Genomic DNA, 44,981 nt, shown 5'->3' on the forward strand with positions numbered 1-44,981 from the left:
CTGATTACACTGATTACATAGCTATTGCGCTTCAGCAATCGCCCGCGTATAAGATGGTCGATAGCGATATCAAATGGAGTGAGCTCAATATCAAGCAAATTAAAGCAGCGATATTCCCTAAGGTTTCCTTGTATTCCAACTACAATTATACCTATCCGCAGATCTCATTTTATCCGTACTCGAATGATTTATGGGCGTTTGGACAGACAGGAATCAAGGTGCAGTTTTCTATTGATAATTTATACAAAAATAAACATTCCATTGCTCGTGCCCAGGTTGTAAATAATCAGGCAAAAGAAAAAGCAGGCATTAAAAAAGATGAAATTTCAATCCAGGTAAAAGAAGCTTATTTGCAACAGCAGCAGGCTTTGGAAAGTGTAGAAACGGCAGAAAAGAATATCACTAAAACTACCGAAACCGTCCGGGTTATCAGAAACAGTTATCTCAATCAAGAATCACTTTTGACTGATCTTTTGGAAGCAGAAAATGCTCTGCTGGAGGCCAGATTTAACCTGACAAGCGCACAGACAAATTTAAAACTCAGCCATATCCAATTACTGGCAATCGTAGGAATTCTTTAATACAAAAATTATGAACAAAAATAAAATCGATAAAATAGTCATAACCTTAACCAAATGGTTGGGTATCGCCTTATTCACAGCGCTCATCATTTGGGGAGTCCTATATTTTCTAAAAGGATACCGTTATGAACAAACCAATGATGCACAGGTAGATGCCTATTTATCACCTGTAAATGCAAAAGTAGGAGGGTATATCAGTAAAATTTATTACAAAGACAATCAGCAGGTTCGAAAAGGAGATACCCTTGTGGTGATTGCGGTTGACGAATATGGACTGAAGAGAAATATTGCATCAGCAGAACTGGGGAGTTCGCATGCCAAATTGCCTATTTTGGCGGCTAATGAGGAAACACAGATCAAGAGTATCGCCGTCATAAAAGCACAGCTCTCAGGGACAAAAGCGAAACTGATTCAGCAGCAAAGAGAATACGGCCGTTATAAAAATTTGTTGGCTGACGAATCTACCACACAGCAAAAATTCGAGAACGTCAGTACATCTTTGGATATTACACAATCTGATTATGATCAGACAAAAGCCTCCCTGCAGGTTGCAGAATCCAAACTCAATGATCTTCGGGCACAGCATAATGCGATAGAAGCAGAAATAAAAATCAAGGAAGCGCTGCTGGAACGTCAGGAACTAGACATTACCTATACCGTAATTACCGCCCCTTTTGACGGGAGAATTGGTAAAAAGACCGTTCAGGAGGGGCAATTAATACAGCCAGGCCAAACCTTGGCATTTTTGGTGAACGAAACTGAAGAAAAATGGGTGATCGCGAACTTCAAGGAAACACAGATTGGTCGTTTCAAGATAGGGCAGCCCGTATCAGTAGAAGTAGATGCTTTTCCCAACGAAAAATTCAATGGAGCTATCCAATCACTTTCTCCGACTACCGGTTCCCGTTATTCATTGCTGCCACCAGACAATGCCACCGGTAATTTTGTTAAAATTATCCAACGTATTCCCGTCAGAATAAAGCTTACCGATAAGCCCGAAAAATTAGGTAAGCTCTCTGCAGGAATGAATGCTAATGTTTACGTTTTAAAAGAGTAATAATGCAGGCACATAAAATTCCGGTTTTCAAACCATGGGTATCCGAATGGATGGCAAGATCAGTAATATTTGGCATTCTGATGGCCTGTCTGTTTGCTTTCGCGTTTTACAGCAGTCCTGTTGCGGTAATGGGCTATTATGGGGTACAATCTACCGATGTACAGTATGCCATGATCATTATTTATGGATCTTGCGTCGCTTTTTTGGCTTTGGATTTTCGTATTGTAAAGTATTTTGCGCCAAGGAAATATCTGATGACGGCGCTGGCCATTAATGCACTATGTTCTGTCATCTGCTTTCATTCCAAAGATTGGACACTTTTTCTCATTTGCCAGTTTGTACAGGGAATTACCTGTGCATTGATGTCAGGCATCGTCCTACAGCTCACTTTTCCACGATTGGAATCTACCCGTGCCCGGGTGATTGGGTATAGCCTCCTGTATGGAAGTATACAAATCTCCGTTCCGTTTTACTCCATCTATTCCAGTATAGTGCTTTATTTTTATGATTTCAACTGGATATTTTATGGGTTTATTATCATGCTCATCATTCTGGCATTTGTTGTGCTGCTGACGATGAACGGCGAAGCGAGATTTACGAAAAAAATACCGTTGTATCAGGTAGATTGGGTGGGTTATCTCTTTTATGCATCTTTTATTTTCATAATAGGATACATCTTGATCTACGGTCGGCAATTGGGTTGGTTGGAAAGTCCGTTAATCGTTTTTCTTAGCCTTAGCGGTGTAATCATCCTTGCGCTATTTGTCAGTAGAGAATCAAAGCTTAAGCGGCCATTGATTAACTTACAGATTTTCAAGGTCAAGAATTTTGTTATCGGCTTACTGCTGCTTTTTATTTTTTACATTTTCAAAGGAAGTACCGGACTTGCTTATGGTTATCTTGAAGTCATTTTAGGTAATGATCCAATTGGTACTATTCCAATATGGAGTGCTGTAATTGTTGGAACCATCCTAAGCATGTTTGTTACCTCCCGATTTGTCCTGATGGGCTTTAATCTGATCAGGATTATTATAGTAGGTTTTGGATTGATGGCTTTGTATTATGGTTATATGATACTTTTTGTTTCGGTACGGGGAGAAACAACTGACTTCATTCTGCCTATGTTTATCTATGGTGCTGCAACAGGAGTTTTATTTGTACCCATTGTTTCATTCACCAGCTCGGCAGCACCGCCTAATATTGTATTGAATGCATCACTTGTGGGGATATTGGCGAGGTTCACAGGTTTTACGGCCAGCCTGGCTCTTAATAATGAAATTCAGTTGTTTTCCAAATCTGCAGTGAGGGAGAAGGTTCGAGAAACATTAACAGAAACTAACCCACAATTGCCTGTTACCTTACTGGATATTCAAAACAAATATATCAATGCCGGCAGTGATATCTATACCGCAAAAGATGCTTCAGGAGTTTATTTTAATAAGTTGGTAGGACAACAAATATGGGCTCGTGCCACTCGGGATTATTATGATCTTATGCTTTTGGGAATAGTTATTGTGATTGTTATTCTTCTCATTTCACCACAGATTCAGAAGGTTGTTTTAAGGATAAGGAAGGGAACTATTCCTTATTAGATAGCATACAATCTATAAAACAAAAGGTGGAGGAGGAGTGTTAGAAAGCATATTTCATTACTATGCTACTGCTCTGATCTCCACTTGGTGTGTTCTCTATTTCCTGAAATCCTATTTTCTTGTACAAGTTGTACGCTTTATTATTTCCAGGAGTAACTTCTAAAATGATTTCAATATCATTAAACTTTTTACAGGCTTCATGAATAACAGCTTCAATCAATCCCTGACCAATATTTCTTCCCTGAAACTCTTTTTTTACATACATCTGGTAAATATTCCCGGTATTATTTTCATCTTTAACAAAAGTACAGATCCCTATAAGTTCCTGATCTGTAAAAGCGCCAAACACAAATCTTTCTGGGATCTGATCTTCAATATCGCTTTCCATTCGGAATTTTTCAATATTCAGGGCTTCCTGATAGTTTGCTCCAAAAGATTCAGGAAATTTTTCAAGGCTTTCCAGGCGGATGGTTCGGTAGTTTGTACTTTCTTCAGGAAGAAGTTTTCGATAGCTAATATTCATTATGGGTGATCTTGTTTGTCATTTTCATTGGTATTCCACTGCAAATATGTGGATTATTTTGAACTTCTTTTTAATATAAGTGATGGAATTTAAATAATTCTATTAAAATTTTAAAACCAGCCGATGCATTTGTAACAATTTCCATTTCATATAGTCTTATTATAAATACAACAGACATTTTTTTAATCAGAAAATCCTACACAAACTTTCTGGAAACTTGGAAAATGTCTGTTTTAGGGGAAAAATAAGTTGCTTTATTAGAATATTACCTTTTACGTAAAATAAAAGGCTTATCTCACAATAAGCATGATAAATTGTGTATATTTATAACACATATTGGGGAAAACAATACATAATAATAGATTTTTATCAACATATTTCAATGAAATATGGATAGGTAGGTATGTAGATTTAGGGAAAAGCGGTGGTGATGGGAAAAATTAATTTGATTCTTTTTAAGAATAATAAAATACAGTCAAAGAACATACAGAAAATACTAGCCTATACAATCTGCATGGGATTATTTCTATGTATGATTTCCTGCAGCCGTGATTCTCAGGATAAGGAAAGAGAAGATTTTGACATTTCTTTATCAACCCAAAGTTCAGAGCTGCAGTTATCCGGTGAATATGAAGCGCTAATCAGGCTTAACATAAAATATCTGAGAAAGGCCGGTAAAATGAAGTACAAAGCAGGCAAAGGCCTTTGCTATCTGAATATGGCTGGTGTGAATGTCTCTGCAGGAAATTATGAAAAAGCCCGCTTTTTTTTCAACAAAGCTGAAAAAGATCTGGAAAACTCTGAAAACACTTTTCATAAGGCAACATTCTATGATGATTACGGCCAATATTATTCTCATCTTAAATTAAATGAGAAGGCTATAGAATGTAATAATAAAGCGTTTTACTATTTAAAACAGGCAAAAAAAACAAAGCTTACCGATAAACTTCTTCCAAGACTGTATGTCAATAAAGGAATTTACTTTGCCCTGAAAGGTTGGTTGGGAACCTCTTTAAAATGCTTTACAAAAGCGAATATGCTGGAAAATTCTGCATATACCAATTGTATGGTTGCACAGTACTATTTATTTTTCCATCAGCCGGATTCTGCAGGAATATATATTGCACGGGCAGATGAAAAGATGCTGAGCCAGAAAACAACTGATGTGGAATCTCTTTGGGTCTATTACACGATGGGATATTACTATAATGATGTCAATAATAATGAGCAGGCTGAAAAAGCACTTAAGAAAGCACTGGAAATTAATATTAAAACAAGACGTACTTATTCTTCACACATAAAAGAGGTCTATAAGTCTCTTGCAGAATTGTATAAGAAAAAAAATGACGGAGGGAAGGCGTATTTTTATCTGAAGAAATATATGGAAGAGGAAAAGCGCTTTGATGCAGAACGATTTTCAGCGATGAATAAAGCTACGGAAGATTTCATCATGGAAATGAAGCAGGAATCGGACTGGCATAAGAATGATCTCCCATTGTTCATTGCATTGTCTATAACGGTTATTACAGTTTCGGGAGCCTACGTCCGAAAGATGATCAATGCTCTGAAATTGAAGAAAAATACTCTAAAGGAAGAAACAGATGAACTGAAAAATAATGTCCAGACAAAGCAGTTGGAAGAAGTGATTGAGCTTGCCAAACGGAATGATTCTTCTTTTTTGTTAAAATTCAAAGAGCTATATCCTGATTTTATAAAAGCCCTTCTGGAGATCAAACCAGATCTTGAAAATTCAGAACTGGCATTCTGTGCGATGTTAAAACTGAATTTTTCATCCAAAGAAATTGCAGATTATACGTTCGTACAGCACAGGTCTATCCAACAGAAAAAATACAGGATCAGGAAAAGACTGAATATCTCTGGAGAAACAGATATTTATGATTTTTTTGAAAATTTAGCGTAATCAATAAATGAATCACAATAAAAGGAGCAGGATTCTGTTTTATGAAAAGATTTTATTGTTGATCTCACATTGGAAGTAATTATATTTTGTACAAGAATTTAGCTTATATAGAGAATCACATGATGCGTATTTTTCTTTTTGTTTTACTTATTACTATCGTTTCGTGCCATTCTCATTCTAATAAAGAGGAGGAAAAGAAATTTGATGTTTCTTTGCTGAAGCAGAACGAGAAGTTCAGGCTTGCGGGAGAATATGACTCTTTAATCAATCTTAATAAGAGATATTATAAACAGGCTGATAAACTAAATTATGCAGACGGAAAGGCGCTTTGCTATATCAATCTGGCAGAGCTTAATATCTCACTTGAAAACTATCAGAAGGCCCAGATTCTTTTTGATAATGCAAAAGAAATCCTTGATCATTCGGAAGATAATATACATAAAGCCAGATTTTATAACGTTTACGGACGTTTCAATGTAGAACTCAGAAGGCTGGATAAAGCGTTTCAGTATAATAATGAAGCAATGAGCTTCATCCATAAAAGCGATACATCAGAACTCAAAAATGATCTTCTTTTCAGTATATATTTAAGACAAGCCCTTTATCTTATTGAAAAAAAAGAGTACGAAAAAGCCATTTACTATTTTCATAAGGCAAAAAGGTTAGATGATACTGGTCTTACAGAATGTGCTATGAGTGATTATGTCTATATGCATAAAAATAGGGACTCAGCCTATAAATATATAACTCTTGCTTATGACAAGGCCAATAAAAATGGTAAAGAAGACGGGATATCTCTGTATACCAATACGATTATGGGAGAATATTATATTACCTATAAACAATATGACAAAGCAGAAGAAGCTCTTAAAAAGGCGTTGAAAATCAGTGAGAAAACAAAACGGATCTATGCCTACTACAGTAAATATATTTATAACGATCTCAGAATATTATACGAACGTACAGGAGATAAAGAAAAAGCATACTTTTATCTGAAGGCGTATACCGATGCTTATTTTAAAACCAATACCTCTTTGCTGGCCACAATTAATCAGGATATGGAGGCATTTATTACCAATGCCCAAGAAGATACGGATAATAAAAGAAAGTATATATATAGGATTATTTTTTTGTCTATTGTTGCCCTTTCTCTATTGGGAATATATGCATGGACAATTATCAGTGCATTGGGAAAAAGAAAAAAAGTTCTTGATATAGAAGCGGAAAACCTGAAAATTCAGATGAATGATAACAAGCAGGAAGAAATTATAGAACTAGGTAAAAATAATGATCCCGAATTTTTGAATCGCTTCAAAGAAGTTTATCCAGGTTTTATAGATCAGCTTTTAGTAATCAATCCAGGTCTTGAAATTTCTGAACTGGTTTTTTGCGCTATGCTGAAGCTTCATTTTACCTCTAAGGAAATAGCAAGTTATACTCTGGTTCAGCACCGAACCGTCCAACAGAAAAAATACAGGATTAGAAAAAGACTCAATATTCCGGGAGAAACTGATATCTATCTTTTTTTTGATACGCTGAAATAATTCAAAAAAAAACTGTCTGACACATCAGGTCAGACAGTATTCGAAATATTCTCTTTTCACCACTCGGATTTTGTGTGGGTCTCTTGTGGGCAAATATCAAAATTTTTAATGGGAATGAGAAAAAAAACTCTACTACACAGGTACTACACTACATATTTTTAATTTTAATAAATTGGTATTCAGTTGTTTGTGTTTCTTGTTGAATTGAGCTTGTTAATTCATATAAATGCAGGCTAATGATGAATTAATACGCCGCTTTTCATCAGTCATCTTAAGATCTCTGCTCAGTAGGGCAATATGTTGCACCGTTTTGAATGAGCTTATTATCCCGTATTTCAGATTAGATTTTTAAGGGAACACTTTTCCTGATTTTATTCTGAGTAAATAACCTGATTTTATAATTTGTTGTAAGTTAACACTTTACGTTTGTGTTGTATCTGTGTAGTATCATGTTTTTTTCTAATTAATTGAATATATATGGCTTTTTAGATAGTTTTGTTTGTGAAATATTCATAGAAATATATGTTTTGATTGTTTTATAGTAATTTCTATTTGGATGCTGTCATTAATCAATTAATTCATATGTACTCTTTCTAAATCATATCAATTACACTTATTCACAATAATCTTTAAATAAATCTATGAAAAAAAGAATTTTATTTGTTTGCGCGTTAGCATCTTGTTTTACCGTTTTTAATGCTCAGAGATGGGAATCTGTCTCTCAAAAAACTTCGCAGATAAGAGAAGGAGTAGAAGTGCAACATTCTTACAGAGTAGACCTGAAGTCTCTTAGAGAAATACTTAAAAATGCTGAAGAAACAGGGAAAAATGCAAGACCTGTTATTATTTCTTTACCAACGGTAGAAGGAAAAATCGAAAAATTTGCAGTCTACAGCAATCCGGTAATGGATAAATCTCTGGTAGACAGATACCAGCTAGGTTCTTATGTAGGAGTTGGAGTAGATGATACTTCTAAATATTTGAGATTCAGTACTTCTCCTACAGATATGCAGTCAATGATCATCAAAGATGGAGTATTTCAATTTATAGAGCCTATAAGCGCCGATAAACAAACGTACGGTGTTTTCTACAAAACAAAAGAAAGTGGAGAACATGGCTTTACATGTGAGACTGGAGAGAAGCATATTGATGATATTGGAAAACTGGTTGCAAATGGTAAAAAACTGCTTTCAGGAGTAGGAATTACCCAAAGACCAACCAACACAAAATACAGAGATTTCAGGATGGCATTGTCTGTTACCGGAGAATACAGTCAATATCAATTAACAGCGGCAGGAACTCCCGCCAATGCTACCGATGATGTGAAAAAAGGGGTTGTTCTGGCGGCAATGAATAATACAATGACTCGTATAAATGGCGTTTTCGAACGTGATTTTGGAGCTCATTTAACGGTTCAGAATCTTCCGCAGCTTATCTATCTGGATGCTGCAACAGATCCTTATAGTAATGATTTAAATACTCAGTTACAGCAAACACTTACTTCTGTAGTAGGGAATGCGAATTATGATATTGGACATGTTCTTAATCAAAATGCAGAAAGAAGCGGAAATGCAGGAGGAATCGGTATTGTCTGTATAGATCCTGCTAGTAATACGGATAAACAAAAGGGATCGGCTTATACACAGGGGCCTGTACCGGCAGGAGATGTTTTTGACTTTACTGCGGCTCATGAAATGGGGCATCAGCTGGGAGCTAATCATACATTTTCAAATACTTCGGTTACAGATGCAAATCAGGGAGCGAATGTAGAAACCGGAGGAGGAACAACCATTATGGGATATGCCGGGATTACCTACGATAATGTTCAGGCTAATGCAGATGGCTATTTCCATTACAAATCAATTGATCAGGTATTGACTAATTTAGAAAATAAACTTAATTGTGGAGTTTCTCAAAATATCACTAATAATACAGCTCCTGCTATTAATCCTTTGGTGGCTTACAATATTCCTAAAGGAACTGCTTACTATCTGGAAGCTTCTGCTACAGATGCAGAAAATGATTCTGTGAATTATACATGGGAGCAAAATGATAGTACAGATGGATTTTCCACCATTTCAGGAGATAGCGGATGGGGATATAATCCTAAAGGAGCCTTGACAAGATCAATTCCTGGAACAGCTGACGGAAGAAGATATTTCCCTAAGTTAGAAACTGTGATGAACGGATCACTAACCAACAAGCAAAGTTGGGAAACTGTATCTTATATTCCTCGCGTATTGAATTATGCCGTGACAGTAAGAGATCAGAATCCGCAACGTTCTATGGTCTCCAGTTCTACAACGACCGTTGCAGTAAAAAATGATGGCCCTTTCAAATTCAATGGACTTACGGCATCTTCTGTGTTGTATAATGATGCGATGAACACGATATATTGGGATGTTGCCAATACCAACGCCGCTCCTTATAATACGGCCAGTGTAAAAATTGATTATACTACAAATAACGGAGTTACATGGACAGATCTGGTTGCTGCAACGCCCAATACCGGAAGTTATAATGTACAAATGCCGGGTAATCTAAGTGGAACAGTTAAACTAAGAGTATCAGCCATAGGGAATATATTTTATGCAGTGTCACCTGCTGTTACTGTAGGAAATGCTCCTACGTCTTCTACGTCAGCACCTACAGGAATTTCTACCATAGATACTGAAGTTTTCAAAACAACAGCAAGAGTTTCATGGAACAGTGTTCCGGGGGCTACTTATTCTGTTAATTATAGAAAAGCAGGGACTGTAAACTGGTCTAATGCGACTAGTCAGGCAAATTCTGTGGTACTGAATAACTTAGAAGACGAAACGAATTATGAAGTACAGGTGGCAGCTGTAGTCAATTCAGCGCCTGGAGCTTTTTCCAATAATTATACATTTAAAACAAAAGGGTTAATAACAGGAGTTGATTACTGCGTACTAAGCTCAGGATCCCCTTACTTAGGAGCAATATTAAAAGTGGCGGTTGCCAATATTGATTATACTGATGCTACAGCAAGATCTTATAAAGATTTAAGCGAAGATCCTACTAAGATTGTTAATTTGACGCAAGGTAATACATATACTATTGCACCTAGAATAGGAAACCTGTTGCAAAGCGGTATGCAGGTAAACGTGTCTGCATGGATTGATTACAACAGAAACGGAATTTTCGAAGTATCGGAAAGAATTGCTCAGGCATCCGGTGGAGCCCCTGCAGGTAATGTTGGGATGGGTAACATTAGCTTTACAGTTCCAGCAGCTACTTATTCCGGAGATAAATTACTAAGGATGAGAATTGTAGGTAAGTTTTCCAACACAGCTCTGAATGATGTTTGCGGTGAAATTCCAAGTCAGGCAGGAGGGGTTATGGATCTTCCCGTGAAAATTACGGCGAATACTCTTGCTGTGAGAGAAATAACAGACACAAAATCATCAGAAATATCTATTTACCCTAACCCGGCAGATACATTTGTAGAAGTGAAAAACCTAAAGGGTAAAGCTGATTACAAAATCTATAGTGCAGAGGGAAGACTTGTTCAGGAAGGAAAACTTGACGGACAAAGAATCAATGTTGCTTCACTGGTAAAAGGAATGTATGTGATCACCATAAAAGATGACAAAAACACTTATAACACCAAATTAATTAAAAAATAAAAAACAGAAATGAATCTCCGGATCAGGATCTAAAAGCGGAGAGAAAAAAGATTTATTTTATTTAACTAAAGAAGGATGTCTCCGATTGGAGACAGCCTTTTGTTTATTATGAATTTAAATGACCATTAAAAAAATCAAGCATGGTTGTTAATGATTTTTCAGAATGCATTCGCTCTCCGTTTTCAAGGGATTCCTGTGTGGCAATAGCAGCTCTCTTGCGCATATTGTTTTCGTAGTCAGAAATAGCTTCCTGTAAAGAGGAGTACCTGTTATCCGTTAAATATTCACTCAATTCAAGAGCATCCAGCATAGCCATATTGGCACCTTCTCCTGCAAATGGCGGCATTACATGCGCGGCATCTCCTATTAGCGTTATATTGGGCTGGGCTTCCCAGGTCTGATCCAAAGGCATATAATAAATAAGGCGTGGAATAAAAGGAGCCGTCGCATTTTCAAAAAGTTCATCCCAGATTGGACTCCATTCAGAGTACTCTGTTTTAAACCACTTCAATACCTGTGTAGTATCGGAAAAGTCGATACCGCTGTTGACCACCCAGTTTTCGTCTGTTTTAAAGCTTGCATAAAATCCAAGATCCCCATTTCCTTTCTGGCCGAGTAAAATATTTTTAGTATTTCCAAAGGCCATTATCTTTCCACCTTTAATCATCGCATCAATCTGAGGCGCATTTTCTTTTGAAATATTTCCTTCCAGCATGATCACTCCGGAATAAAAAGGTTTAATATCAGTAAGATAGGGGCGTATTTTAGAATTGGCTCCATCACCGGCAATAACAAGGTCTGCATATACTGAATTTCCGTTTTTGAAATGCAGCAACCAACCTTCACCCTGACGTTCCATCGAGAGAAAATGACTGTCCCAGACTACAGTTTCGGGATGTAGGGATTTCAGAAGCATATTTCTTAACGGACCGCGGTCTATTTCAGGACGAAAATGTTCGTGCCCGAAATCCTCTTCAGGTTTAGTTTCATGATCATTAAAGAATATTTCTGCCTTTTCATTGAGAATCAAAGTTCTGTCTGCACCAGGACGGAAAGTCTTTTTAAACTCTTCCAGCAGTTCTGCCTTACGTATAGCTGCCAGCCCTGAATCTTCATGCATATCGAGAGGGGAACCCTGTACCCGTGCATATTGATTAAAGTCTCTTTCATATACTTTTACATGGGCGCCTTTTAGTTGTAAAAGTCTTGCCAGCGTAAGTCCTGCCGGACCACCACCAACGATTGCTATTGCTTTATTTTCTATCAGCATTTTTAATTTAAATTTTACAATGCAAATTTATTTTCCTTTCAACACTGATAATAGTACAAATCGGTCGTTTTTATTTTTGGATAATTCTTTAGGGGCAACTCCTGAAAATTTCTTCACTTCTTTGATGAAATGATTCTGATCGGTGTAGTTGAGCTCAGGAAAAAGTCTTCCCTGTGCAATATGTTCCAATGATGCCCTGAAACGCAATATAGTAGAGTAGGCCTTCAATGATAAACCCAGCTGTTTGGTAAAATACCGGTTGATCTGCCTGCTGCTCCAGCCCGTTTTCTCAGACAGCTCCAGCACGCTCATTTCTCCTTTTGAAGCATAAATCAAATCAAAAAGTTTACGTTTTCTTTCATCCACTTTTTGAGGAAGGAGATCTTTTATTTTTTGAATTGCTTTTAAACAGGAAGCATCAAAATCCTTTATATCATCAGCGTTAAAATTCCAGAAATCAGAAGAGAGTTCTTTTCCAATATTTAATAAATCTGCGATGGAAGTCTGTAAAATATACTCAACAGCAAGAGGTTTGAAACTGACAACAAAAGCAAGGGTATGGGGATGAATATACCTTTGTTCAGGATACGTTTCCAAGCCGAGAAGGGTAATGTGGAAAGGTTCGGAAGCCGACTGTGAGAAAAATAGATCTATTCTTCCGTCGGGAATAATGACAACTTCTTTAGCTTCATCGGAAAGATTCTGAAAAGTTCCCAGATTTTCTACAAAATCAGCGATCTCTTTATCGGGCTCGATGAAATGATAATAGAAGTCATTGTCCATAAGTATTGCTTGCAGAAGACTGCTTTTTAATGAAGAAAATTACAAAATTTGAGATAAACCAGCAAGCCCAATAAAAATTCATAATGATATCTGGTCATCCGTTTTACCGAAGATAAAATTCTTGCGTTTTAAAACTAGTAAATAGAATTAAAAATAAACCCGGACTATAAAAAATATAGCCCAGGTTTCCACAAGATTAAAAAATATATTAAAAACGGTTAAAATGAATACCCTACAGAAGCCATTACATTTCTGGGCGCTCCCGGGAAAGCCCGCGTATAATCAAAACCACCCAGGAAATAGTACCTGTCAAAAATATTGTTGATATTCACAGACATTTTCATCTTTCCGATATGGTAATATACTGCTGCATTTACAGTGGTATAAGAAGGCCATTCTCCCCAAAGTGCATTTCCGGCACTATCTTTTCCGATGCTGTTGTCCATACGTCTGGTATCTACATAATAAACTCCGGCTCCGAATCCCAATCCTTTCAAAGCAGTCGTTGAAAACACATATTTCAGCCACATGCTTGCCATATTTTTAGGAGCCCCGGGTAAAGCCTGGCCTACTTCTGAAGCAATAGAAGATGATTTTACTTCAGTCTGATTGTAGGTGTAATTTCCCATGATCTGAAATTCTTTGGTCAACTGTCCGCGGATATCCAGCTCAACCCCTTTTGATACAGCTTGCCCTGATTGTCTGTAAACTGGAAAGCCGGTTGTACTGATTTCACCTGTAGCGATCAGCATATTTCGGCGTTCAATCTGAAAGAGAGAAAGGTCCATCTGCAGTTGATTCTTAAAAAAGCCGGTTTTAAGACCTGTTTCAATCTGCAAACTATGCTCTGCTGTAAAAGGTTTATCCGCTCCGTAATCCTGATAATTCTGAATAAAATTGGCTCCCACAGGGGCAAAACCCTGAGAGTAGCTTGCAAAGTAATTGATCTGATCATTGATCTGATACGTCAGCCCGATACGGGGCAGCCATGCATTTTGTGTGGCACTGTAGCGGTTGGCAGAATTGATGGTTTCAGAATAATAATGCTCATGACGCAATCCTACAACAAGCTTCAGTTTTTCCGCGAATGAAATCTGATCCTGCACATAAATTCCTGTTGTTTTATAAGGGCTTAAAAATGGATAACTGCCCTGTGCCAGCCATACATAATTACTGAGATCATGCGTGGTATACGTAGGATTATTAAGGTCAAATGTAAGAGGAACTGTTTTTCCGTCTATTTTCTGCTGTCTGGCTTCACGCTGTTGGTTGTTGCTGTCTCCTTCATATTGTGCATAATCTACTCCGGCTATAAGATGATGTTTGATGATATTTCCGGTGGGGTCCCATTTCAGATACACTACAGAATTATCTGTATAGTCTTTTCCATGGCGGTCAAAGAAGCGCATATTCATAATCGTATTGTTGGGCGCATCGGCGTAGCTGTTCAAGGTGCGGTGTTCATTGACGTCTTCCTGATAAACCGACTTCATATAGCTGGCATTCAATGAAAGATTATGTGTAAGTCTCTGGCTTACTCTTGCACTGAAAGAGAAAGATTTTGTGTTGTAAAAATCTGAAGGCTGGCTCAACGTAAAAGAGCGGGGCAGAGCATAGAAATCATTGTTCCTAAGACCCATTCCACGGTCCAGATATCCATGAAACTGATCGTACACAAGATCTATGTCTACCTGGGTTCCATCCAGTGGTTTGAAAGTAAAAGAGGGAGCAATCATAAAGTTCTTTTGCTGATTGACATTCCGGAACGTTTTGCTGTCTTCATAGCCTGCATTCAGACGGTACAGGATTTTCTTATCCTTATCCAATGGTCCGCCAAGATCAATACTTGTACGGACTGTCTGAAAGCTTCCCACCGAAAAATTCACTGATCCTTTCTGGGCTTCCAGCGGTTTTTTTGTGACCATATTGATGGTTCCACCAGGAGTAATGTCACCGAATAAAGAGGCTCCCGGACCTTTTAAAACAGAAACACTTTCCAGATTAATCGTCAGAGGAGAACGGTAGTAGCTGTTTCCATAGCTGTACCCTGAACGAAGTCCGTTCACGAGACGGATTCCGGTTTCATAACCGCTTTTAAACCCCCGAATGATAAGATCATCATAAGAAGAAGCGGTCGTTACGCCTGCCAAATCCTGTGCCACTTCGCGCGTTGTATAAGCCTGTTTGTCTTCCATAAACTCGCTGCTTACAATAGAAACCGACTGTGGAAGATCTTTTAAGTTTCCTGAAAATTTCCCACCCAGTTCAAGATTATTCGTAAGGTAAGAATTGTTTCTGCGGGCAGTGACCAGAATTTCCTGAATATTGGTTTGATTTTCTGCCAGACGAATAATAATCCCTTTTTTATCATCATAAGAAAGAGAATCCAGGGTGATATGAGAGCCGGAATATCCTTTAGCATCAATCGTAAGCTGAGCCGGATACTGAACCTGATTTTCAAATGTAAAACTACCGTCTTTACCTGTGGTAGCAGTTGTTCCCTGATTCAAGGAAATGATGGCTTGGGAAATTATTTTTCCCTCCTGGTTCAAAACTTTTCCAAAAACAGGATGTATTTCCTGTGCCGATAAGGCAAAAGGAAGTAAGAGCATCATACCGTTGATGTATAATACTTTCTTTGTTGTATTCATGTATATTTTCTCTGTATTATTTATTTTTCTCTGAAATCATCAGCTCCATGTGCAAAGTAGGATAGGTTCCTTCATAGCAGGATTTGAGAAGTCTGAAGCCCTGTTTCAGCCAATATTCATAGGCTCCTTTAAGGAAAGGATGAGTGTGCAGGTACAGACGTCTGATATTTTTTTCCTGAGCCGTTTTTACAAGTTCCTGAAATAGCCGGGTAGCAATACCAGCTCTTCTGTAATCAGGGTTAACGAATAATCTCGCTACTTCTACAGTTCTCATTTGATCAATATCCAAGTGAGAGAACCGATAGTCATAGGGCATCATTCCGATCACTCCTATAAGTTTTCCCTCCGTTGTACGAGCCTGTATAAAGGACCCGGATGGAGCGTGAAGGTAATTCTGTTCAAAATTAACCAGATCTTTGGGAACGATCAGCGGATCAAGCAAAGGATACAGCTGGCGCCTGAATTCCATCACATAAGGAAGTACTTCAAATACATGATAGTCTTCTACTTTCGATATTGTTATTTCTTCATTGTTTTTCATATATTTTTATTTTAATTGAGGGGCAAACATTGGAGTTCCGTTGTTGTCTAAAGCCAGTAAAGGAACCTCATAAGTATCTTCAAGAAGCCGTTGCAGTTCGTCTGTTTCCATAGACTGAACAGAAACCAGCTCATGATGACGCATGACAAAAAAATCATCCCCAAACAGGAAAGCGAGATTAGGATCATGCATCACACACAAAACAGTAGTTCCTTCATTCACCAACTGGCGGATGACTTCCAGTACTGCGACCTGATAATGAAGGTCGAGATGGTTGGTGGGTTCATCTAGCATCAGCACGTCAGGTTTTTGAACCAATATTCGGCATAACAATACCAACTGACGTTCACCACCGGAAAGAGAAGTGTAAGGTTTGTCTTTTAAGTGGATTAAATTAAGTTTCCGAAGGATCGCTTCAACCTCTTTATAGTCTGCCTTTCCAGGGGAAAATCTTGAAAATGAAGCCCGCCCTGTCAGGATTACATCAAATACGGTAAACGGAAAAGTAGTCTGATGAAACTGGGTTAAAAATCCCAGACGGAGAGGAAATGACGTTCCTGTTTTTATTTTTCTTCGTTCTTTATTGCCAATACATACGCTTCCTGTGTATTTTTTTTCCAGTCCTGCAATGATCTTGAATAAGGTTGATTTTCCGCTTCCGTTTCTTCCCAAAATGACGGAAAGTCTGCCTTTTTTAAAGTCTGCCTTTACATTTTTCAGTACTTCTTCTTTTCCGTAGCAAAAAGAAAGCTGTTCAAGAGAGATTATATTTTTCATGAGTTCCAGTTTATAGCATTTCGACACATCAGATAGATGAAAATAGGGGCTCCGATAATCATGGTAAAAACCCCGATCGGGATCTCAAAAGGCATTACAGTACGGGAAAAATCATCAATTAATAATAAAAATGTGCCACCGATACTGATGTTGGCCCAGACCGTGATTGTATTATTGGGTCCGAAAATCATTCTGCTGATATGGGGAACAATCAATCCAAACAAACTGATTACCCCTACAGCAGCCACTGATGAGGCGGTGATCATTGTCGCTACAGCCATCAGGATAAGTTTAAAAAGAGTAGGATTTACGCCCACTGCCATGGCTTCATGATCTCCCAGTGCCAGAAGATTCAGTTTCCAGCGAAGCATAATAATCACAAATAATCCGATAAGAATCGGAAATATTGCCATATGTACTTTTTGCCATGAAGCGGTATGGAGATTTCCCATAGTCCACTGTACAATGGCCTGCAGTTTATAAGGATCACTCAGATATTGCAGAACCGTCAGCAGCGCTGTAAATACCCCTGATACGATCATTCCCGCGAGAACCATACTTATAATAGAAGTTTTGGCTCCGGAATAAGAAACAAGGAACGTAATAACTACCGCTGCGACTCCAAAAATAAAAGCCGAAAGATTGACTGCCATCACCGGGAACAACATCGCCAATGCTGCTCCAAATGCAGAACCTGAAGAGATTCCCAGGGTAAAGGGATCCACAATCGGATTCCTGAAAACAGCCTGAAGCACTCCTCCGGAAGAGGCCAGCGAAGCGCCCACCAAAAAAGTAAGGACAATTCTTGGAAGGCGTACCTGCCATAAAATTGTGTGCAAACTTCCCTGTATAATAGGTTCATTTTTAGAAATCCCCAATTCCAGGGCGATATGATAGAACAGTTCTCCCAAACCTATATTCTCACTGGAACCTATCATTAAAGAAACGAATCCCAATATAAGAGGCAGAAAGATTAATATGAAAACTATTTTACTGTTTTTCACCATTAGAGTAATCCTTTTTTACCATAGATGATTTCAAAAGCTTTTTTCACATCCTGATCCAGCTGTTCCTGAGTATATTCCGGCATGCACCAGTGACGGAGCTGCTTGGCAAACAGCATAAATTTTACTGTATGCGGATCATAAGGAAATGAAGGCGACATGACAAATACCTGTTTGTTTTTTACAGCGGGAAGTGCAGCCAGCTCTTTAAGACTGTACACATCCGACAGTTTGGAATTCCAAAGGATAATCAAATCAGGATTCCATTTATACATTGTTTCTGCGCTGATATTCGGTGCTTCTATTGGAACCGTGCATGCATTTTGAGCTCCGGCCAGCGTGATGGCCATATCGATGAGGCTTCCTTTCCCGGAAGTAGACATGATCCGTCCTTTTGACCAGGCATAATAAATCTTTTTAGGTGATGTTTCATGAGTGGCTCTCATTTTTTTCACTTCTTCAGAAACATATCCTGTAATTTCTTCTGCGCGTTTTTGCTTTCCAAGAAGTTTCCCTACATTTTTCAACTCTTCCAGAATTTTTTCATCATTTAAAGAAGAAAAAGTAAACACGGGAATACCAAGATTTTCAATTTGGCTGATATTGTCTTCGTCTGTGCTAAAAGTCAATACCAAATCAGGTTTCAGCCCTACTATGCTTTCTGCGTTGCTGGATTGTCCGCCAAAAGTAGGAGTTGCAATGCTTTTATTTTTAATTCGCTTATCCAGTTTAGAAAGGAATTGATATGTATCTTCCATTTCATAGATCTGCTGTGGAATTCCTACAATTTTGTCACCCGCCTGAAGCATATAAACATCATCAACAAGAGCATTGTATAAGATGACAACGCGCATGGCTTCATGGGGAAGAGTGATGGTTTTGCCTCTGCTGTCGGTTGCAGTGACCTGGGTGTTGGATACATTTCCTTTGTGCTCAGAGTCTTTTGGGGTATTGCAGCTTTGCAGGAGAATAAGCAATGCGGAAAGACTTGTTATCAAAAAACTTTTAATTTTCATGTGCTTTATTTTTTGCCAGATAACGTAACGATTGGGAGGATAATAACTGATTGTCTGTAAGCTCAATTCGTGTCCCATATCTTGCGGATAATTGCTCGTATAAGCGTCCATCGTAAGGAACCGCAAATTGTTGCTGACGGATTAAAAATATCGGCAGATGCTGGTTTCCGATAAAGTAGCAGAAGTCTGCTGCTTCAGCATCATTTTTTGCAGAGAAACATATTGTAAGGCATGTTTTGATTTTAACCATAGCGATGAGCTGATCATTGCTGTATAAATGTTCTCCGTGACCCCATTCTTTTCTGTTCTCTAACCTCAGTTCCAAAATCTGCCCGGATTTTGTAGTCCGGGTCAGTTTTTGTTTTTTATTTTCAAACCATTCGATTTCCAGGGTATCAGGGTGCAGTTCATTCAGATTTTCACCTGCTTTCACTTGATCTATTACGATTGGCGATGTGGTATTCATAAGTTTAAGCTTCCTGAGCAGCGCTTTCTTTTTTCAGTTTTACTTTCTCTTTCAGCCAGTTGCACCATTCGTCAATTCCGTCTCCGTTTAAGGTGCTGATGGTCATCACTTCCAGATTAGGGTTCACCTCATGGGCATCTTTTGTTACAGCTTCTACAGAGAAGGGAACATAGGGAAGCAAATCAGCTTTGGAAACAAGCATCAGTTCACTGGTTAAAAACATACGCGGATATTTTTTAGGCTTGTCATCTCCTTCTGTAGAGGCCAGAAGGGTTACACGGTAATCTTCTCCAAGGTCAAAAGCAGATGGACAAAGAAGATTTCCTACATTTTCTATGAATAATAAATCCACTCCTTCCAGGTCAATATGATCCAGAGCCTGCAGAATCATCTGCGCTTCAATATGACACATTCCACCTGTTACGATTTGCAGCGCATTGATTCCAGCTTCACGCATTCTGATAGCATCGCGCTCGGTTTCTGGATCTCCGACAAGAATGGAGATGTTAAGATCCTGGGCCAGTCGTTTTCCTGTTTCCTGCATTAAGGTGGTTTTTCCGGAACCCGGTGATGAGCATACATTGATGACGCAAATGTCTTTTAATCGTTCTCTGATGGCTTTGGCTACAAAATCATTAGCCTTTAATAAATGAAGGGTTGTATTATCACATTGAACGGAACCTATACGGTTTCCTAAACTTTTTGGATTAGCTGTTGACATATTAATGGGTTTTTTGTTTGAAAATTACTTTTGAGATAAAGAGTTCGTTTCCCTGTACGATATGAGCTGATGGAGTTCCGCAGTCATCACAGACAAACCTGTGGTATCTGACGGGGAAGTCTTTTTTACACTGTTCACAATGGGCAATAATATCATTGACGAGCACTTCAAGTTCCATTTCCCGATAGTAGGGGTGGTCGGTAATGAATGCATCAAATGCATTCTGAATGAGGACAGGCTGAACATTGGAAAGCAATCCTGCTGTTACCTGAACCTGCTGGATATCTTCTACTTTGGCGTCATAATGTTCTTTCAAAGTGTCAAAAATATCCTTCACTATACTTAATTCATGCATAGCTTATTGGTTTATAGGTGAAAACTGATTATCCGGAAAATGGCGGATAACCTCTTTAAGAAAAATGAATTGCAAATACCCGTAGAATGGGCTTTACAGATAATAATTAAGAAATACTGATCTTTAGATTATGGAACAAAAGATATTTGGGAAGATGGTAATGATGTACAGATTCTGAAGCAGAACCTGCAGAAACATTAGAGTTTAAATTAATCCCCCACAATACTTTATGGTAAGCAAAAAGAATAAAAGGAAGATCGAAGAAAGCTTTGTCTGCATCAAAATCATTTTCAGCCATAGAGGCAATGAATAACATCCCATGCTGTACAGCTTCGGACGATTTTAAACCAACCTGATCCTTTGAATGGCTTTCGTGAGCGTTATTTTTCCTGTCACTGGAAAGTCCTGTCATTATAGTAAGAAACAGGATCAGCAGAAAAGTAACGGATATGTAGAAAGACTTCTTCATCGGTACTGCAAATGTAAAACTTTTACCAGCCTGTGTTCTTACCAAAAACCTTTTAAAAATGTTCAAAAACGGGATTAAATGCAACGCTTTATACTCATTGGAAATAGTAGTTTTTTAAATTTATATGTTTTTACTTTATTGATAATCAGTTATGATTGTTTCGTGTTTGAATGCGGAGGGAAATTTAGAGGTCAATAATAATGTTTAAAATGGTGACTGCGAACCATAGTTTTTTTACCGTAAAAGAATGACATTTTTAAGCATTGAAATAACATGGTTTTTATTTGAACTGCAAAAAAATAGAAGTAGGATTTAAGTATTAAACTTTTCTTTTTTAATCTTTAATGTTTTATAAATACTATTTTTGTTCGGACCGATTTCAAATAGATGTTCACTAGCACTTACTCTCATGGATAAAACATCAATTAACACATATTTTCATTCCCTATTCAGTATCAAAGGGGAAGTGGTTGAAAAGATTACAGAAACCTTTAATTATTTTGAATTAAAAGCGAATACAGTTTTGTTGAATAAAGATGCGATCAGTACCAAAACCTATTTTCTGGAAAAAGGGTATGTCCGGTCGTATATACTCAATGAAGATAATGAGGAGATTACGACCCATATTTATAGAGCTCCGTGTTTTGTGAATGATTTTCTTTCCTTTTTCAGACAGCAGCCCACCAAAGAAACCTATCAAACCGTTACAGATTGTGTTTTCTGGGAGACAGGATTGGAAAATGTACAGCATAATTTCCATAATATTCCTGAATTCAGAGAGTTTAGCAGACTTCTTTTTGTCCTCAATTATTATCATATTCATGACAGGCTGATAGAAATGGCCAGCCAGAAGGCTTCAACAAGATATTTCAACCTCATGAAGAAAGATCCTGATATTTTTCAGCATGTTCCATTGAAAGTAATTGCTTCCTATCTGGGAATTAAAGACAGCTCACTGAGCCGGATCAGAAGGGATATTCATAAAATATAATTTCTTTTCATTTGTCAAGTGATAGTTCAGAAGCGATCACCCATCTTTGCTAAAAATAATTTCATGAACAAAAAACATATTGTCGTTGTAGGATTGGGTGGAGTAGGTGGTTACTTTGGTTTTAAAATAAATCAGTCCAATGAAGTTTCCGAAAAATATACGGTATCTTTTGTTGCCCGCGGAGAGACCTATGAGAAAGTAAAAGAAAACGGATTGACTCTTTTATCTCCTGAGCATTCCAATCCGCAGACTCATCCTAATGCTATTGTGCAGAACATCGGGGATATCAAAAATCCTGATCTTGTTCTGATCTGTGTAAAAGAATATGACCTTGAAAACGTCTGCAAGCAGTTACTGCCAGTCATTAACAAAGACACCATACTGCTTCCGATGATGAACGGAGCCGATATTTATGACAGAATACGTACCATAATTCCAGACCATACCGTTCTTCCAACCTGTGTGTATGTGGCTTCCCATATTAAGGAAAGAGGAACAGTAGAGCACAAAGGAAATGCCGGTAAAATAATTGTGGGAAGAGATCCTGAGCATTTTTCTACTCCGGTGGAATGGGTTACAGACTTATTGAATGAAAGTAAAATAAAGTTTGATTTTAAAGATAATTCATTAACAGCTATCTGGACGAAATTCATATTCATTGCAAGTTTCGGATTGGTAACAGCAAAGCATAATTCGTCTATGGGTGCCGTATGTACTGATGAACATCAGAAGAAAGAAGCGACCGGAATTATGAACGAAATACAACTGATTGCAACCAAAAAAGGAATTGATCTGCAGGAAGATATCATTCGTGCAACTTTTGAAAAAGCTTCTACATTTCCTTTTGAAACTCCTACTTCCTTGCAGCTTGATATCAATTCGGGAAAGAAGGAGAACGAACTGGAATTGTTTGCCGGAGCTGTGCTAAAATATGGTGCCGAAGTAGGCGTTGAAACCCCTTTTACTCAAAAAATCTATACTGAGATTAAAGAAAAATAAGTTTGGGCTAAAGCCAAAGAAGAAAAAATATAAAAAAGGGCGGGTTAAAACCCGCCCCTATTGAAATTAAATATAAAAGATAGAAGTTTAAGCACTATGCATGAATTTCTGCCGGTCCAATAGCACTTCTTCTGTTTCCCGATGGTCAGGATCATCCACACAACAGTCTACAGGACATACCGCTTTACATTGCGGTTCATCATGAAACCCTTTACATTCTGTACATTTCCCGGATACGATATAATAAACTTCATCCGATACAGCTGGATGATAATCATCGGCATTACCTTCAGTACCATCAGGAAACGTTATAGGTCCTGAAAGTTTTGTTTTGTCTTTCCAGCGCCAGTCGATAGCACCTTCGTAAATGGCTGAGTTGGGGCATTCAGGTTCGCAGGCTCCACAGTTGATACAGGCATCTGTTATTTTTATAGCCATATTGTTTGAATTTAAAGGGTTTAAAAAAGGGATTTCTTCAACGTTTCACGATTCGGAAATCCCCGCTAAACTTAATTACAGCAGTTCAATACTGTTCTTTGAAAATAAGCAGCATAAAGCGTGCTAATTTTTATTTTTAAAGGATTAATCTGCAGCGATTTCTACCGACAGTCCATCCATCTGGGCTGTAAGGTGAATCTGGCAGGCTAATCTGCTGGTTGTTTTGGTCGTAAATAATTCTGATAATAAAGCTTCTTCCATATCATTTTTTTCAGGCAGAGGAATCGTTTCACTCAAAATAAAGCAATGACAGGTTGCACACATAGCCATACCTCCACACATGGCTTCCATAGGTAATTCATAGGCTTTGCAGATATCTTTAAGACTGAGTCCCATTTCTAAAGGGCACAGTAAAGTATGTGTATTACCGTTTTGGTCGATAACGGTAATGGTAATTTCATTTTCCATAATCCTTAGTCGATAGTGGTCATTTACAGAATAACATCCCTGATCAGTATATCTGTTTCTATCATGTTATAAATGGTTTATAGTCGTTTTTCTATTTTTTTAGACGTTGCAATGCTGATGAGCTTATCAAACTTACCGGAATAGAGCTCAGAAATTTCAGTTGAATTTTCAGGGGCAAATAATGATGATCTGACAACAGGTACACTGAATGGCAGTGGCCAGGCACGCAATGACTTGGCGATAGAATCCATAGCATTGATCCCCTGCATTGCCTGAAGACCATCTGCCCAGCATACCAGCCCCACAGTTTTATCCGTGAGATAAGGCTCGTACCAACTTGCAGTGACTTCAAGCCAGTCCAGGCAGTTTTTCATCACGCCCGGAATACTTCCGTGGTAGAGTGGGGCCAGCCAGATGTGTAAGTCAGCCTCTGTAAATAGTTGAGCCATCCGTTCTACTGCCAAAGGAGTTTTGGGAAGAGTGACATCAAACAGCGGAATGCCGGAATCTGCAAGGGTAAAAACTTCAGTCCGGATTCCCAATATCTTCAGGCGTTCTGAAAAATAGTTCGAAATCAGTCCGGAAGTAGATTGAGTTCTTCTTTCCAGTGATCCGTTGAATATGATTGCTTTCATTTTTTTATTGTTTAAAAATTACTTTGGGTAATCCTATCTCGCCATACATCAACGTTTTTACGAGAGGTTTCAGAAGTCCTGCAGCCCACAAGTAAAGGGAGGGATCATGAGCTGTACTTGCACGGACAACTACCTTCTGATTTTTATAATGTTTCAGGTCAGCATAGATGAGACGGCGTTTCCAAAGATCAAGCAGAACCGTTTCTGCGTTGTTTAAATCTACATAAGAAGCATAAGGAGACAGTTTTTCCATGAGCAGCATATACGCCCAAGGCGGGATGATGGCATCCGTAGAACAGATGATTCCTACTGCCTTTTCGTTATATACAGAAAAATCTACCGCAGCAATGGATTCTTTAAACTCTTTCTCCTTGACAATCATTCCCATGAAAAGATGATTTTTGATATCCAGTTCCACAATTTCCGTTGTCGGTTTGTAATCTGAAAGATCAAGGGCAATAATACCTGAAGCTTTTGCTTTATTGATAAATGTTTCCTGATTCATAGCTGGTTTACAATCAGTGTTAATTATCTTACTTTTGACAAAGCCTCTTCATATTTTTTCTCAACAGACGACCAATCTAATACAGACCAGAAAGAATCCAGATAATCTGCCCGTTTATTCTGATAGTTCAGATAATAAGCATGTTCCCACACATCTATTCCAAGAATCGGAAAGCCCCTGTTCGTCGAAAGAACATCCATCATCGGATTATCCTGATTAGGAGTAGAGCTGATGGCCAATGATCCGTTGAACTTTACAGATAACCATACCCACCCGGAACCAAACTGTGACAAACCTGTTTTTTTCATTTCTGCCTTAAAGTTTTCAAGACTTCCAAAAGTTGCTGTTACAGCATCATTAAGCTTCCCTGCAGGATGTAGCTTGGGTTGAGGAGAAAGAATTTCCCAGAATAAAGAGTGGTTGTAGTGACCCCCTCCATTATTTCTTATCGCAGGGTTGTATTCACTTATTCTTTGCAGTAATGAATCCAGATCTGGATTGACTTCGTTGGTTTGTGCCAACGCTGCATTCAGATTATCAACATAAGCCTGATGATGACGTTGGTGGTGAATAGTCATTGTTTCTTTATCTATAAAAGGTTCCAAAGCATCATGAGCATAAGGTAGCTGTGGTAATGTAAATGGGTTCATTGTATTTATTTTTGATTAACGTATGACAAAGGTAAAAATATATTTTAATAAAACAACTTTTAGGTTGTTTTATTGATTTTAAAGTTTATCCTGATAATGCATTGTAAATGTTTGTATTAGTCTTTGTTTTTTGAGATTATAGAAAATGACTATATTTGTTGTTGAAAAATAAAACAACCTAAATATTGTCAAATGAAGAAGCCGGCTGTAGATCGTATTCTTATGTTTTTAAAGATGAGAGGTGAGGCTACTTCGCTCCTTATTGCTGAAGAATTGTCGATTACCAAAGAAGGGGCAAGAAAGCATTTGCTGAATCTTGCTCAGGAAGGGTTGATAGAATCTCTGGTGAAGAGTGAAGGGGTAGGCCGCCCCTCTACATACTATATCCTTACAGAAAAAGGACTGGCTCAGTTTCCTGATACTCATGCAGATGTAACGGTTCAAATTCTGAGATCAGTAAAAAATCTTTTGGGCGAAAATGCTTTGGAGCTATTGATCAGTGACAGGGAGAAGAACACCCATGAGCGGTATGAAAAAGTACTTTCCAAAGCAAAATCTTTAGAACAACGTCTTGATTCTCTTGCCAAGGTCCGAAGTGAAGAGGGCTACATGGCAGAATGGAAAAAAGAAGGGGAAGATTATTTTCTGATTGAAAATCATTGTCCTATATGTGCCGCTGCAACAGAATGTCAGGGCTTCTGCCGTGCAGAATTATCCAATTTTCAATCGTTGATAGGAAATGATTACAAGGTTGAAAGAATAGACCATATTATTTCCGGAGGGCAGCGCTGTGTTTATAAAATCAGCCAGTAATATATAACTCATAAAATTTATCATTCAAAAGATGGCTTTAAAAGCAGTGATATTCGATATGGACGGAGTGCTGATAGATTCAGAAAAATTCTGGACTCAGGCAGAACTTGATGTATTTTCATCATATGGTGTACAGGTCACAGAAGATCTTGCTGCGCAAACCAAATACATGACCACTCAGGAAGTGACAGAATTCTGGTATGAAAGATTTCCCTGGGATAATCTGGATGTGTCCGATTTGGAAAATAAAGTGGTAACAAGAGTGATTGAGATGATACAGACCCAAGACTGTATAATATCCGGTGTGGAGGAGTTTATCAGACACCTTAAGACTAAAGACTATAAAATAGGACTTGCGACCAATGCTCCTTTGCGGGTGGCCCATGTTGTTCTTGAAAAACTTCAGGTTCGTGACCTTTTCGACACTATTCATTCATCTGAATTTGAGATCCAGGGAAAACCTCATCCTGCTGTTTATCTTACTTCTGCAAAAAATCTGGGGATTTCTCCTGAACATTGTATTGCCATTGAAGACAGCCATTCTGGATTAAAAGCAGCAAAAGGAGCTGGAATGCAGACCATCATTTTTACCAATAATGATGAAAACATAGATTCAGACCTTGCCGATTTTAAAATACTGAACTTTAATACGGCTTTACTGCCGATGTTTAGTGAATAGCCAATCTGCTTCGCTGTGAATTTTAATATATATTATAAAAATTGACGATTGACTGCGTAGCAAATTGAGCATTGACATAACTCCAGTATCTCATACTCCAAAACCTGTACCTCGAATCTCGCACCACGTATCTCAAATTCATTACCTCGTCAAAATCTCCATCAGCATCAGGATCGTTACCAGTTTTTTAGACGACTGGTACTCCGGATTCAGCTTTTCACGGATTTCTCCCAAAGCTTTACTTAGTTTATTGCTTACCGTCTTATTGCTTATTCCCAAAGCTTCTGCTGTTTCATTGACAGACATATTTTTCCGGATCCTCATATCATATACCTGTTGTTCTGTTGAAGGGAGCTGGGCAACCACTTCATCAATCATGGACAATAAAGCAGAGATTTCATTTTCCTCAAGAATTTCAAAATAATCCGTATCCGCCATTTCAAGTTCACTGGGGATGTCAAATTCATCAATACTCAGGGTGGGAGGGGCTTTTTTATAACTGTTATAAAAATCGATGATGCGGTAATGAAGATGGCGCAGGAGATACCCTTTTGCACTTTCAGTATCATCCGTTTGTATGGCATCCGTATTCTCAAGAATCTTCATCCATAAGTTCTGCAGAATTTCTTCAGCGATTTCTTTATCCCGGGTCCGTACAAAAACAAAGTTATATAGACTATCCCAGTATCGGTCATACAGCAGCATAAATGCAGGGCGGTCGCCTGATTTTATTTTCTTTAATAATGTATAGTCTGTTGGGTTCATATTCTTGTCACAAAATTACCTAAAGGAAAATTAACTTTTTGTGAACTTTGGGTGTGTTAAGATTAAATATTTCTGAAAAACGAGGGGTAAATAGGATGTTAATGTTGAGTAAATGTGAAAAACGATGAAAATTATTAACAATTTGTTTGTAATATGAATATAATATTAATAACGCCTTAGGGAAGTTTTTCATTTTCACAGTCTTATAGATAGAAGTATCAGTGAATACGATGAAAGACTCTATGAAAAAACGTTTAACATATAGAAATATTGAAGCCTTTGTTTTCAGACTTTGGGAACGGGAAGTTTCAGGAAATACAATTTCTGAAAAGGAAAATGAACTTTTAGAAAAATGGAAGGCTTATGCAGAAAAAGATCTGGATGCTGTTCATAGGAAAGAATCCAAAGAAAGGGTTTTATCCGGGCTGGAATACTATTTCCCTCAAACGGATATTATTTCTATACGATCTGCAAAAAGTTTTAAAAGAAACCTCTATAAAATTGCAGCGGTTATTATTTTGCTTTTATCACTAGGCGGAATATTTACCTATACGATGTTCGTTAAGCCTGATGTTTATCTTGCAAAATCAGGAAACCGGATTGTTCACCTTGAAGACGGATCTGTAGTAACTCTTTTACCGGGTGCTGAACTGACCGTTGCAAAATCATTTCCCGCTTCCACCAGAATTGTGGATTTAAAAGGAGATGCTATTTTTTCCGTAGCCAAATCAAAGGTACATCCTTTCATTGTTCGTGCAGATGGTTTCAGTACAAAAGTATTGGGAACGGTATTTAAAATTTCACAGTCCGGGAATAAAAAAGCAGTTGATCTTTATGAAGGAAAAGTGGCTGTATCTTCTCCGGGAGTTCCGGTTTCTTTCCTTAAACCCAATCAGAAGTGGACAAATTTTGGGGTTTCCCATACCACAGCGGTTATTGCCCTAAAACCGGTGAAGAACTCTGCAAACAAAGTTACTGCAATATTGTCTTTAAGCTTTAATGATGTTCCATTAAAAGAAGTCGTGGCTGTTCTGGAAAGCAGTTACAACACCAAAGTATTGTATCCTAAAGAATCAGAAGATAAGAAGATTACTGCAGATTTTACCGGAGGAACAGTGGGTGAAAATATTGAATCACTGGCTTTTATCCTGGGACTGGAGGTACAGAAAAAAGAGAATACCTATATCCTGAAGAAATAAATCATTACTAAAAAAATTAAATAATCATAATCAAGAGAACACTATTAAGTATGAAAAGTTTGAAATGTGGGATTACCATAGCAGCCTTATTTTTTACTGTAGCCGCAGAGGCTCAGGAGCTGGTTCAGAAAGTAACATTTTCCGTACCTGCCAACAGACCATTGATTGAAGTTTTGGAAGAATTTGCCGGAAAAACAGGAATGAGACTGGCTTACTCCAAGGTAGATATTAAAGAGCTGAAGGTAAAAGGAGTAAAATGTGAGAATACTTCTGTCAACAGCTGTCTGAAGGATATTACCAACGGTCTTCCTGTTGTATACCGTCTGCATGGTGATCTTATTTCGATCAAATATGAAAGTTCTAACATCGCTGTACCGGGAAACGGACGTATTTCCGGTAAAATAGTAGATGAGGTGGGAAATCCCATTGCCGGGGCAGAAGTTACTATTGCTCAGAAAACTTTCGTAACGGATAATAATGGAGATTTTACAGTAGATCTTTCCTCAGGAACGTATAATCTGACCATAAAAGCTCCCCAATATAATACGCTGAGGGTTGAAAAACTATCTGTCACCAACAAAGAAACCAACTCCGTTTCATTTGCTCTGAACAAGGCTTCCGCTAAAACGACTAATATCAAAGAAGTGGTCATTACTGCAGCCCGCAAAGCAGATACACAGGCAGGGCTTCTGGCTCAGCAGAAAAAGGCAGCACAGATGAGTGACGGTATTTCAGCGGAGCAGATTTCTAAAACACCGGACAGCGATGTGGGAGGAACATTGAAAAGGGTAACGGGAATCACCACTATTGATAACAAATATGTAGTAGTACGGTCCATGGGAGAACGATGGAATACCGCAGCTATGGACGGAATCAATCTGCCAAGTACGGAAGCCTATAATCAGAACTTCTCATTTGATATCATTCCTACGGCAATGGTAGAAAGTGTAGTGGTGAGTAAATCGGCAACACCTGATATGAATGCCAGCTTTGCAGGAGGCTATGTAGAAGTAAGAACCAAAGATATTCCCAATGAAAACTTTACAACCGTAACGATGGGAACTTCTTATAACGACCAGTCAGCATTCAAAGAATTTCTGACCCGTAAGCGTGGAAAGTATGACTATTTCGGATATGATGACGGGACAAGGGATTTTCCCAAAGGATTGGAGGCAATGAACTGGACAGATCCAAAGTTTTTTGAACAGTCAAAGCAATTTACCAATGACAATTTCAGCACCTATAAAACCAGAGGTGATATGGGGTCTAATATACAATTGGCATTGGGAAGAACTTACGCGCTAAAAAACAATAACAAGTGGGGATTTGCCGGAGCATTTGTCATCAGAAATGAACAAAATAAACTGGATATAGACCATACAGGAAGAGGAAACTGGCTGGATACCACAGGAATGCCTGATGAGAACGGACAAATTCCGTTTTATAACTTTAAAAACAGCGGAGCTTCTTACAACTATAATTCTACGCTGGCAGGGATGCTGAATTTTGGTTGGCAGCTGGGAAAAAACAGGATTTCATTCCGTAATTCCTATACCCATATTTTTGATAATACCCTGACAAGAGTAACAGGATGGAATGAATACTCAACCGGGAGCGGAATGGCAGCCAATGCAGAATTAGCATATAATTATTTTTATAACGGAATCATTCCCAATAATGATCCGGCTCAGATCAAAACATTAGACAGACCTTATACAGATAATACCAATTATCCGATTTTTCAGACCCTTTTGCAAAATAAACTGGAGGGGAATCATAAAATAGGAAACACAGAGATCAGCTGGTTTGCAGCCCGTACAGGGGTTTCTTCCGATACCAAAGATTATACCCAGTATATTACCCGCTATGACTTTATCGGAAATGAGATTTTAAACTTTCATAAGATTTACAATTCCGGAGCAGATTTTTACAGAGGGTATATTGAAAACAGAGAAACAGATTACAACTACGGAGCTTCTGTCAAATGGGATATGGATGCTGGAAATTTTAAAAATAGTATCAAAACAGGATATGCAGGAACTATAAAAAGCAATACCAACCAACAGCAGAAGTTTTTCCTTCGCGTTGATGAAAACCGGGACGTTCCAGGGAGTGAGAAGAATTATTTGACGATGTATGGTTCTCTTGCTGACTGGTTTAATGGCTCTCATTATGTTCCGGGTGGTATTGGTTGGGAAACCAGAGGGTTATATAAAAATGACAAATATGAAGGGGAAGTCAATCAACATGCTGTATATGTGATGTTTGACAACCGTTGGAATAATAAATTAAGATTGGTCTGGGGACTTCGTGCAGAATATTTTAAGTACGATATGATTTCCCAGCAGCTGGATCCTTCTGATTCCAAATACATCATGAGAGCAGCAATAGAAGATAAGCCGTGGCAATTCATGCCTTCCGTGAATTTTACCTACAGCCCTACGAATAAGATCAATCTGAGACTTGCCTATAACAAATCTGTAATCCGTCCGCAGTTCAATGAAAGAACAGGACTTCCTTACTTTGATCCGATTGCCAACGGACTGATTTATAATACGGAAATGAGCTCGTCGGTTATTAATAATTACGATTTCAAATTTGAATGGTTTCCCGGTTTGGGAGAAATATTTTCAGCAGGTTTGTATTACAAAAACATAGACAGACCTATTGAACGTGAAGGTCATATATCCAGTGAAGGGAACCTTTTCTTATACAACGGAAATTCAAAAAATGCAAAGCTGTTAGGAGTTGAAGCAGAAGTGAGAAAAAGCTTAGGTTTCATTGCGGACGGGACTTTCTTGGAAAAGCTTTTCATTAGCGGAAACTTTACTTATAACCATACGAAAGTAGTTGCTTTTAAAGACCTGTATAAGACGGGTGATAATGATGAAACCTACGAAGTGAAACGTCCGCTTTACGGACAGACCCCCTATGCTTACAATCTTGGATTGATCTATGATGGAAGCCGTTTGGGATTAAGTTTTCTGTATAATGCCAAAGGTGATCAGTACATCACAGTAGGATACGCCTACAAAGGAGAGGAAATTCAGCGTCCTTATGCAGTGGCAGATGCTCAGATCTCTTACAAGTTTCTCCGTAATAAAAACGTTGAAGTGAAATTTAATGTAAGAAACCTCTTCAACAGGGTAAAAGAATATTATAACAACTTCAATTCTTATCTGGCTGCAAAAAATGGAGGGGGAAGTAATGTAGGAACAGAAAGAGAAGCATGGGAGCTTCTTCCGGGAGCAACGGACAAATATGACAAAAATATAGATAAGATTATGTTCCGGGCTTACAGTGGAAGGATGCTCAGCCTGAGCGTGAATTATACTTTTTAAAAATAAGACACCAAACAAAACCATATAAAAAGAGCTCTTAAGATAGCAGCGTACAGGTTTCGGGAACCTGATCAGAAACTGAAAAATTACTGATGATGCGCACAGCAGTACCAGTTCAGAAAAAACCGAACGTTAATCGCTTTTCCCAGGCATTAGCGGCTTTCATGGGAACTCCCGCAATGCAGTTCCTCCTGCAGCGATGGGATGAACACCAAAAAACAAATCGAAGGAATAGAGAGGAAGATATTCCTGAATATTAAAAAACTGATCTGGTATAAAAAATACAACCGGATTTTACTAAAAATTATAACAATGAAAAGACTAACTCTAATTGCAGTGGCAGCATTATCTCTTACAGCTTGTCAACACGATCAACTGGCAGATTCATCATCTCCATTCGATATGAAATCTACTTCTGCTGAATACCTTACAGCTTCGGCTCTTCCGGTAACCAGCGTTAGTGGTGCTATTACTACAAATACTACATGGAGTGGTGTAGTTGAATTAGATGGAGTTGTAACTGTAAAAGATGGAGCTACATTAACAATCCAGCCGGGTACATTCATTAAAGCTAAGCCAAACACTAGCAATACAGCTACAGGAGTTTTGGTCATTGCTAAGACAGGAAAAATAAACGCAGCAGGTACAGAAGCACAACCTATCATTTTCACAAGCTACAAATTGTTAGACGGAAATGAAGATACCACTGCTGCTCCTGGTGATTTCGGAGGAGTTATCATGCTAGGAGATGCTCCTACAAACACTCCATTCACAAAAACAATTGAGGGATTATCTGGTCCTGATTTCTATTACGGAGGTACAAATGCTTCTCATGACGGTGGAACATTGAAATATGTACGTATTGAGTTTGCAGGATACGATCTTTTGGCTCCAAATTCAGGAAATGAAATCAATGGTCTTACTTTAGGAGGAGTAGGAAATGCTACTACTTTAGATCATATTCAGGTATCTTTCGGGAAAGATGACTCTTTCGAATTCTTCGGAGGTACTGTAAACGCTTCAAACCTTGTTTCTTTTGCAGCGGATGATGATAACTTCGACTTTGACAACGGATATACAGGAACTATTACGTGTGCTCTTGCTTTGGCAGATTACAATTCTACACACAGTCTTAGCGGATCTAGCCCGGATTCTAACGGTATCGAGCTTGATAACAACGCAGACGGTTCTTCTACATCATTGTTGACTCATCCTGTTATCAACAACCTTACGATTATCGGTTCTAAGAACTCTTCTAAAGGGGCTTTGTATGAAAACGGTATCCACATCAGAAGACACGGAAGATTAACATTAAATAACGCTGTAGTTACAGGATACCCTGTGGGAATCAAAGTAGAAGGAACAGGTTCTGAACTTTCTTCAGCTTCAGCTTACAACACTATTCAGATCCACGGATTTACAACTTCAGTTACAGGAACAGGAACAGCAGGAATCCCTGCAGCGAACCTATTGACTGGAACTCCTGCATCTCTATGGGGTATGAGCCAGCCTTTCTTCAACGAAGGTGGTTGGAATGTATCTCCAAGAAACTGTGGAAACTTCCAGGGACTTTGGACAAAATATAATTTCTCCATTGTAGAATAATAAAAAACTTTAAAAAGCAGGGAACAGCATATGCTGATTCCTTGCTTTTACTTCAAAAATCTTAATAATCAGCATTATGAAAAAAATAATTTTATCATCTGTTCTGTTTTTATCTCACCTGGCTGCAGCGCAGTCTCTGGTATGGGGAAATTCTTTTGATACTCCTGCTGACCTTCAGGGATGGACTTTCCATGATTTGAACAGCAACGGTAACGGATGGGTACAGGGGCAGAATATCTACCACAACGGAACAACTATGATTTATGGTACTACCGGTGTTCTTCGCCACTCTATCAGTTTGGTTCCAACGGGAAGTGCTACAGGATTTGTTACAGAAAATGACTGGATTATTTCTCCTCAGATAGATCTTACCAACACTGCAGGAACCGTTACTTTGGCCGCAAATATCGGAAGACAGAGATCTACTCATACTATTGTTGCCAGAGAGCTTTTTATCTATGTAAGCACACCACAGAAGGAAGTTCCTACATTATCAGATTTCCAGGCAATGACGGTAGATGGGAGTGGAAATGATGTTCCAAGTCTTTATAAAATACAGGTAGGAGACTCAGCCAACCCATTTCCGGCAGATCTTACTGAATTTGTACAAGCCCTTGTAGACCTTTCTGCTTTTGCAGGGAAGAAAATCTATATCGGAATGTGGTCAAACAGAAAAACAAGCGGAAATAATGTCCAGAATATCAATATTGATGAAATAGGAATCTATGCTACCGCATTTTTGGGAACTAAGGATGTAAAAGGAAACAAAATTGTAACACAAATAGCAGAAAACCCGGTAAAAGAATCTTTACAGCTGCAACTAAACCCGGCATTGAAAGAAAATATCACCGTGGTTACTATTTACAATGCAGCAGGACAAAAAGTATTGACCACTCAGTATTCAAAAGCTATTCATATAGCAGGTTTGACATCAGGAGCTTATATAGCAGAAATTACAGATGGAAAAACGACTGAAAGGCTGAAGTTTATTAAAAAATAATTATTCTATCCCCTTAGAACCTGATTTTAGAAACACCAAGAAATTTTAAATATACAATAATGGGTAGTATTTGAAAAAGACTATCCAGAACATATCCAACTAGTTTTTTTATAATTATATATTGCCCGGCTCATGGGCCGGGCAATATTTTTAAGTTTTACAATGAAATAATTGAAGAAAGATGAATAAAATCTTTGCATTACTACTATTTTTTACCGTACTATTCTCATGTACAGACAGCAATACGATGGAGTTGTATGATAAAGTACAGAAGCCCGGAGAGGTTAATATCAAAGGATTTTCCAAACCTGATGTATTGCAGCTGAGGCTCAACGGAGCCCCTGTATCCATCGATGGAAAAATGTCCTATACCAATAAAATAGAAACGCAGCTTCAGTTTGTTCTGGATCAGGGAGAAATCAACAAACTGTCTATCTATAACAATGAAACAGGAACCGAAATTGCAAAATACAATATTACCTATGACAATATAAATGATTACAAAAACCTATACTTTTTTAATCTTCCGGGAATCTATTTACAGACCTATGCTGTAAAACCTCAGGTCAATCTTGGGAAAGTAGGTTTTGAATTTATTTTCCCCAATCAGGGCGAATTTTCAGGGACCTCTCTGAAAAATGTGAAAGGCATTTTGAAAAGAGAAAATGGAGTAGTGCTGGCAGAATTTGACAATATCGGGAAGGACAATTTTACGGCAGTGAAAATCTATAATTTTTTCAGTTCAACGGCACCTATATATCTGGAATTGTACAAACCCGGAACTTCAGAGCCTTATGCCGGATCTAAAATGATTCAGGTGAAATTGAAACAGCATACAGGTGCCAACATGATAGTCCTTCAGGAAAAAATGGAAAATGGAGAATGGGTGGTAAAAGGAGATATAGATGTAGCAGAATATCTGTAATTGCGTATGAAAAACTTTCTAAAACTTCAACTGATTATTGCTGTCTTTCTCATTTCATGTACGAATAATGATGAAAGCGCACCTGTTTTCCCCGATGGAAGTACAGAGTCTGTGAATCTCTGGGTTCAGGACAGTATGAGACGATACTATTATTGGGCAGATCAGATGCCTGCTAAACCTGACTATCGTCTTTCTACCAAAGATTTTTTTAAGAGTCTGCTGTCTTCTCAGGATCGGTTTTCTTTCATGGTCAATACTGAAGATTCTTCCACCTATCCGCGGTCTATAAGGAATATGTATGGTTTTGATTACACTATTGTTCAGCTTCCGAATAATGAGGTGGTTACTGTTGTGAAACTGGTCCTTCAGAATTCTCCAGCCTTCAACGCAGGGTTGGAAAGAGGAATGATCATTACCAAAATCAATGGGAAAACAATTACCGCATCTAATGCTGAGGCAATGGCTTCTTCCATTAAAGATCAAACTGTAATAGACCTTACCGTAGGAAAATGGCAAAATGGAGCCATTGCTGATCAAAAGAATATTACAGTTTACTATGGATTCTCTTTTGAACAACCTATTTTATCAAAAATTTTTGAGAAAAACGGTAAAAAAGTAGGATACCTGTATATCTACGATTTTCCTGATGGAATGACACAGGTATTGAATCAGAAGTTTACGGAATTTAAGGCTGCCGGAGTACAACAGCTGATTCTTGATCTCCGATACAATTATGGAGGTTCAGTATCGTCTGCAGCTGCGCTCTGTTCACTGATTCCTTCAGGGTTGTCACCTAGTTCACCATTCATCATTTTTAAAGGAAATAAAAACGGTGGCGAAGTAAAAAGATCATTTGCCGAGCAGATTGCTTATGATCCCAAGGCACTGGATTTTGCCACCTTACGTGCCAACGCATTGGGATTACAGAAAGTGTTTATCCTTACCTCCAACAGTACAGCATCCGCAGCAGAAATTGTTGTCAATAACCTGAAACCTTATATGCAGGTGATTCAGATCGGAGATACTACGCTGGGGAAAGATATGGCCGGATTTGTAGTGGAGGACAAACGTAAGCCGAGAAAAATTTCCTGGCAGATTCATCCGGTGATTTATAAAGTATTTAATGCCAATGGAGCGGGAGAATACAATAATGGAATTTCACCACAGATCATCGTCAATGAATACGCCGGGCTGCCATTATTACCTTTGGGTGATCCTAATGAAACCCTTATTTCTTCTGCCTTAAACGGAGGTTACTTCAAATCTTCAGATCAGGAAAAGATGAATGGGAATGTTAAGATTTTATACCAGAGTGATGTGCCTTCGGCAGTATTGGGGAAATAATATTGGAGGTGACAGAACACAGGGCAAAAAGGTGAATTTGCTCATTACCCCAACTCATTTACTGTAATAATAAATAAAAAAGATAGAGAATAGTAAAAGTAAAATTTATAAAGCCTTTTTTTGCTCTTTGCTTATTCAAGAACTCAATAAAATCATAAAATCATGCAGGGAATAGAACCCAAACTTCACATGAACCTGACCAGCCGAGTTGAATATTACCGTCTGCTGATAGAAGCTGCAGAAGACCCTGAAAGCCAGCCTTCAGATGTCATTACACAGATTTCAGAACTGGGTCATCTGTATGAAGAATATCTTCTGAACAAAAAGAACCTGGAAAACAGCATCAAAAATTACCGTGAATATCATAATGATTTAAGGAAAAAACTGACGTCAAGACTTCGTGAACTGAGAAGAAAGGCAAGACAGAAATAACCTCTGAAATCTGCTTTGTCCGCTGATTGTATTGCGAAATTCTTACCTTTATAGCATCAAGTTGAAGGACGACGCATTTATGGATTTTCATGAGACAGTACTTTCCGGTTATTTACAATTGTTTTGGCAGTTTTCCTGGCCACAGTGGATAGTATTCAGTCTTATCATGAATGCTTTTATGTATCTTTTTTCCATTGGCCTATATATTTTCATCGAAAAAACCTGCCATAAAAGTCAGTTACAGGAGAAAAATCACCCTGTTACAAGATCCGATTTTTATCTAAGCCTGCTTACCATAGTATGTAACAGTTTTGTGATGCTGCTTGGGGCTTTTTTATGGAAAAACGGATGGATTGTACTTGGACAGGATCAATCTATGTTTGACATATTAGCCGAAGTCATTGTTCTGCTTCTTTTGATGGATCTTCTTATGTATTTCTTTCATTTCGCAGCGCATTTACCCTTTATCTACAAAATACTGCATGGAAAACATCACGAGCATGTAAGCACCAATTTTCTAAGTCTTTTTGTTTTGCATCCTTTCGAAACCATAGGATTTGGATTGATGATGCTGGTTTTGCTCATCGGTTACGATTTCTCTGTAGTTTCTATTTCAATATATCTTTTGCTGAATCTGATCTGGGGAACCATCGGTCATCTGAACAGAGAGTTTTTTCCAGCTTCGTTTGATCGTTTTTTTGTGGGAACAACAAGGTTTCACAACCAACACCATTTGGATGAAAGTAAAAATTTCGGATTTTATACTTCTGTCTGGGATAGATTATTTGGGACATATAAATAGGAGGGACGTTGGAGGCTGGAAGAGCGAGGCTGTTACAGCCTTTATTAAAATAGAACTTTTAAGTAAGGTGATTTTTAAACGCAAAGTTTAAAAAGAAATTACTTGCTTTTGAGACAGCAAAGAGTTGCAGCAAAGCTGCATAAAAAGCTCCTGGATAAACCTTCTGCTTCATCCGTTGATTGCAAATCAACTTCTTCTTAGCTTCCTTACAATATTACTCAATTTTAAATAAACTTTGCGTTGAATAATTTATAAGATTATAAACTATTAAGAAGAATGAAAAAATGAAGAGCATTAAGACGAGCTTTACTTTGATGGATTGGTTTATTTTTGCTCGCAGATCAATGAGATTACGCAGATTTTTTTTAGATTTCCTTCATCTGCAAAATCAACGAGATATAAAATTTAAAAATAAAACTGTAGTCTCTGCTTCATCCGTTGATTGTAAATCAACTCTTTCTTAGCTTCCTTAAAATATTACTCAATTTTAGATAAACTTTGCGTTGAATAACTCTAAGATTATGAACCCTTAAGAAGAAAAATGAAGAGTATTAAGATGAACTAAAACCATGAGATTGCTTCACCTGCGGTTCGCAATGGCAGAATAGCTCAACTTAATACTCTTAAAACCTTATCAACCTTAATGGTTTAAAGACTATTTTTATTTGCCAGTTTTCACCGCTGATTTTATTGCTTTCTCAACAATTCTCCAGTCATAAAAGTGAAATACCCTGCCGTTACTCATAGCAACAAAAACTCCTTTAGGAAATTTTGGACCTAAATTAACATTCGTCACTTCAGAACCATCACTTTCCAGTGTAGAAACAGGGATTTCTGCAATTCTTCCTTTAGACTGATCTTGTCTTAGATAGACATTGAATGTATCATTCTGCTGATTTGAAACCAGAATATATCCTTTTCCTTTAGAAGTAGGGTAGATCGAAATTCCTTCTACGTCAGATTTAAAATCTCCTTTCCCGAAAACTGATAATTCCTCATTGCCTTTCGCAGGATCTGCGTAATATTTGTGAACTCCGAACTGCTCATCAGAATAATAGATGTAACCCATTTCATCATCTACAGCAATACTTTCAATCTCTTTCAGGCCGCTGTATTTTCCGAATTTACGCACAACTTCTCCTGTGATGGAATCATTTTTTTCAGAAAGTTTATACTGCCAGAGATACCCGTCACTTGGACCGGATTTTCTTCCCACAATAACAAATATATCTCCTGTATCAGAATTTTTATACATGGAAACTCCCATTGGGCCACGTTCTGACTCTCCGTTAAATACAGAAATCTCTCCGATTTCTTTCAGCTCAGGAAGCGTATATAATTTTACTTTATTGGTTTCTCTTTCAGTGACTGCTGCGATATCTGTTTTTTTACCGTTGATCATAAAACCATATTCAATATCAACGTTATTAGGACGTTTCAATCCTAAAGCCTTATTGATGATTTTTCCGTTAAGGTCAAAGGCATACAGCCCTCCATCAGTATCTTTATCTGTTCCGATGATGATACTTTTTGAAGCATCCTGAGGATTGATCCAAATGGCAGGATCATCGGTATCATGAGCGACAGTTTCCGTAATAACGGTAGGTTTTAATTTTTCTGTTAAATCTTTCTGCCCAGTACAGTTGATCACAAAAGGAAGAACTGAAAGAGCTAATATATAATGTATGTTTTTCATGTGTATTTTAAAAATCAAATTTCACCCCCATTGTAAACCTTGGTCTGTAATATTCTGCCTGGGCGGTTCTGCTTTGGATTCCCTGGTAATATCTTAACGGCTGATTGGTCAGATTATTGGCTTCTGCGAAAACTCTAAGCTGGCTTGTAATCTTGTAAGAAGCATTGGCATCAAGGAAAAACTGCTTATCATAATAACGGTCATCAAACGCCTTGCCACCCAGTTCGTCGATATAATGAGAAGCATAATTCATAGAAATCCTTGCGGAAAAACGTTTGTTTTCCCATGAAAGAGATCCATTGAACATATGAGGAGCTGCTCCCGGAAGACCTACATCTGTCCTTTCAACACCATCTTCATTGGTAATTCCTTTTGCTTTAGATTTAGTGTAGGTATAGTTTACATAGACTCCAAGTCCTTTCCAGAAAGCTCCCGGAATAAAATCAAGCTGTCTTTGCAAAGCGACTTCAAAACCATAAATATCTACATTGTCACCATTACGCTGCTGGGTAAATTTCCAGTTGCTTTCTCCGGTAGGAATAGGATTGGTTTGTCCTGCAAAGTCATTCGCAAAATCGTTTGCTGTATAATTTCTTTTGGAATAGGTGTAAATAAAGTCATTCAGGTTTTTATAAAAAATTCCTCCTGAAAGAATTCCCACAGACTTAAAATACTTTTCTGCCATGAAATCAAAATTATAAGCATAGGTTGCCTTTAAGTTTGGGTTTCCGGCAGCAACGATCTCATCCTCCGAAATAACGTTAAGATAAGGAACCAGTGAGTAGTAGTTCGGGCGGGCAATTGCCGTAGTAAAAGCTGCACGAAGCACAAGATCCTGTACCGGAACATATTTGAAGGAAATATTCGGAAGTACGTTCGTATATGTATTGGTATTATTGATTTGTCCCACCAGATCCTTTTCATTCATCACGTAGTTTCCGGTATAATCAATCTGTGTAGTTTCAATACGTGCTCCGACAATCATGGATAGTTTATCATTAAAATCCTGATCCCAACGGATATAACCTGCATAAATCTGCTCTTTTGCACTGTAGTTGCTTGAAAGATATTTTTCAGGTTTCAGGGTACCCTTGAACAAATTTGGATTGAATAAATCCAGACCTCCAAGATAAGAAGGATCTACGAAGGTTCCCGGCACATAATTTCCTGGTTGAAAGTTCTGACCATCAAGAGATACTGTTGGCACAGACAAAAGGCTTCCCATAGGGTTGATTGGTGTGAATGCATAGAAATCATTATCTCTTTCCTTTTTCTTCAAACGCATACGCAAACCGGTACGAAGACGCCCTTTCTGGCCATCAATCACTGAAAATGGAAAACGAATATTCACTTTTGCTCCCAATTCTTTTTCCTGTGTAAAACTGTTGGCATCCGAAAGATCACTTAACTTATAACTGCCTAAATTATCTGCAGCAAGGAGATTGAACATCGGTTTTTCAGGATTGCTAAGGTCAGGAGAGAAATTCATCTTGCTGTTTTCAAACTCTATATAACGCTGATGAGGTTTGTCCTCACTTGCTGTTGCATAATTTATTGACCAGTCGAGATCCACTTTGGAACCTAATAAATGTTCTCCTCTTAAAGCATAATTCTGAACTTTTTGTTTTTCCAGACGCGTATTGTCATTATCTGCGTCACCTCCTTTATTTTGTCTTGTGATACTTCCTTTCCAGCCTGTAATCTCTGTTTCGTCAGCATTGTAAACCGGTTTTATTTTATATCCTAATGCAAACCTGTTTTCTTTATCGTTTCTGAAATTATACATTGCAGAAGCATAGATCTTGTTTTTGGAATTGAATTCATAATCCATATTAAGATCAAAACTGTGTCTGATACGATGTTCATTATAATAACGGACTCCCATTTTGCTTACATAGACTGTTTGTGCAATATCGTTAGCCTGGCTCCACACAGGTTCTATATTATCCGAACCAAAATTGTTGTTATTATAAGAAAAACTGAATACAGCCCCCAATTTTTTATCTAAAAATCGGTTTCCATATACAAATCCGGCAGTGTAATTTCCTTTTTCACGGATCGGGTTGTATCCGCCGGCAACGGTTGCAGAAATTCTTTGTCCATTTGGGGAAGCTCTGGTAATCAGGTTTACAGAACCTCCGATGGCATCAGCATCCATATCAGGAGTGAGCGTTTTGTTGACTTCTATGGTGGAGATCATGTCAGAAGGGATCAGGTCCATCTGCACATTACGATTATCTCCTTCGGCAGACGGAATTCTGTCACCGTTTAGGGTAACTGAATTAAGATTGGGGGCAAGCCCTCTGATGATAAGGTTTCTGGCCTCACCCTGGTCATTCTGTATCGTAATTCCCGGAACACGCTTCAAAGCATCCCCGATATTGGCATCAGGAAAACGTCCGATCTGATCTGAAGAAATTACATTGGTAATATTGGCATTGCTTTTTTGTTTATTTAAGGCTCTTGCCTGGTTTTTTAAAGTAGATCCTGAAACGACAACTTCTGCAATAGATGTTTCTTTTTTGTCGAAAACGATATTTTGCCGCGTGTTTTTTTCAGGTTCAACAGTGATGGTATATTCATGAACACCATAGCCGAGATAATCAATTTTCATGGTATAACTTCCTGGAGGAACATTCAGGAAAACAAAGTTTCCGTGCTCATCTGAGGTCGTATAAATATTTCCCGGACTTAGGGAGATTTTGGCTCCCGGCAGGGCTATTTTCGAGTCGTCATTAATGTTTCCGGACAAAGAACCGGTCTGTGCATAGAAAAAAATAGAGGCACAAAATAAAACAGATGTAAAAATTTTCTTCACTTTTCCTTTTTTAGATAAAAATCACAACGAAATTAAACATCTGTTTGGAAAAGGAGTTGAAGAGAAAATTAAGGTTTTCTTAAGAATTGTTAATATAGAAACTGTGTGTTGAAAGGTAATACAGATTTGTTATCTAGATTTCAGAACCAAGATTTTTTTCAGTATGATTTCCTTCCACCAGCAAAGTCAGTTCATCACATCGTATAATTTTATGATTCAGTATGGTAAATTCTGCTAATACTTTATGAGAAGCAGAACTTCCGTCTTTTAATATGGATCTTGCCACATGATTGGTAAAGATGATCTTCCCATTTTCAGCATGGTTGATGATCTCAATCTTCTGTTCAGCCACTTTTTCTTTCAATTTTTTAATATGAAGAACAAATTGTTCATAATTTAATTGCTGGTGATCAACCGATTGAATGTAGTCTTTTGAAAAATATTTTTCAATTAATAATTCGTCAAATACCGGGTTTTCTAATACCTCTTTGAATACTTGTTGGATAAAATGTTTCATAATTTTTTATTTGAAACAAAATTACCACAGGGATGGATGATCAGACGATAACAATTGTAAAGAAATTATCTGCGGTTCCGGATTCTGCTCAGTGAGACACTGGTAATTCCAAGATAGGAAGCGATATAGTGTTGTGGGAAGCGAAGCAGAAGCTCTGGCCTACCTTTTAAAAGCTGTTCATATCTTTTCTGTGGAGAATCTTTAATAAAGGAGATCAGCCGTTGGTTGATTTCACTGAAACGTTTGTAAAAAAGAGGGTGAAAAGTTTGCTGAAATTCCTGATTTTCCATGAGTTTGTGAAAAGTATCAGCATGAAGTTCATATACAGTAGTAGGTTCCAATGTTTCAATAATAAATTCACTGGGCGTACCATTCAGAAAGCTGTCAAACGAAGATACAGCCTGATTTTCTGTGATAAATTCCAAAGTAAGTTCTTTGCCATCCTGATAGAAAAACTCTCTTAAGGCTCCGCTTTTTACAAAGAACATCTTATCTGAAACTTTTCCTTCATCAAGAAGTATTGTTTTAGCAGGATAGGTAACTTCGACTAATAAATGAAGCTCTGTTTTTAAAAGAGAATGAATATCTGGAATGTTCATATCTGGTCTGGATTAAGGTAAAGTGGCCTGATCATTTTAAATAAACCCTCTTGCATAATAAAGCTGAACAGCAAAGAAAAGTACTGTGAAAAACCACACAACATAAGGATGGTAACTGAAATTGTTCTTCAAAATGTAGTGCAGTGCTTTGAAAAGCTTAAATACACCAATGATTCCAACAATCATAAAAACCAGAAAGACCAGAAAAAACAAATAGTCTCTTGTTCCATATTCACTCACCTTGCCAAGACGATCCAGATAAGACTCTACATTCAAAGTTTGTCCCAAAAACATAGCTGAACTGATTAGTATAAAAAATGGAGTAGAGGTATACACAGTGGTATAAATGAAAGAAAACAACAGCGTTCTGAAAGCAACGGTATTTATTTTTTCCTTTTTGTACCATAATAAAGCAACACTGAACAGGACTGCAGTAATATTATTCATCAGGAATATAAACAGTGCCTTTTCCACCATACTTAGTCCCTTGATCTTTGAAATAACGTTGTGCTCACCACCGTAATCCATTAAAAGGACAGAGATAATGACAGAGGTATAAACGGAAAGCTTGATAGGAGAGAGGTAATCCTGAAAACGTTCCGTCTCTTCTTTTTCCATCTCGTGTACAGAAAGATCATAGCAGCGGCGGGGATCCTGAAACAATTTGAAAACGGTTACCGGAACCAATAATATTTCAATAATAATCTGCAGACACAGCTTCTCAAAGCTATCGATCAACTTTTCAAACATACACAGGAGGATTAGGGAACGCCTATGCAATTTAAATAAATTTTGAATTATATATCAAAAATAAAATAGGAGAACAAAAAGAGTGGACGGTT

Annotated in this window: 42 protein-coding genes (1 of these 42 only partly in view); 19 read left to right on the forward strand and 23 right to left on the reverse strand. The window is 37.9% G+C overall.

Features of this window, described 5'->3' with window-relative positions; all coding sequences use genetic code 11:
- The 3 genes in view from DBR39_RS23730 to DBR39_RS23740 are tightly spaced (at most 10 nt apart) and all read left to right on the forward strand, a layout consistent with a single transcriptional unit that may run on beyond the window.
- Positions 1-581: the 3' portion of a TolC family protein gene (locus DBR39_RS23730; protein ID WP_124537138.1), read on the forward strand. 754 nt of this gene lie to the left of the window's left edge; only the last 581 of its 1,335 coding nucleotides appear in the window; its start codon lies beyond the left edge, outside the window; its stop codon occupies positions 579-581.
- Between the two features lie 10 nt (positions 582-591).
- A complete protein-coding gene (locus tag DBR39_RS23735) occupies positions 592-1,638 on the forward strand; it encodes an HlyD family secretion protein (protein WP_124537139.1) in 1,047 nt (348 codons plus the stop codon).
- A 2-nt stretch (positions 1,639-1,640) separates the two neighbouring features.
- A complete protein-coding gene (locus tag DBR39_RS23740) occupies positions 1,641-3,230 on the forward strand; it encodes an MFS transporter (protein WP_124537140.1) in 1,590 nt (529 codons plus the stop codon).
- Positions 3,231-3,270: 40 nt separating this feature from the next.
- Here the strand turns inward: DBR39_RS23740 and DBR39_RS23745 are convergent, their stop codons facing one another.
- Entirely contained in the window at positions 3,271-3,753 is a 483-nt protein-coding gene (locus DBR39_RS23745) for a GNAT family N-acetyltransferase (protein ID WP_124537141.1), read from the reverse strand.
- A gap of 430 nt (positions 3,754-4,183) precedes the next feature.
- On the opposite strand from DBR39_RS23745, the gene DBR39_RS23750 reads away from it, so the two are divergent.
- The 3 genes from DBR39_RS23750 (at position 4,184) to DBR39_RS23760 (ending at position 10,865) form a co-directional block, all read left to right on the forward strand.
- A complete protein-coding gene (locus DBR39_RS23750; protein WP_124537142.1) occupies positions 4,184-5,674 on the forward strand; it encodes a tetratricopeptide repeat protein in 1,491 nt (496 codons plus the stop codon).
- Between the two features lie 119 nt (positions 5,675-5,793).
- A complete protein-coding gene (locus DBR39_RS23755) occupies positions 5,794-7,218 on the forward strand; it encodes a tetratricopeptide repeat protein (protein WP_124537143.1) in 1,425 nt (474 codons plus the stop codon).
- A 641-nt stretch (positions 7,219-7,859) separates the two neighbouring features.
- The gene (locus DBR39_RS23760; RefSeq protein ID WP_124537144.1) at positions 7,860-10,865 is read left to right on the forward strand and encodes a reprolysin-like metallopeptidase; all 3,006 of its coding nucleotides are present in this window, start codon (positions 7,860-7,862) and stop codon (positions 10,863-10,865) included.
- A gap of 106 nt (positions 10,866-10,971) precedes the next feature.
- Here DBR39_RS23760 and DBR39_RS23765 read toward each other — a convergent pair whose 3' ends face one another.
- The 11 genes from DBR39_RS23765 to DBR39_RS23815 all read right to left on the reverse strand — a co-directional run bounded on the left by DBR39_RS23765 (position 10,972) and on the right by DBR39_RS23815 (position 20,984).
- Positions 10,972-12,135: an FAD-dependent oxidoreductase gene (locus DBR39_RS23765; RefSeq protein ID WP_124537145.1), complete on the reverse strand. Its 1,164-nt coding sequence runs from the start codon at positions 12,133-12,135 to the stop codon at positions 10,972-10,974.
- Positions 12,136-12,162: 27 nt separating this feature from the next.
- On the reverse strand, positions 12,163-12,918 hold the full coding sequence (locus DBR39_RS23770) for a helix-turn-helix domain-containing protein (protein WP_124537146.1): 756 nt from the start codon (positions 12,916-12,918) through the stop codon (positions 12,163-12,165).
- 218 nt (positions 12,919-13,136) lie between these two features.
- Positions 13,137-15,569 (reverse strand): TonB-dependent siderophore receptor, encoded by a 2,433-nt coding sequence (locus tag DBR39_RS23775; protein ID WP_124537147.1) that lies wholly within the window; start codon positions 15,567-15,569, stop codon positions 13,137-13,139.
- 16 nt (positions 15,570-15,585) lie between these two features.
- Entirely contained in the window at positions 15,586-16,110 is a 525-nt protein-coding gene (locus tag DBR39_RS23780; RefSeq protein ID WP_124537148.1) for a GNAT family N-acetyltransferase, read from the reverse strand.
- 6 nt (positions 16,111-16,116) lie between these two features.
- Positions 16,117-16,887: an ABC transporter ATP-binding protein gene (locus tag DBR39_RS23785; RefSeq protein ID WP_124537149.1), complete on the reverse strand. Its 771-nt coding sequence runs from the start codon at positions 16,885-16,887 to the stop codon at positions 16,117-16,119.
- The gene (locus DBR39_RS23790) at positions 16,884-17,894 is read right to left on the reverse strand and encodes an iron ABC transporter permease (RefSeq protein ID WP_185147255.1); all 1,011 of its coding nucleotides are present in this window, start codon (positions 17,892-17,894) and stop codon (positions 16,884-16,886) included. The genes DBR39_RS23785 and DBR39_RS23790 overlap by 4 nt, the downstream gene beginning before the upstream one ends.
- Positions 17,894-18,907: an ABC transporter substrate-binding protein gene (locus DBR39_RS23795; RefSeq protein WP_124537150.1), complete on the reverse strand. Its 1,014-nt coding sequence runs from the start codon at positions 18,905-18,907 to the stop codon at positions 17,894-17,896. Before DBR39_RS23795 ends, DBR39_RS23790 begins: the two co-directional genes overlap by 1 nt.
- Positions 18,897-19,373, reverse strand: a complete 477-nt coding sequence (locus DBR39_RS23800; RefSeq protein WP_185147256.1) for an urease accessory protein UreE — start codon at positions 19,371-19,373, stop codon at positions 18,897-18,899. The genes DBR39_RS23795 and DBR39_RS23800 overlap by 11 nt, the downstream gene beginning before the upstream one ends.
- Positions 19,374-19,377: 4 nt before the next feature.
- Positions 19,378-20,094, reverse strand: coding sequence for a hydrogenase nickel incorporation protein HypB (gene hypB, locus DBR39_RS23805; RefSeq protein WP_124537151.1), 717 nt, complete (start codon positions 20,092-20,094; stop codon positions 19,378-19,380).
- 1 nt (position 20,095) lies between these two features.
- Positions 20,096-20,449, reverse strand: a complete 354-nt coding sequence (locus tag DBR39_RS23810) for a hydrogenase maturation nickel metallochaperone HypA (protein WP_124537152.1) — start codon at positions 20,447-20,449, stop codon at positions 20,096-20,098.
- Positions 20,450-20,555: 106 nt separating this feature from the next.
- Positions 20,556-20,984: a hypothetical protein gene (locus tag DBR39_RS23815; protein ID WP_124537153.1), complete on the reverse strand. Its 429-nt coding sequence runs from the start codon at positions 20,982-20,984 to the stop codon at positions 20,556-20,558.
- Positions 20,985-21,327: 343 nt separating this feature from the next.
- Here DBR39_RS23815 and DBR39_RS23820 point away from each other — a divergent pair, with 343 nt between their 5' ends.
- Both DBR39_RS23820 and DBR39_RS23825 read left to right on the forward strand, forming a co-directional pair.
- Positions 21,328-21,909, forward strand: coding sequence for a Crp/Fnr family transcriptional regulator (locus tag DBR39_RS23820; RefSeq protein ID WP_124537154.1), 582 nt, complete (start codon positions 21,328-21,330; stop codon positions 21,907-21,909).
- Positions 21,910-21,972: 63 nt separating this feature from the next.
- Positions 21,973-22,908, forward strand: coding sequence for a ketopantoate reductase family protein (locus tag DBR39_RS23825; RefSeq protein ID WP_124537155.1), 936 nt, complete (start codon positions 21,973-21,975; stop codon positions 22,906-22,908).
- A gap of 87 nt (positions 22,909-22,995) precedes the next feature.
- Here DBR39_RS23825 and DBR39_RS23830 read toward each other — a convergent pair whose 3' ends face one another.
- From DBR39_RS23830 to DBR39_RS23850, 5 genes are all read right to left on the reverse strand, one after another.
- Positions 22,996-23,346: a 4Fe-4S dicluster domain-containing protein gene (locus DBR39_RS23830; RefSeq protein ID WP_124537156.1), complete on the reverse strand. Its 351-nt coding sequence runs from the start codon at positions 23,344-23,346 to the stop codon at positions 22,996-22,998.
- Positions 23,347-23,490: 144 nt separating this feature from the next.
- Positions 23,491-23,814 carry a 2Fe-2S iron-sulfur cluster-binding protein gene (locus tag DBR39_RS23835; protein ID WP_124537157.1) on the reverse strand — a complete coding sequence of 108 codons (324 nt, stop codon included), beginning with the start codon at positions 23,812-23,814 and terminating at the stop codon, positions 23,491-23,493.
- Between the two features lie 77 nt (positions 23,815-23,891).
- Positions 23,892-24,449: an NADPH-dependent FMN reductase gene (locus DBR39_RS23840; RefSeq protein ID WP_124537158.1), complete on the reverse strand. Its 558-nt coding sequence runs from the start codon at positions 24,447-24,449 to the stop codon at positions 23,892-23,894.
- A 4-nt stretch (positions 24,450-24,453) separates the two neighbouring features.
- Entirely contained in the window at positions 24,454-24,954 is a 501-nt protein-coding gene (locus tag DBR39_RS23845) for a DUF2480 family protein (RefSeq protein ID WP_124537159.1), read from the reverse strand.
- 23 nt (positions 24,955-24,977) lie between these two features.
- A complete protein-coding gene (locus DBR39_RS23850) occupies positions 24,978-25,604 on the reverse strand; it encodes a superoxide dismutase (protein WP_124537160.1) in 627 nt (208 codons plus the stop codon).
- Between the two features lie 192 nt (positions 25,605-25,796).
- Here DBR39_RS23850 and DBR39_RS23855 point away from each other — a divergent pair, with 192 nt between their 5' ends.
- Positions 25,797-26,417, forward strand: a complete 621-nt coding sequence (locus DBR39_RS23855) for a helix-turn-helix transcriptional regulator (RefSeq protein WP_124537161.1) — start codon at positions 25,797-25,799, stop codon at positions 26,415-26,417.
- 31 nt (positions 26,418-26,448) lie between these two features.
- Positions 26,449-27,096: a hexitol phosphatase HxpB gene (gene hxpB, locus DBR39_RS23860; RefSeq protein WP_124537162.1), complete on the forward strand. Its 648-nt coding sequence runs from the start codon at positions 26,449-26,451 to the stop codon at positions 27,094-27,096.
- A 141-nt stretch (positions 27,097-27,237) separates the two neighbouring features.
- Here hxpB and DBR39_RS23865 read toward each other — a convergent pair whose 3' ends face one another.
- Positions 27,238-27,861, reverse strand: coding sequence for an RNA polymerase sigma factor (locus DBR39_RS23865; protein ID WP_124537163.1), 624 nt, complete (start codon positions 27,859-27,861; stop codon positions 27,238-27,240).
- Between the two features lie 242 nt (positions 27,862-28,103).
- Between DBR39_RS23865 and DBR39_RS23870 the strand changes: the two genes are divergently transcribed.
- From DBR39_RS23870 to DBR39_RS23905, 9 genes are all read left to right on the forward strand, one after another.
- Entirely contained in the window at positions 28,104-29,060 is a 957-nt protein-coding gene (locus tag DBR39_RS23870) for a FecR family protein (protein ID WP_228447909.1), read from the forward strand.
- Between the two features lie 50 nt (positions 29,061-29,110).
- Complete coding sequence (locus tag DBR39_RS23875) at positions 29,111-32,401, forward strand: TonB-dependent receptor (protein WP_124537165.1); 3,291 nt, start codon at positions 29,111-29,113, stop codon at positions 32,399-32,401.
- Between the two features lie 92 nt (positions 32,402-32,493).
- Positions 32,494-32,661, forward strand: a complete 168-nt coding sequence (locus tag DBR39_RS24420) for a hypothetical protein (RefSeq protein WP_185147257.1) — start codon at positions 32,494-32,496, stop codon at positions 32,659-32,661.
- A 52-nt stretch (positions 32,662-32,713) separates the two neighbouring features.
- Positions 32,714-34,006 carry a hypothetical protein gene (locus tag DBR39_RS23880; protein ID WP_103232991.1) on the forward strand — a complete coding sequence of 431 codons (1,293 nt, stop codon included), beginning with the start codon at positions 32,714-32,716 and terminating at the stop codon, positions 34,004-34,006.
- A 76-nt stretch (positions 34,007-34,082) separates the two neighbouring features.
- Positions 34,083-35,006 (forward strand): T9SS-dependent choice-of-anchor J family protein, encoded by a 924-nt coding sequence (locus DBR39_RS23885; RefSeq protein ID WP_124537166.1) that lies wholly within the window; start codon positions 34,083-34,085, stop codon positions 35,004-35,006.
- Between the two features lie 181 nt (positions 35,007-35,187).
- Positions 35,188-35,931, forward strand: a complete 744-nt coding sequence (locus DBR39_RS23890) for a hypothetical protein (protein WP_228447910.1) — start codon at positions 35,188-35,190, stop codon at positions 35,929-35,931.
- A 6-nt stretch (positions 35,932-35,937) separates the two neighbouring features.
- On the forward strand, positions 35,938-37,275 hold the full coding sequence (locus tag DBR39_RS23895) for a S41 family peptidase (RefSeq protein ID WP_124537167.1): 1,338 nt from the start codon (positions 35,938-35,940) through the stop codon (positions 37,273-37,275).
- Positions 37,276-37,437: 162 nt separating this feature from the next.
- Positions 37,438-37,707 (forward strand): hypothetical protein, encoded by a 270-nt coding sequence (locus DBR39_RS23900; protein WP_103232987.1) that lies wholly within the window; start codon positions 37,438-37,440, stop codon positions 37,705-37,707.
- 61 nt (positions 37,708-37,768) lie between these two features.
- Positions 37,769-38,509 carry a sterol desaturase family protein gene (locus DBR39_RS23905; protein WP_228447911.1) on the forward strand — a complete coding sequence of 247 codons (741 nt, stop codon included), beginning with the start codon at positions 37,769-37,771 and terminating at the stop codon, positions 38,507-38,509.
- A 661-nt stretch (positions 38,510-39,170) separates the two neighbouring features.
- Here the strand turns inward: DBR39_RS23905 and DBR39_RS23910 are convergent.
- The 5 genes from DBR39_RS23910 to DBR39_RS23930 form a co-directional block, all read right to left on the reverse strand.
- Positions 39,171-40,205, reverse strand: coding sequence for a phytase (locus DBR39_RS23910; protein WP_185147258.1), 1,035 nt, complete (start codon positions 40,203-40,205; stop codon positions 39,171-39,173).
- Positions 40,206-40,212: 7 nt separating this feature from the next.
- Positions 40,213-43,023: a TonB-dependent receptor gene (locus DBR39_RS23915; protein WP_124537169.1), complete on the reverse strand. Its 2,811-nt coding sequence runs from the start codon at positions 43,021-43,023 to the stop codon at positions 40,213-40,215.
- A gap of 133 nt (positions 43,024-43,156) precedes the next feature.
- Positions 43,157-43,540 (reverse strand): hypothetical protein, encoded by a 384-nt coding sequence (locus DBR39_RS23920; RefSeq protein WP_124537170.1) that lies wholly within the window; start codon positions 43,538-43,540, stop codon positions 43,157-43,159.
- Positions 43,541-43,605: 65 nt separating this feature from the next.
- Entirely contained in the window at positions 43,606-44,139 is a 534-nt protein-coding gene (locus DBR39_RS23925) for a Crp/Fnr family transcriptional regulator (protein ID WP_124537171.1), read from the reverse strand.
- 36 nt (positions 44,140-44,175) lie between these two features.
- Positions 44,176-44,889 (reverse strand): hypothetical protein, encoded by a 714-nt coding sequence (locus tag DBR39_RS23930; RefSeq protein WP_124537172.1) that lies wholly within the window; start codon positions 44,887-44,889, stop codon positions 44,176-44,178.
- Positions 44,890-44,981: the final 92 nt, after the last annotated feature.

Source organism: Chryseobacterium sp. KBW03, assembly GCF_003852415.1.
In the GTDB taxonomy this organism is placed as follows: domain Bacteria; phylum Bacteroidota; class Bacteroidia; order Flavobacteriales; family Weeksellaceae; genus Chryseobacterium; species Chryseobacterium viscerum.

Excerpts from the sequence above, each read along its gene's own strand:
- DBR39_RS23840 (WP_124537158.1), bottom strand. The coding sequence starts at position 24,449 with ATGAAAGCAATCATATTCAACGGATCACTGGAAAGAAGAACTCAATCT.
- DBR39_RS23795 (WP_124537150.1), bottom strand. The coding sequence starts at position 18,907 with ATGAAAATTAAAAGTTTTTTGATAACAAGTCTTTCCGCATTGCTTATT.
- DBR39_RS23830 (WP_124537156.1), bottom strand. The coding sequence starts at position 23,346 with ATGGCTATAAAAATAACAGATGCCTGTATCAACTGTGGAGCCTGCGAA.
- hxpB (WP_124537162.1), top strand. The coding sequence starts at position 26,449 with ATGGCTTTAAAAGCAGTGATATTCGATATGGACGGAGTGCTGATAGAT.
- DBR39_RS23930 (WP_124537172.1), bottom strand. The coding sequence starts at position 44,889 with ATGTTTGAAAAGTTGATCGATAGCTTTGAGAAGCTGTGTCTGCAGATT.
- DBR39_RS23925 (WP_124537171.1), bottom strand. The coding sequence starts at position 44,139 with ATGAACATTCCAGATATTCATTCTCTTTTAAAAACAGAGCTTCATTTA.
- DBR39_RS23835 (WP_124537157.1), bottom strand. The coding sequence starts at position 23,814 with ATGGAAAATGAAATTACCATTACCGTTATCGACCAAAACGGTAATACA.
- DBR39_RS23740 (WP_124537140.1), top strand. The coding sequence starts at position 1,641 with ATGCAGGCACATAAAATTCCGGTTTTCAAACCATGGGTATCCGAATGG.
- DBR39_RS23890 (WP_228447910.1), top strand. The coding sequence starts at position 35,188 with ATGAATAAAATCTTTGCATTACTACTATTTTTTACCGTACTATTCTCA.
- DBR39_RS23910 (WP_185147258.1), bottom strand. The coding sequence starts at position 40,205 with ATGAAAAACATACATTATATATTAGCTCTTTCAGTTCTTCCTTTTGTG.
- DBR39_RS23855 (WP_124537161.1), top strand. The coding sequence starts at position 25,797 with ATGAAGAAGCCGGCTGTAGATCGTATTCTTATGTTTTTAAAGATGAGA.
- DBR39_RS23735 (WP_124537139.1), top strand. The coding sequence starts at position 592 with ATGAACAAAAATAAAATCGATAAAATAGTCATAACCTTAACCAAATGG.
- DBR39_RS23810 (WP_124537152.1), bottom strand. The coding sequence starts at position 20,449 with ATGCATGAATTAAGTATAGTGAAGGATATTTTTGACACTTTGAAAGAA.
- DBR39_RS23895 (WP_124537167.1), top strand. The coding sequence starts at position 35,938 with ATGAAAAACTTTCTAAAACTTCAACTGATTATTGCTGTCTTTCTCATT.
- DBR39_RS23920 (WP_124537170.1), bottom strand. The coding sequence starts at position 43,540 with ATGAAACATTTTATCCAACAAGTATTCAAAGAGGTATTAGAAAACCCG.
- DBR39_RS23745 (WP_124537141.1), bottom strand. The coding sequence starts at position 3,753 with ATGAATATTAGCTATCGAAAACTTCTTCCTGAAGAAAGTACAAACTAC.
- DBR39_RS23880 (WP_103232991.1), top strand. The coding sequence starts at position 32,714 with ATGAAAAGACTAACTCTAATTGCAGTGGCAGCATTATCTCTTACAGCT.
- DBR39_RS23820 (WP_124537154.1), top strand. The coding sequence starts at position 21,328 with ATGGATAAAACATCAATTAACACATATTTTCATTCCCTATTCAGTATC.
- DBR39_RS23870 (WP_228447909.1), top strand. The coding sequence starts at position 28,104 with ATGAAAAAACGTTTAACATATAGAAATATTGAAGCCTTTGTTTTCAGA.
- DBR39_RS23775 (WP_124537147.1), bottom strand. The coding sequence starts at position 15,569 with ATGAATACAACAAAGAAAGTATTATACATCAACGGTATGATGCTCTTA.
- DBR39_RS23755 (WP_124537143.1), top strand. The coding sequence starts at position 5,794 with ATGATGCGTATTTTTCTTTTTGTTTTACTTATTACTATCGTTTCGTGC.
- DBR39_RS23750 (WP_124537142.1), top strand. The coding sequence starts at position 4,184 with ATGGGAAAAATTAATTTGATTCTTTTTAAGAATAATAAAATACAGTCA.
- DBR39_RS23845 (WP_124537159.1), bottom strand. The coding sequence starts at position 24,954 with ATGAATCAGGAAACATTTATCAATAAAGCAAAAGCTTCAGGTATTATT.
- DBR39_RS23850 (WP_124537160.1), bottom strand. The coding sequence starts at position 25,604 with ATGAACCCATTTACATTACCACAGCTACCTTATGCTCATGATGCTTTG.
- DBR39_RS23780 (WP_124537148.1), bottom strand. The coding sequence starts at position 16,110 with ATGAAAAACAATGAAGAAATAACAATATCGAAAGTAGAAGACTATCAT.
- DBR39_RS23825 (WP_124537155.1), top strand. The coding sequence starts at position 21,973 with ATGAACAAAAAACATATTGTCGTTGTAGGATTGGGTGGAGTAGGTGGT.
- DBR39_RS24420 (WP_185147257.1), top strand. The coding sequence starts at position 32,494 with ATGATGCGCACAGCAGTACCAGTTCAGAAAAAACCGAACGTTAATCGC.
- DBR39_RS23800 (WP_185147256.1), bottom strand. The coding sequence starts at position 19,373 with ATGAATACCACATCGCCAATCGTAATAGATCAAGTGAAAGCAGGTGAA.
- DBR39_RS23790 (WP_185147255.1), bottom strand. The coding sequence starts at position 17,894 with ATGGTGAAAAACAGTAAAATAGTTTTCATATTAATCTTTCTGCCTCTT.
- DBR39_RS23865 (WP_124537163.1), bottom strand. The coding sequence starts at position 27,861 with ATGAACCCAACAGACTATACATTATTAAAGAAAATAAAATCAGGCGAC.
- DBR39_RS23770 (WP_124537146.1), bottom strand. The coding sequence starts at position 12,918 with ATGGACAATGACTTCTATTATCATTTCATCGAGCCCGATAAAGAGATC.
- DBR39_RS23765 (WP_124537145.1), bottom strand. The coding sequence starts at position 12,135 with ATGCTGATAGAAAATAAAGCAATAGCAATCGTTGGTGGTGGTCCGGCA.
- DBR39_RS23885 (WP_124537166.1), top strand. The coding sequence starts at position 34,083 with ATGAAAAAAATAATTTTATCATCTGTTCTGTTTTTATCTCACCTGGCT.
- DBR39_RS23785 (WP_124537149.1), bottom strand. The coding sequence starts at position 16,887 with ATGAAAAATATAATCTCTCTTGAACAGCTTTCTTTTTGCTACGGAAAA.
- DBR39_RS23875 (WP_124537165.1), top strand. The coding sequence starts at position 29,111 with ATGAAAAGTTTGAAATGTGGGATTACCATAGCAGCCTTATTTTTTACT.
- DBR39_RS23900 (WP_103232987.1), top strand. The coding sequence starts at position 37,438 with ATGCAGGGAATAGAACCCAAACTTCACATGAACCTGACCAGCCGAGTT.
- hypB (WP_124537151.1), bottom strand. The coding sequence starts at position 20,094 with ATGTCAACAGCTAATCCAAAAAGTTTAGGAAACCGTATAGGTTCCGTT.
- DBR39_RS23760 (WP_124537144.1), top strand. The coding sequence starts at position 7,860 with ATGAAAAAAAGAATTTTATTTGTTTGCGCGTTAGCATCTTGTTTTACC.